The sequence below is a fragment of the Pseudomonas sp. B21-036 genome (assembly GCF_024748925.1).
GTDB classification, from domain to species: domain Bacteria; phylum Pseudomonadota; class Gammaproteobacteria; order Pseudomonadales; family Pseudomonadaceae; genus Aquipseudomonas; species Aquipseudomonas palmensis.
Map to the genome: position 1 here is coordinate 1,878,647 of NZ_CP087178.1, position 57,671 is coordinate 1,936,317.

A 57,671-nucleotide genomic window follows, 5' to 3' on the forward strand; every position below is an offset into this window, starting at 1 on the left:
CATCGTCGAGTACGTCGGCCGCATCGACCATCAGGTCAAGATTCGCGGTTTCCGCATCGAGCTGGGTGAGATCGAGGCACGTCTGGCGCAACAGGCCGCCGTGCGCGAAGCGCTGGTGCTGGCGGTGGACGGGCCGAGCGGCCAGCAGTTGGTGGGCTACGTCGTGCCGCAGGACGCCAATGCCGAGCACACCCAATTGCGTGATCAACTCAAGGCCGGGCTCAAGGCCGAACTACCGGACTACATGGTGCCCACGCACCTGCTGTTCCTGGAGCAATGGCCACTGACGGCCAACGGCAAGCTCGACCGCCGCGCCTTGCCGGCGCCGGATGCGAGCTTGCTGCAGGCCGAATACGTGGCGCCGCAGGGCGAACTTGAACAACAGATCGCCGCCCTCTGGCAACAGATGCTCGGCTGCGAGCGTATCGGCCGTACCGACGATTTCTTCGAGCTGGGCGGGCATTCGCTGCTGGCCACCCAGGTGATCTCGCGGGTGCGTCAGGTGCTGGGCTTCGACGTGGCCTTGCGCACGCTGTTCGAACACAGTCGCCTGGCGGATTTCGTCGCCACGCTGGATGCATTGAAGCGCATTGACGAGCCTGCGCTGGTTGCGGTCGAACGCGGCGTGCCGCTGCCGCTGTCCTACGCCCAGGAGCGCCAGTGGTTCCTCTGGCAGCTGGACCCGCAGAGCAGTGCCTATCACCTGCCGGCGGCCCTGCGCCTGCGCGGGCCGCTGGATGTGCCGGCGTTGCAGCGCAGCTTCGATGCGCTGGTTGCGCGGCATGAGCCGTTGCGCACCCGGTTCGTCCAGGTGGACGCCCATGTCAGGCAGGTCATAGACCCAGCGGCGCCGCTGCCTATCGACTTCGAGGTGCTGGCGCATGTGGCTGATCGCACGGCGCAGATCCAGGCTAGTGTCGCGGCTGAAAGCAGCCGCCTGTTTGCCCTGGACCAGGGGCCGCTGCTGCGGGTCAAGCTGCTGCGCCTGGCCGAGGACGACCATGTACTGGTGCTCACCCAGCACCATATCGTCTCGGACGGCTGGTCGATGCAGGTGATGATCGACGAACTGATCCGTCGCTACGGCGCTGGCATCAGCGCTCAGGAACTGGTGCTGCCGGAACTGCCGATCCAGTACGCCGATTTCGCCCAGTGGCAGCGTCAGTGGCTGGAGGCAGGCGAGCGCGAACGTCAGTTGCGCTACTGGCTGGAGCAACTGGGGGGCGAGCAGCCGACGCTGCAGTTGCCCACCGACCGTGCCCACCCCGCCCAGCGCAGTTTCCACGGCGCCAGGCGCGATGTGGCGTTGGACGCCGGTCTGACACGCGGGCTGCTGCAACTGGCCCGCGAGTGCGGGGTTACCCCGTTCATGCTGTTGCTGGCCTCGTTCCAGGCGCTGCTGCACCGCTATAGCGGCCAGGACGATATTCGTGTCGGAGTGCCGGTGGCCAACCGCAACCGCCTGGAAACCGAGGGCCTGATCGGATTCTTCGTCAACACCCTGGTACTCAAGGCTCAGGTGAGCGGGCGACAGGCGTTCACTGCGCTGCTGGAGCAGGTGCGCCAGGCCACCCTGCAGGCCCATGCGCACCAGGACCTGCCGTTCGAGCAATTGGTGGAGGCGCTGCAGCCGGGCCGCAACCTGGGGCGCAGCCCGTTGTTCCAGGTGCTGTTCAACTACCAGGCGCAAACCCGAAACGGGCAGGGGCTGCAGCCGTTGCCGCACCTGCAGGTGGAGGCGTTACAGTGGGATACCCATACCGCACAGTTCGACCTGTCGCTGGAGGTGTTCGAGCGTGAGGAGGGCATAGCGGCTTCGCTGACCTTTGCCACCGACGTGTTCGAGGCCCACACCATCGAACAGATGCTGGGGCACTGGCAGAACCTGCTGCGCGCCATCGTCGAGCGTCCGCAACAGCGCGTCGCTGAACTGCCGTTGCTCGATGCCCGCGAGCAACAGGCCAACCTCCAGCAATGGAACCCGGCGCCTGCGCAGTTCGCCAGCCAGCGCTGCCTCCATGAACTGATCGAAGCCCAGGCTGCGCGTGCGCCGGGCTCCATCGCGCTGACCCTGGGTGACACCCAGCTCAGCTACCGCGAACTCAACGAACGCGCCAACCAGATGGCCCATGCGTTGATTGCCCAGGGCATCGGGCCAGAGGTGCTGGTGGGCCTGGCCTGCGAGCGCAGCCTGGAGATGGTGGTCGGCCTGCTGGCGATCCTCAAGGCCGGCGGTGCGTATGTGCCACTGGACCCGGCGTACCCCGAGGACCGCCTGGCCTACATGATGGAAGACAGCGGCCTGAGCGTGGTGCTGGCCCAGTCGCACCTGGGTTTGCCAACGCCGGCCGGGGTGCGCACGTTGCTGCTGGACGATGACTTCACTGGTTATGCCGCCAGCAACCCAGGCCTGACGCTGGACCCGGCCAACCTGGCCTATGTGATCTATACCTCCGGCTCCACCGGCAAACCCAAGGGCGCGTTGCTCGCGCACCACAACGTGCTACGCCTGTTTGCCGCCACCGAACACTGGTTCGCCTTCGGGCCGAGTGACGTGTGGAGCCTGTTCCACTCCTATGCCTTCGACTTCTCGGTGTGGGAGATCTTTGGTGCGCTGCTGTATGGCGGCAGGCTGGTCATCGTGCCGCAGGCCACCAGCCGGGCACCGGAAGAGTTCTTCCAGTTGCTGTGCGAGCAGGGGGTCACCGTACTCAACCAGACGCCATCGGCGTTCAAACAGCTGATGCAGGTGGCCTGTGCTCCGGCGCAAGCCGAGATGAAGCCCGCCCTGCGCTACGTGGTATTCGGTGGCGAAGCTCTCGACGTGCACAGCCTGCGCCCTTGGTTCGAGCGCTTCGGCGATCAGCAGCCGCAACTGATCAACATGTACGGCATCACCGAGACCACGGTGCACGTCACTTACCGTCCGGTGTCGCTGGCCGATCTGGCCGGCGATGCGGCAAGCCCCATCGGCGAGCCGATCCCGGACCTGTCGTGGTACCTGCTCGATGCCGACCTGAACCCGGTGCCAAAAGGCGCCATCGGCGAGCTGTATGTGGGCCAGGCCGGTCTGGCGCGTGGTTATCTCAAGCGTGCCGATCTCACCGCCACACGTTTCGTGCCCGATCCGTTCTCGTCCCGCGGCGAGCGCCTGTACCGCACGGGCGACCTGGCGCGTTATCGCCAGGATGGCATCGTCGAATACGTCGGCCGCATCGACCATCAGGTCAAGATCCGCGGCTTCCGCATCGAACTGGGTGAGATCGAGGCACGTCTGGCGCAACAGGCTGCGGTGCGCGAAGCGCTGGTGCTGGCGGTGGATGGGCCGAGCGGCCAGCAGTTGGTGGGCTACGTCGTGCCGCAGGACGCCAGTGCCGAGCACACCCAATTGCGTGATCAACTCAAGGCCGGGCTCAAGGCCGAACTGCCGGACTACATGGTGCCCACGCACCTGCTGTTCCTGGAGCAATGGCCACTGACGGCCAACGGCAAGCTCGACCGCCGCGCCCTGCCGGCCCCGGATGCGAGCCTGTTGCAGCGTGAGTATCTGGCGCCGCAGACCGAGCTGCAGCAGCGCATCGCCGCCATCTGGCAGCAGGTGCTGGGCTGCGCGCAGGTCGGCCTGGCCGACAGCTTCTTCGAGCTCGGGGGGCACTCGCTGCTGGCCACCCAGGTGATCGTGCGCCTGCGCGAGCAGCTGGGACTGGAGGTACCGCTCAAGGACCTGTTCATTGCCGAGGATCTGCTGGCGTTCAGCGCCAGCGTGCAAGCCTTGCAGGTCGACACCCAGCCGGTGGAGGACGAATTGGCTAAATCTTTGGCTGCCCTCAAACGTTTATCAGCTGAAGAGCTCGAGAAGCTGATTTCATAACCAGGAGTAGTGGCGTGCAAGAATTGATCGGGGCGGTGGGCGAGCTGTCACCAAGGGAGCGCAAGGCCTTGGCGATAATGCTCAAACAGAAGGGCATCAACCTTTTTGGCATTGCCCCGGTATTCAAGCGAAAACCCGAAGAGCCGCTGTTGCTGTCGTACGCCCAGGAACGCCAGTGGTTCCTCTGGCAGCTGGACCCCGGTAGCGCGGCCTATCACCTGTCCAGCGCGCTGTCGCTGGACGGCGATCTGAACGTCGAGGCCCTGGAGCGCAGCTTTGCAGCGCTGCTGGAGCGTCATGAAGCGCTGCGCACCACCTTTGTCCAGCACGCCGAGCAGACCCTGCAGCAGATTGCCGAGCACGTGCCGTTCAGCCTTGGCCGGGCGACCCTGGCCAATGCCGACGCGGCGGCGATCAAGGCCTTCGTCGAGGCGCAGACGCGCAGCCTGTTCGACCTGCAGCAGGGCCCGCTGGTGCGTGCCACGCTGCTGCAGGTGAGTGCGACGCAGCATGTGCTGGTGATCGTGCAGCACCATATCGTTTCCGACGGCTGGTCGATGCAGATCATGGTCGACGAACTGATGCGCCTGTATGCCGCCCATAGCCAGGGCCGGACCCTGGAGCTGCCCGCCCTGAAGATCCAGTATGCCGACTACGCCCTGTGGCAGCGCCAATGGATGGAGGCCGGCGAACGTGACCGCCAACTGGCCTACTGGACCGCGCAACTGGGGGGGGAGCAGCCGGTGCTGGAGCTTCCCCTGGACCGCACCCGTCCGGCCGAGCAGAGCTTCAGGGGCGCGCAACTGGGTATCGAGTTGCCCGTCGAACTGGGTGCAGGGCTCAAGCGCCTGGCCCAGGCCGAGGGCGTGACCCTGTTCATGCTGCTGCTGGCTTCGTTCCAGACCCTGCTGCACCGCTACAGCGGCCAGCCCGACATTCGCGTGGGCGTGCCGGTGGCCAACCGCAACCGGGTCGAGACCGAAGGCCTGATCGGGTTCTTCGTCAATACGCAGATCCTCAAGGCGCAGTTCGATGCGCCCCTGACGTTTCGCGCGCTGTTGCAGCAGGTACGCCAGTGCGTGCTGGCTGCGCAGGACCACCAGGACCTGCCCTTCGAGCAACTGGTGGACGCGTTGCAGCCGCAGCGCAACCTGAGCCATAACGCGCTGTTCCAGGTGATGTACAACCACCAGGGCGAGGCCCAGGGCAACCCGGCGGCGCAACTGCCGGGCCTGACCCTGGCGCCGCTGCACTGGGACAACCCCACCGCGCAGTTCGACCTGACCCTCAACACCTACGACAACCCTGAAGGCCTGGCGGCAGCGCTGACCTACGCCACCGACCTGTTCGAGGCAAGCACCGCCGCGCGCATGGGCCGGCACTGGCTGAACCTGTTGCAGGCGATCCTCGCCAACCCGGCCGGGCGCATCGACGAGTTGCCCCTGCTGGGCCCGGCCGAGCAGCAGGCAACCCTGCGCCAGTGGAATGGCCAGCCCCGTGCGTTCCCGGTCACACAGTGCCTGCACCAGATGATCGAGGCCCAGGTCGAGCGGACGCCGCAGGCGATTGCGCTGTGCTGCGGCGAGGCCCGGCTCAGCTATGGCGAACTCAACGAGCGTGCCAACCGTCTGGCCCACCGCCTGATCGAACAGGGCGTGGGCGCCGATGTGCGGGTCGGCCTGGCGGTCGAGCGCAGCCTGGAGATGCTGGTGGGGCTGCTGGCCATCCTCAAGGCCGGCGGTGCCTATGTGCCGCTGGACCCGGCCTACCCGAGCGAGCGCCTGGCCTACATGATCGAGGACAGCGGCATCGGTCTGCTGCTGACCCAGCCATCGCTGCTGGCGCAGTTGCCGCTTGACGGCGGTGTGCAGTGCCTGTTGCTGAGCGACGATACAAGCGGCTACAGCCCGCACAATCCACAGGTGGTGCTGACCCCGGCCAACCTGGCCTACGTGATCTATACCTCGGGCTCCACCGGCAAGCCCAAGGGCACCTTGCTTGCCCATCACAACGTGCTGCGCCTGTTCGCCGCCACCGAGCACTGGTTCGCGTTCGGCCCGGACGATGTGTGGAGCCTGTTCCATTCCTACGCCTTCGACTTCTCGGTGTGGGAGATCTTCGGCGCGTTGCTGTATGGCGGGCGCCTGGTGGTGGTGCCACATGATGTCAGCCGCTCGCCGGAGGACTTTCATGCCTTGCTGCTCAAGGAGGGTGTCACGGTACTCAACCAGACCCCTTCGGCCTTCAGTCAGTTGATGCAGGTGGCCTGTGCGCCCGAGTACGCCGGCGCACGCAACGCCTTGCGCCACGTGGTGTTCGGTGGCGAGGCGCTGGAGGTGAAGAGCCTGCGCCCGTGGTTCGAGCGCTTCGGCGACCGGCAGCCGCAATTGACCAATATGTACGGCATCACCGAAACCACGGTACATGTGAGCTACCGTCCGCTGCGCCTGGCAGACCTGGCGGGGGAGGCCGGCAGCCCGATCGGCGAGGCGATCCCGGACCTGTCCTGGTACCTGCTCGACCGCGCGCTCAACCCGGTGGCCAGGGGCTGCATCGGTGAGTTGTACATCGGCCAGGCGGGTCTGGCGCGTGGTTACCTCAATCGCGGCGACCTGACGGCCACGCGCTTTGTCCCCGACCCGTTCGGCGCTGCGGGCGAGCGCCTGTATCGCACCGGCGACCTGGCCCGCTATCGCGCCGACGGGGTGATCGAGTACATCGGGCGCATCGACCATCAGGTCAAGATCCGTGGCTTCCGTATCGAGCTGGGCGAGATCGAGGCCAGGCTGCAGGCACTGTCGCAGGTGCGCCAGGCCGTGGTGCTGGCCCAGGCGGGGGCCAGTGGCGCGCAACTGGTCGGCTACGTGGTGCCGCGCACGCCGGGCATCGACCCGGGCGAACTGCGCGAGGCGCTGAAGGCGCAGCTGCGCGAGGACCTGCCCGAGCACATGGTGCCGGCGCACCTGCTGTTCCTCGAGCACTTGCCGTTGACCAGCAACGGCAAACTCGATCGCAAGGCCCTGCCGCAACCCGATGCCAGCTTGCTGCAGAGCGTCTACGTGGCCCCGCAGAGCGATCTGGAACAGCGCCTGGCGAGCATCTGGCAGGACGTGCTCAAGTTCGAGCAGGTAGGCCTGACCGATAACTTCTTCGAGCTTGGTGGGGATTCGATCATCTCGATCCAGGTGGTCAGCCGTGCACGTCAGGCGGGCATCCGTATCAGCCCCAAGGATCTGTTCCAGCACCAGACCGTGCAAAGCCTGGCCACGGTGGCGCAGGTCGGCACCGCCGGCACCGCGCCGGACCAGGTAGCACTGGTCGGCCCGACACCGCTGCTGCCGATGCAGCAGCTGTTCTTCGACAGTGTGCAGGTGCAGCGTCACCACTGGAACCAATCGGTGCTGCTCAAGCCGTCGCAGGCACTCGACGCGTCGCTGCTCGAGCGTGCCTTGCAGGCGGTGGTCGCGCATCACGATGCGCTGCGCCTGCGCTTCGAGCAGCGGGCCGACGGCTGGCACGCCCACGCCGTCGCCGAGCCGGGCACGGCGCTGCTGTGGCATCGCGAGGCGGCGTCGCTGCACGAGCTCGACAGTTTGGGCGAGGCCGCGCAGGCCAGCCTGGACCTGCAGCATGGCCCGCTGTTGCGCGGCCTGCTGGTCGACCTGGCGCAGGGCGAGCAGCGCCTGCTGCTGGTGATCCATCACCTGGCGGTGGACGGCGTATCGTGGCGCATCCTGTTCGAGGACCTGCAACAGGCCTACGCCGCCTTGCGTGACGGGCAGGCCGTGCAGCTGCCGCCCAGGACCACATCGATCAGACGCTGGGCGCAGTGGCTCCAGCAGCATGCGCGCAGTGAAGCGGTGCAGGCCCAGCTGGATTACTGGCAGCACCAGTTGCAGGGGGTGGCGCTGGCGTTACCGTGCGAGCACCCGCAAGGCGACCTGAGCACCCGCCAGGCTGCCAGTGTCAGTACGCGCCTGGACCTGGCGCAGACCCGTCAGTTGCTGCAGCAAGCGCCCGCCGCCTACCGCACCCAGGTCAACGACCTGCTGCTGACCGCGTTGGCCCGGGTGCTGACCCGCTGGACGCAGGCCCCGGCAGTGGCGCTGCAACTGGAAGGGCATGGCCGCGAGGAGCTGTTCGAGGACCAGGACCTGACCCGCACCGTGGGCTGGTTCACCAGCGTGTTCCCGCTCAAGCTGACCCCGGCCGCAGGCCTGGGTGACTCGATCAAGGCAATCAAGCAGCAGCTGCGCACCATCCCCGACAAGGGCATCGGCTTCGGCGCCCTGCGCTACCTGGGCGACGAGGCGACGCGCCGTGCGCTGGGCGAGCTGCCGACGCCGCGCATCACCTTCAACTACCTGGGCCAGTTCGATGCCAGCTTCGCCGACGCCACCGCGTTGTTCACGCCCTGCGGCGATGCGGCCGGCAACCCGCAAAGCGCCGAGGCGCCGCTGGACAACTGGCTGAGCATCAATGGCCAGGTCTACAAGGGCGAGCTGGAACTGAACTGGACCTTCAGCCGCGCCATGTTCGATACCGCCAGCGTGCAGCGCCTGGCCGATGCTTATGGCCACGAACTGGGCCTGCTGATCGCGCATTGCTGCAGCCCCGAGGCCGGTGGCGTGACGCCGTCGGACTTCCCGCTGGCGGGACTCGAGCAGGCCCAGCTGGATGCCTTGCCGATTGCCGCGCCTACCCTCAAGGACCTCTACCCGTTGTCGCCGATGCAGCAAGGCATGCTGTTCCACAGCCTGTACCAGCAGGACAGTGCCGACTACATCACGCAGATGAGCCTGGAGATCGACGGGCTCGACCCCGTGCGCTTTGCCCGCGCCTGGCAGGATGCGGTGGACGCGCACGACATCCTGCGTACCGCATTTCTCTGGCAGCCGCCGCTGCTGCAGCCGTTGCAGGCGGTGCTGCGCCAGGCCACGCTGAGTTTCGAGGTGCACGACTGGCGTGAGCGCGACGACCTGGCACAGGCGGTGGCCGCGCTGGCTGGCAACGAGCGTCGCCGCGGCTTCGAGCTGGGCCACGCGCCGCTGTTGCGCCTGCACCTGGTGCAGAGCGGGGCGCAGCGCTACCACTTGATCTATACCCACCACCACATCCTGATGGATGGCTGGAGCAATTCGCAGTTGCTGGGCGAGGTGCTGCAACGCTATTGCGGGCAGGCACCGCAGGTCGCCGTTGGCAACTACAGCGACTACATCGCCTGGTTGCAGCGTCAGGACCGTCAGCGCAGCGAAGCCTTCTGGGGCGAGCAGTTGCGCGACTTGCAGGAGCCGACACGCCTGGCCCGGGTATCGACGCCTGCCGGAGATGGCTATGCCAATCACTACCTGACCCTGCAGGCCGTCGACACCGGGCGCCTGCAACGCTTTGCCCGTGAACAGAAAGTCACCGTCAATACCCTGCTGCAGGCGGCCTGGCTGTTGCTGTTGCAACGCTATACCGGGCAAGCGTGCGTGGCCTTCGGCGCCACGGTGGCGGGGCGCCCGGCCGAGCTCAAGGGGGTCGAGCAGCATATCGGGCTGTTCATCAACACCTTGCCGGTGGTCGCCAGCCCGCGCCCGGAGCTGACGGTCGGCCAGTGGCTGCAGCAGGTCCAGGCACAGAACCTGAGCCTGCGCGAGCATGAGCACACACCGCTGTTCGAAGTGCAGCGCTGGGCCGGCAAGGGCGGTGAGGCGCTGTTCGACAATATCCTGGTGTTCGAGAACTACCCGGTGGCCGAGGTGCTGGAGCAGGCGGCGCCAGAGGGCCTGCGCTTCGGCGCGATGGAGCAGCACGAACAGACCAACTACCCGTTGACCCTGGCCGTGGGGCTTGGCGACGAACTGTCGTTGCACATGAGCTACGACCTGGCGCACTTCGCACCGGCCACGATCGAGCAGATCGCCGCGCAGCTGGGCCACCTGCTGCTGGCCATGCCCTCTGCGGCTGATCGGCCCCTGGGCACATTGGCGCTGATGGAGCAGGCCGAGCAGCGCGAGGTGCTGGCCGAATGGAACCCGGCGCCTGCGCAGTTCGCCAGCCAGCGCTGTCTCCATGAACTGATCGAAGCCCAGGCTGCGCGTGCGCCGGGCTCCATCGCGCTGACCCTGGGTGACGCCCAGCTCAGCTACCGCGAACTCAACGAGCGCGCCAACCAGATGGCCCATGCGTTGATTGCCCAGGGCATCGGGCCTGAGGTGCTGGTGGGCCTGGCCTGCGAGCGTAGCCTGGAGATGGTGGTCGGCCTGCTGGCGATCCTCAAGGCCGGCGGCGCCTATGTGCCACTGGACCCGGCGTACCCCGAGGACCGCCTGGCCTACATGATGGAAGACAGCGGCCTGAGCGTGGTGCTGGCCCAGTCGCATCTGGATTTGCCAACGCCGGCCGGGGTGCGCACGTTGCTGCTGGACGATGACTTCGGCGCCTTCGCCATGCACAACCCGGCACTCTCGCTGGACCCTGCCAACCTGGCCTACGTGATCTACACCTCCGGCTCCACTGGCAAGCCCAAGGGCGCGTTGCTCGCGCACCACAACGTACTGCGCCTGTTTGCCGCCACCGAACACTGGTTCAACTTCGGCCCCGACGATGTATGGAGCCTGTTCCACTCCTATGCCTTCGACTTCTCGGTGTGGGAGATCTTTGGCGCGCTGCTGTATGGCGGCAGGCTGGTCATCGTGCCGCAGGCCACCAGCCGGGCACCGGAAGAGTGCTTCCAGTTGCTGTGCGAGCAGGGGGTCACCGTGCTCAACCAGACGCCATCGGCGTTCAAACAGCTGATGCAGGTGGCCTGTGCCCCCGCCAATGCAGCAGCCAAACCCGCCCTGCGCTACGTGGTGTTCGGTGGTGAAGCTCTCGACGTGCACAGCCTGCGCCCTTGGTTCGAGCGCTTCGGCGATCAGCAGCCGCAACTGATCAACATGTACGGCATCACCGAGACCACGGTGCACGTCACTTACCGTCCAGTCAGCCTTGAAGACCTGGCCGGCGATGCGGCAAGCCCGATTGGCGAGCCGATCCCGGACCTGTCGTGGTACCTGCTCGATGCCGACCTGAACCCGGTGCCAAAAGGCGCCATCGGCGAGCTGTATGTGGGCCAGGCCGGCCTGGCGCGTGGTTATCTCAAGCGTGCCGATCTCACCACCACGCGCTTCGTGCCCGACCCGTTCTCGGCCCGCGGCGAGCGCCTGTACCGCACGGGCGACCTGGCGCGTTATCGCCAGGATGGCATCGTCGAGTACGTCGGCCGCATCGACCATCAGGTCAAGATCCGCGGCTTCCGCATCGAACTGGGTGAGATCGAGGCACGTCTGGCGCAACAGGCTGCGGTGCGCGAGGCGCTGGTGCTGGCGGTGGACGGGCCGAGCGGCCAGCAACTGGTGGGTTATGTACTGCCCCACGATAACGCCGCCGACCCCACGGCCCTGCGGGAAGAACTGAAAACCCGGCTCAAGGCCGAACTGCCGGACTACATGGTGCCCACGCACCTGCTGTTCCTGGAGCAATGGCCACTGACGGCCAACGGCAAGCTCGACCGCCGCGCCCTGCCGGCCCCGGATGCGAGCCTGTTGCAGGCCGAGTACGTGGCGCCGCAAGGTGATCTGGAGCAGAGGATTGCCCAGGTCTGGCAGCAGGTGCTGGAGCTGTCGCGGATTGGTCGCGACGACAACTTCTTCGAGCTGGGTGGCCACTCGTTGCTGGCTACCCAGGTGGTGGCGCGGCTGCGTCAGGTACTGAGTGTCGAGGTGGGTTTGCGTGACCTGTTCGGCACGCCGACCCTCGGTGCCTTCGCCGCCTTGCTGGCTCAGCGCGATGGCCGGTCGCGCGCGGCGCTGCCGAGCCTGCAGGCCTACGGCGAGCGCGCCACGGCGCCGCTGTCGCTGGCCCAGCGTCGGCTGTGGGTGGTCGAGCAGTTCGCCGCGCCCAGCGGCGCTTATGGCATGCCCCTGGCGCTGCGCCTGGAAGGCGAACTGTCGGTGCCGCTGCTCGAAGCCAGCCTGGCGCAGTTGATCAGGCGCCATGAAGTACTGCGTACCGCGTATGTGGCCGATGACGACGGTGATCCACTGGCAGTGGTCAGCACAGACGTGCCGCTGCCTCTGCCGCTGCTGGATCTGTCGATGCTGCCAGCAGGGGAGCAGAAGGCGAGGGTGGCCGAGGCGATCGAGCACAATGCCCGCCAGCCCATCAGCCTGGTGCAGGCACCGCTGTTGCGTGGCCAGGTGATACGCCTGGGTCAGGAGCGCCACGTGCTGCTGTTCTGCATGCACCACATCATCTCCGATGGCTGGTCGCTGGCGCTGCTGAGCAACGAAGTGGTCGAGGTCTACGCCCGCCTCAAGGCCGGGATCCAGACGCCGTTGCCGCCCTTGCCCTTGCAGTATTCCGATTATGCCCAGTGGCAGCAGGCCCTGGAGCAGGCGGGAGTGATGCGCGAACAGGCTGCCTTCTGGCAGCGCACCCTGGCCGGTCACGACGGGCTGCTGGTGTTGCCGGCCGACCACCCGCGCAAGCCCCAGGCCAGCCATGCCGGTCGCGACCTGCACTTCAGCCTGCCGGCGGCCCTGCACGAGCAGCTCAAGGGCCTGTCACGTACCGCCGGGGTCACCCTTTACAGCACCTTGCTGGCGGCATTCCAGGTGATGTTGCACCGGCTCAGTGGCAGCCACGACGTGCTGGTCGGGGCGGACGTGGCGGGGCGCTCGCAGCCTGAACTGGAAGGCCTGATCGGCTTTTTCATCAACGTGCTGCCGCTGCGTTCACGCTGGCAGGAGCAGCTGTCGGTGCGCGAGTACCTGGCCCAGGTCCAGGACACCGCACTGAGTGCGTTCGAACACCAGGAGTTGCCATTCGACCAGATCGTCGAGGCTGCCGCGACGCCTCGGCACAAGGGCGCCAACCCACTGGTGCAGGTGCTGTTCGTGATGAACAACCTGCCGGTGCGCCAGGCGGCGATGGACGCGGTGCGGGTCGAGGCACTGCCGATGGGCGGTGGCTACTCCAAGTTCGACATGGCCCTGTTCATCGACCAGGAGGCCGACCAGTTGCATGGCACCTGGCAGTACGCCAGCGACTTATTCCAACAAGAACGTATCGAGCTCTGCGTGAAAGGCTGGATGACCATTCTCGAACAGATGGTGCGTGATCCAGATAAACGTCTAGGGGAAATCAACATGCCTACCCATACCGCGGCCCCTGTGGCTGCGCCTGCAACACCCGCTGCACCGAGCAAGGCCGACAAACTGGGCAAGTTTCTGAAGAAGGCCCAGGGGCCGGCAGCGCGCCCTGCGGTAGCCGCCATGCGCGAGAGCCTGATGGTGCCGGGCCAGGCGTTCCCGCTGCTGTGGGAACCGACCGACCCGGGGCTGGACCTGATCCAGTGGATCGAGCACAACCGCCCACTGGTGGAGCACAAGCTTGCCCAGCATGCCGGCATCCTGTTCCGTGGTTTCGCCCTGCGCGATATCCACGCCTTCGAAGCCTTTGCCGAAGCGGTGCAGCCTGGCCTGTATGGCCAGTACGGTGACCTGCCGAAGAAGGAAGGCGGCAAGAACACCTACCGTTCGACGCCGTATCCGGAGAAGAAGATGATTCTTTTCCACAACGAAAGCGCGCATCAGGATCGCTGGCCGCGCAAGCAGCTGTTCTTCTGTGAGCAGCCTTCACCCGTGGGGGGCGCCACCCCGGTGGTGGACTGCCGTCTGATGTACCAGAAGCTGCCGACCGAGCTGCGTGAGCGCTTCGAGGGCAAGGGCCTGCTATACGTGCGCACCTTTGCCGACAAGCTCGATGTGTCGTGGCAGCACTTCTTCAAGACCGAGGTGCGTGCCGAGGTCGAGGCGCGCTGCAGTGCGGCGGGCATCCAGTGGACCTGGCTGGACAACGACGAACTGCAGATCCGCACGCCGTGCCCGGCGATCATCAGCCACCCGGTCACGGGCGAGAAGAGCTTCTTCAACCAGGTGCAGTTGCACCACATCTACTGCCTGGACCCGGATGTGCGCGAAGACCTGCTGGCACTGTTCGGCGAGCAGCGCATGCCCCGTCATGTTTACTACGGCGACGGTTCGCCGATCGAGGACGAGGTCATGCAGCAGATCGGCGACCTGTACGAGGAATGCGCGGTGCGTTTCGAGTGGCGCAAGGGTGATGTGATTCTGCTCGACAACATGCTTGCCGCCCATGCTCGCGACCCCTTCGAGGGGCCGCGCAAGATTGTCGTGGCGATGGGCGAGATGATCGAACGCAGTGCCCTGGAGGCGCTGCCTGACACACAACAGCGGACGATGGCAAAGGACGAGGCGGGCGCATGAGCACGGCACAGCTGGAAACACAGGACACAGGCCTGGCCCTGCTTCCCGAGCAGGAAACCTGGGTCGCGGCATTGAATGCCGGTGCACGGCGCGAGGCCATCGCGCATTGCCTGCGCGTCGATATCCACGGCGAGCCGGATGTGCCGCGCCTGCAGCAGGCACTGGACAGCCTGCTGGCGCGACACGCCGCCCTGGCCATGCGCCTGGGCAGCGTGGCCGGCTATCACGGCCAGCGCCAGTTCATGCCCGAGGCATCGGCGCAGGCGTTCGACCTGCAGGTGCAGCCGGATGTGGCGCCCGAGGCGTGGCTCGCCGAACCCTGGCCTGCGGCAGGCCCGTACGTGCAGGCCTTGCTGTCGCGTGTGACGCAGGGGCGGTGGGTGCTGGTGCTGGCGCTGGCCCGCTTTGTCGGTGATGCCGGCAGCCTCAAGGTAATGTTCGACGCGCTGGTACAGGCCTACCTGCACGCTGCTGCGGTCGACGACGAGGAACCGGGGCAATTTGCGCAATACCTGGAGTGGCGCAGCGAAGTGCTGTTCGACGAAGATGCCGACACCGCCAAGGCGTACTGGCAGGCGCACCTGCCGGCCAGCGAAGCGTGCGTTGCGCCCTGTTTGCCATACCGCCGTGCCACGGCCCAGCCCGCAGCCGCGCTCAAGCTTGAGGCTACGCTGGAGGCGCCGTTGCAGGCGCAGCTGGCTGGCCTGGCGCAACGCCTGGGGGTAACGCTGGACACCGTGCTGCAGGCAGCCTGGTGGACGCTGCTGGCACGCATCAGCGGGCGCCATCGGTTTGTCGGTGGCTGGCGCCACGACGGGCGCAAGGATTACGCGTTCTTCGAGAACAGCATCGGGGTGTTCGAGAAAACCCTGCCGCTGGTAGTGCATGTGGATCAGGAGCAACCCTTCGAAGCGTGGGTTACCGACCTGGCGGCGCAGCTCGAGCAGCATGCAACCTGGCAGGAATATGCCGCAGGCAACCTGCCGGTGGCGTATGAAAACCCGCTTTACGGCTTTGCCGCGCGCGCTGCCTTGCTGGAGCAGGTTGTCGGCACTGCGCAGTGGCAGGCGACCCGCCTGGCCGAAGCACAGCCCCGGTTCGAGTTGCTGCTGAGCGTCAGCGACACGGCCTTGCGTCTTGACGCCGAAGCGGGGCGCTACAGCCAGGTCGGTCTTGAAGTGCTGCTCGGACAGTACCAGGCGCTGCTGCACAGCATCGCCGCGCACAGTCGACAGGCCCTGGGCCGGCTCAACCTCTCGGGGGCTGCGGACAACGCCGCGCTGCTTGCCCTCAACCCCGCAGTGCGTGCGCTGGAAGACCGGGTGCTGTTACCCGAACGCATCGCCCAGTGGGCCGCCATCACCCCGGACGCTCCGGCGCTGGTCAGTGCCGGCGTGACCCTGAGCTACGCCGAACTTGAACAGCGCGTGGCACGCCTGGCGTTCGACCTGGTGACACTCGGCGTGGGCCAGGGTGGGCGGGTAGGGCTGGCCTTGCCACGTTCGACGCAATGGGTGGTGGCCATGCTGGCCTGTTGGCGGGTGGGCGCCGCGTACTTGCCGCTGGACCCGCAATGGCCGGTTGCACGGCAGTTGCAGATGCTGGAACAGGCACAGCCAGGCCTGGTGCTGACCGAGCAGGCGCATCTGGCCCAACTGGCCGGGCAGGGTATGGTCGTGCAGGACATCGCGCTGCTGGGCCACGTCGACGGCGATGTGGCCAGCCCTGCGCTCAGTGCGACCGATGTCGCCTATGTGCTGTTCACCTCCGGCTCCAGCGGCACGCCCAAAGGCGTGGTGGTGGAGCATCAGCAGTTGCTCAACTACGCCGCCGGGGTGTGCCAGCAACTGCAACTCGATGCATGCCGTCACTTCGCCCTGAGTTCCACGGTGGCTGCCGACCTTGGCAACACCGCGCTGCTGGGCGCGCTGTACCTGGGTGCAGCGCTGCATGTAGCCGACGACGACAGCATCCAGTCGCCCGAGGCGTTCGCGCATTTCATGCGTGAACAGGCCATCGACTGCCTGAAGATCGTGCCCTCGCACCTGGCCGCGTTGCTCGAAGCCCAGGCGCCGCACCTGCCGGCGACCCTGGTGCTGGGCGGTGAAGCGATCGGCGTCTCGCTGCTGCAGCGCATTGCCGAGATTCGTCCGGACTGTCGCGTGTTCAACCACTATGGGCCTACCGAAACCACCGTGGGTGTGTTGGTGCATCGGGTGACAGCGGCGGATATGGACGCAGGGAGTGTGCCCTTGACCGAGGTGCTGCCCAACAATCAGGTGCTGGTGCTGGATGAGCACCTTCAGGCGGTGGCCATTGGTGAACTGGGCGAGCTGTACATCGGTGGACGACAACTGGCGCGTGGCTACCTGAATGCGCCCGAGCAGACGGCACAGGTGTTCATCGAGCATCCGCTGCAGCCGGGTGAGCGGCTGTACCGCAGCGGCGACCTGGCACGCTACCGTCCCGAGGGCGGTGTACAGCTGTATGGCCGGCGCGACCAGCAGGTCAAGGTGCGAGGGTTTCGTATCGAACTGGCGGAAATCGAAGTGCAGCTGGCCAGCCTGGCGCAGGTCAGCGAGGCGGTTGCGGTGCTGGTCGACGCCGAGCCGGTGGCCTTCTTGGTGCTGCGTGAGGGCGCAGGTCAGGAGGCGGCTGCCGCAGTGACGGCGCAACTGGCCCTGAGGCTGCCGGCGCCGATGCTGCCACGCCATGTACAGGTGCTGGCGCAGATGCCGCGCCTGGCCAATGGCAAGGTCGATCGACAAACATTGCAGCAGCGTCCGTTGGCCACTGCCGAGGTGGCCTGTGTGGCGCCGCGCGATGCCGTCGAGGAACTGCTGGCCAGCCGCATGGCGCAACTGCTGGGGCTGGAGCGCCTGAGCGTGGAGCAGGACTTCTTCGCTGCCGGTGGGCACTCGTTGCTGGTGATCAAGCTGGTGGCGGGCATTCGCAAGTTGCTGCAGTGCGATGTGCACCCCGGCGTGGTGTTCGACAACCCCAGCGTGGCAGCGTTGGCGCAGGCGTTGCGCTCGCAGGAGGCCGCCCCCGGGCAACTGGAAAAACTGGCGGCGGCACGGTTACGTCTGGACAGCATGACCCCCGAGCAGCGTGCACAGTTGCTGGCCAAGGCGCAGAACGCCAGCGCCTGAGGCGCGTCCGTGTTGCCGGAGCCCATCGACGTCGATGGGCTCCGTTCGCTGTGACGTTTCAGCTGCCGTGCAAGACGGTGCGCTATCTTTTTTCAGTATGTCTGTACTGAAAATGTGAACGATTCCTAAATTTTTCATTTTTAATTCGTCTTCCATTGGGTTCCACGAAGAATCCGATGGAAGTCCGGCCTGCGTGCCCCTTAGGCATTGGCGCGGAAGTGGCAGCAAGGAATGCCCATTGACTGATCAGTGGCCCTGAAGAGGCGACGATCTTCCGACGAATGATATCTGGGGTGATCCAACACTATGAAGGTTGAGCAAAAAAGGCGTGCACCACGTGTGCTGAAAAATTCACTGGCCACCTGGCGTACTTCGGCTTCCATCATCGTGTTGGGGTTGGCACTGGGTGCCAGCGGCGGTGTGTATGCACAGAGTGTGGCGGTCAATATCCCCGCCCAATCGCTGGAGAAGGCCCTGATCGATCTGGGCAACCAGACCGGTTTGCAGATTCTCTACGGGCCTGACCTGGTCACTGGCAAGAAGGCCCCGGCCGTGGTGGGCACCATGGAGCCGCAGCAGGCGCTTGAGCAGCTGCTGCGCAATGCCGGGCTGAGGTATCGCATCGAAGACAACACGGTGTTGCTGACCAATGAAGCCGCTTCAAACTCTGCGCTGGAACTGGATACCACCACCATCCAGGGCCAGGGCATGGGGCAGATGACCGAGAATACCGGTTCCTATACGCCCAGCCTGACCAGTGTCGGCTCCAAGACCCCGACCAGCCTGCGCCAGACCCCGCAGTCGGTTTCGGTCATTACCCATCAGGTGATTCAGGACAAGGGCATGGTCGATCTGACCGATGCCATGAAGATTGCACCAGGCATTACCGTGCAGAATTCCACCGACCGGCTGTCGACCTACTTTTCTCGAGGTTTTGCCATCGAGAACATCCAGATCGATGGAGCGGCGCCCATGGCCCTGGGTACCACGGCAGGCAGCTTCTACTCGAACAAGAACTACAACCTGGTAGAGTTCGATCACGTCGAAGTCCTGCGTGGGGCCTCGGGTCTTTTCGGCGGCACTGGCGATCCGGGCGGCATCATCAACCTTGTGCGCAAGCGCCCATTGGACACCTATCAATTGAAGGTCGAGGCATCGGCCGGTTCCTGGGACAACTACCGTACGCAACTGGATGTCACCGGCCCTATGGCCTTCGACGGAAAACTGCGCGGACGATTGGTCACCGCCTACACGGACCGGCAGTATTTTCTCGACGAACGAAGCACCGAGCTGCCCACGATCTACGGTGTGCTCGAGGCCGACGTGCTGCCCGGCACTCGCCTGACCGTGGGCGGGCGTTACGAGCGTATTCATGAAAACGGTTCGGGAACCGGGCTTCCGCGTTTCAGCACCGGCGGTGATCTGGGCCTGCCACGCCATACCAACCTGAGCCAGAGCTGGGCTTATCAGGATGGCCGCTCGCAGGAACTGTTCGCCAAGATCGACCATGAATTGTCTGACCGCTGGAAAGTGAACCTGAGCTATACCCAGACGCAAGATGTGGGTATGAAAAAAGGCTCCTTTTCCGTGGGCGCGCTCAACCCGGTCACCGGGCTCGGCCCGATGTGGCTCGGTTCGAACTCTCGCTATCGGAGCGACCAGCAACTGTGGGACGTGAACGTTGCCGGAAAATTCGACCTGCTGGGCCGTGAGCATGAATTCCTCATGGGCGCCGACCATCAGCGCATCACCAGCCGCTGGCAGGGTACGCCACAATTGGCCGGTGCCTTTGGCGCCATCGATGTCTACGACCCGAAGTCGACCCCCTGGATCGAACCACCTATCCGCAAGGACTGGGTCAGCGACTATGACCCCAACTCGCAAGTGCAGTACGGGCTCTACTCCACGTTGCGGATGCACGTTGCCGATCCGCTGCACCTGATCGTCGGCGCCCGGGTGCAACGCTACAAGTTCGACCAGGTCTACCGCGAGTTCGATGGCAGCACCGGGGCGTGGTCAGTGGCCTCGGACGTGTCGGTCCGTGAACCGACGAAGGTCGTGCCCTATGGCGGTGTTGTGTATGACCTGAATGAGGAGTGGTCGGCATACGCCAGCTACTCGGAAATCTTCAAGCCGCAGCAAAGCAACCTTCAAGGACCGCTGCCGGGAAGCCCGGTCGAGGCCATGACCGGTGAAACCTATGAAACCGGTATCAAGGGCGAGTTGTTCGGCGGTGCGTTGAACACCTCGATCGCGCTGTACTACACCAAGCGCGAAAACCAGGCCGTCGAAGACCCTGCCTACCCGTTGACCTCGGTGCTGTTCGGAGGCAACTGCTGCTACCTGACCCAGGGCAAGGTGGTCAGCAAGGGCATCGACCTTGAGGTCAGTGGTGAGGTGTTGCCGGACTGGAGCGTCATTGCCGGCTATACCTACAACAACAACCGTAACCGCAAAAACGGTGATGTGTTCAGCGGGGTCACGCCCAAACACCTGTTCAAACTGTGGTCGACCTACCGTCTGCCGGGCGACTTCAATGACCTGAAGATAGGCGGTGGGGTCAATCTCCAGAGCGCGAACTATGTCAACGGTTCGGCATCGGTACTGGACCCTGCCACCGGCGCAGTGGTGGGCAACGAGCGCTACGAATACCGCCAGGCCGGCTATGCGGTGTGGAATGCCATGGCGGAGTACCGGCTTGATGATCACTGGTCGGTGCTTTACAACCTCAACAACGCGTTTGACAAGAAGTACTACTCCACTGTCGGCTCCTCGGCACTGGGCAACTGGTACGGCGATCCGCGCAATCACATGCTGACGTTGCGTGGTACGTTCTGGTAATCCGCACTCTTTTCGAAAAGCCCGTTCTGATGCGGGCTTTTTTGTGGGCGGTGGCGGCTTAAACGGAGGTCGTCCGCTTCCTGCATGACGCCAATGTTTTTTGATATTGCGAACGATTCTCAAAATTCGTACCCTAGCGCTCCCGCCACCTGTGCTCCTGCACATGGATCGCTCTGGAGTGTGCATTGGATAATCTGGATCGGTTGTTTCGCCTCTATCACCGCGAACTGCAGCAGATTGCCTACCGCCGCCTGGGCGATCGGGAAATGGCGGCAGACCTCACTCAGGACGCCTTCGTGCGTTACGTCGGCCTTGACCGTCAACAGCGCACGCATTCGATTGCCAATCCGCGCTTTTTCCTGATCCGCGTGCTGCGCAACCTGATCATCGACCTGGGGCGCAGCCGCACTCGGCGTGGGCCGGTCGGCTCGCTTGACGAGGTCGAGCATGAACTGCTCGATCCATGTCCGGGACCCGCCGCGCTGTTCGAGTTGCGCCAGCAACTGATGCTGTTGCAGCAGGCCCTGGACGAATTGCCCGTCAACTGCCGCCAGGCCCTGCTGCTCAATCGCCTCGAAGGGCTGGGCCATGCGGCCATCGCCGAGCGGCTCGGGGTCTCGGTGAGCATGGTCAGCAAGTACATCATGAGCGCCTTGCTGCACTGTGCTCGACGCCTCGAAATGATGGATGACTGAATGAGGCGCGAGAGCAGCGGTTTTTGTTCAGGCAAGGCATCCACAGTGCTGACCGAGCAGGCCTTGCAGTGGTTGGTCGACCTGCATTCGGGCGACGCCGAGGCGCCTGCCTGGGACGCCTACCTGCAGTGGTGCGAAACATCACCGCAACACCAGCATGCCGCCCACGCGGCGGAGCGCCTGTGGGAGCGGCTGGGCAGTGCATTGGAGCGGCCGCCTGCATCGTCGCGCAGGGTGCCGTTGTTGGGTTTGACAATAGCCTTGAGCCTTGCGGGGGGGCTCTACTGGCAGGCTCAAACCCAAGGTTGGGTAGCCGACCAGGTGACCGCTCTGGGCGAGCACCGCACGTTGAACCTGGCCGATGGCTCGCGCCTGGAGCTGGCGCCGCACACGCGTGTGGATATAGATCTGGAAGGCGATCGCCGGGTGTTGCGTTTGTACGCCGGGGAGCTCTTCGTGCAGGTCGCAGCCGATGCACAGCGTCCGTTCGAGGTACTGGCTGGCAACGGGCGCATGCGCGCGCTGGGTACCGGCTTCGATGTGCGACGCGAGGGCGAGCAGGTGCGGATGGTGGTGACCGAGCATTCGGTGCGGGTGACGCTCGAGGGGGATGCGCAGGCTGTTGACGTTGACGCCGGCCAGGCGGTGCAGTTCGGTCCGCACGGCCTGGAGGATGCGCAAGCGGTGGATATCGCATCGGCAACCGCGTGGCGTCGCGACCGCCTGGTGTTCAACCAGCAGCCGCTGGGTGAGGTGCTGGAGCAGATCGGCCACTACCACCGCGGCCTGATCTGGGTGCGCGACAACGACCTGCGCCGCTTGCCGGTCACCGGTGTCGTTGCAACCGATGACACTCACGCCCAGTTGCAATTGCTGCAGCGCACCTTGCCGCTACGCGTGCGGCAGTTCCCATGGTTGACCGTGATCGAGCGAGACGACGCACGGCAAAAGTAGGGCCTGCGCAGAAATAATTGATTGTTGCCACTGTCGGGTTTCAGAGGGCTGACGTCTTTCCTTTCGAGATTGATTTTTATTTCGCTGATTTCAGCAGGGGAGCGTTATGCCGTATCTGATCAGACAAACCGCCTTGAGCCTGGCGATCGTGACAGCGAGCTGCGTGGGTGTCAGCCTACCGGCCAGGGCGGTGGATCACCAACACGCCGTTGAGCAGGTCTTCGATGTTGCGCCAGGCCCGCTTGACCAGGCACTGACGCGGTTTGCCGATCAGGCGGGGTTGCGCCTGATGGTTGCCAGTGAAGTAGTGACCCGCCAGCATTCGCAAGGGCTGCACGGGCGTTACGCGGTACAGCAGGGGCTTGATCGATTGTTGTTGGGCAGTGGCTTGAGCGCCAGGCTCAGCGGCGATGTGATCCTGGTCGAAAGAACTCCTGCGCTGGGGGCGGCTCTGGAACTCGGTACCACCACCATCCAGGGCCAGGGCATGGGGCAGATGACCGAGAATACCGGTTCCTATACGCCCAGCCTGACCAGTGTCGGCTCCAAGACCCCGACCAGCCTGCGCCAGACACCGCAGTCGGTTTCGGTCATTACCCATCAGGTGATTCAGGACAAGGGCATGGTCGATTTGACCGATGCCATGAAGATGACGCCGGGTATCACTGTGCGCAACTCGAACGAGCGCATCAACGACTTCTACTCCCGCGGCTTTGCCATCGAGAACATCCAGATCGATGGTGCAGCCCCCATGGCGCTGGGCACTACAGCGGGCAGCTTCTATTCAAGCAAGGTCTACAACCTGGCCGAGTTCGATCACGTTGAAGTACTGCGTGGTGCTTCAGGCCTTTTTGGTGGTACGGGCGACCCCGGTGGCATCATCAACCTGGTGCGCAAGCGCCCATTGGACACCTATCAATTGAAGTTCGAGGCGTCTGCGGGTTCATGGGACAACTACCGTAGCCAGGTCGACATCACGGGGCCGATGGGCTTCGACGGCAAGCTGAGGGGGCGACTAGTAGCGGCCTATACCGACAGGCAGTACTTCATGGATGAGCGCAGTTCGCAGAGCCCTACGCTTTACGGCATCCTGGAGGCGGACGTGTTGCCCAGCACACGCCTGACCATCGGTGGACGTTCCGAGCGTATCAATGAGAACGGTGCCAGCGCCGGCCTGCCTCGCTACAGCGACGGCAAGGATCTTGGTTTGCCGCGCCATACCAACCTGAGCGAGAGCTGGGCGTTCCAGGACGGTCGGTCGGATGAGGTGTTTGCCAAGGTCGACCACGAGCTGTCGGATGACTGGAAGCTTAACGTCAGTTACACCCAGACTCAGGACTCCGGGTTGCAGAAGCGCGCGTTCAACGTGGGCAGTGTCAACCCGGTGACGGGCACCGGGGCAACGCGCTTCGGCAGTGTGGCGCGCTACCGCAGCGATCAGCAATTGGCGGACGTTAACCTGGCGGGTAAATTCAACCTGTTCGATCGCCAGCATGAGTTTTTGATGGGGGCAGATCATCAGCGAATCACCAGTCAATGGAGGGGCACCGGGCAACTGGCAGGCGCCTTCGAGCCAATCAACGTGTTCGATCCCGGTTCCACTCCGTGGCCAAACCCACCCACCACCAAGGATTGGCTGGCTGATTACAACCCCAATACCCAGATCCAGTACGGTCTCTACTCGACCCTGCGGCTGCAACTGGCCGAACCTCTGCACCTGATCGTTGGTGCTCGTGCGCAACGGTACAAGTTCTATCAGACGTATCAGGAAAGGGGCGTTGCACCGGCTTATCTTTCTACCCGAGAGCCCACCAAGGTGGTTCCATATGGTGGCGTGGTATATGACCTGAATGATGAGTGGTCGGCGTATGCCAGCTATTCGGAAATCTTCAAGCCACAGCAGAACAAACTTGAAGGCCCAACGCCTGCACCGGGTACCGAATCCAGCAATTCGATCGAACCCATGACCGGCAAGACCTACGAAACCGGTATCAAGGGGGAGCTGTGGGGCGGTGCCGTCAACACCTCCTTCGCTCTGTATTACACCAAGCGTGAGCACGAGGCTGTTCTGGACCCTGCTTATCCGGTAACGACCGTTCCGTTTGGTGGCAGCTGCTGTTATGTGACGCAGGGCGAAGTGGTCAGCAAGGGTGTGGACATGGAGGTCAGCGGTGAGCTGCTTCCCGACTGGAGCCTGATGGCGGGTTACACCTATAACCACAACCAGAATCGTAACGACGACACGGTGTTCAGCAGCCTGACCCCCAAACACCTGTTCAAGCTATGGTCCACATATCGTCTGCCAGGCGAATTCAATGACTTGAAAATCGGCGGCGGGGTGAACCTGCAGAGTGCCAACTATGTCAGTGGAACCGCAGCGGTGCTGGACAACACAGGTGCGGTCATTCGCAACGAAAGCTATGAATATCGCCAGGCAGGCTACGCCGTGTGGAACGCCATGGCCGAGTATCGTCTCGATGATCATTGGAGCCTCACCTACAACCTCAACAACGTGTTCGACAAGACCTATTATTCGACAGTAGGCTCTTCGGTTGCCGCCAACTGGTACGGTGAGCCGCGTAACCACATGCTGACGTTGCGGGGTACGTTCTGGTAATCGCCAACGCCACAAAAAAGCCCGCAACGCTGCGGGCTTTTTCATGGGCGCCACCTGCCTCGACTACAGCGAGGCCAACCAGCGGTCCACCGCCGTATAGATCGCCTCGACATCCGCCACAATCCCGCCCATGCGCAGAAAATCGTGGGTCAGCCCCTGTTGCACCTTCAACGTCACCGAAGTACCGCTGGCCTCCAGCAGGCGGGCGTACTCCAGCCCTTCGTCAAACAGCGGGTCGTATTCGGCCAGGCTCACATACGCCGGGGCCAGTTCGCCCAGCCCGCTGGCCAGCAACGGCGAGACGCGCCAGTCCAGGTGCTGCGCCGGGTCGGCACTGTAATGGTGGTAGAACCATTCCAGCGTGGCGGTCTCGAGCAGGTAGTCCTGGGCATAGCGGCGATGCGAGTCGCGCTGGCGCGAGGTATCGGTGACCGGATAGAACAGTAGCTGCGCCCTGGGCTTGAGCTGCAACGCCTGTGGCTGCTTGACCGCCGTGATCGCCAGCACGGTGGCCAGGGTGGCGCCGACGCTGTCGCCCGCGAGTGTCACCCGCTGGTTGTCCAGGTGCAGCGCCGTGGCCTGTTCAGCCAGCCAGTTGGCGGCATCCAGCGCATCATGCACGGCGGTCGGGAACGGGTATTGCGGGGCCAGCCGGTAAGCCGGCGCCAGCACCGCCTGGCGCCCGCTTGCTGCCAGGCGGCGGCAGATGGAGTCATGGGAGTCCAGGCTGCCGACCACATAACCGCCACCATGAAAGAACAGCAGCGTTGGCAGCAACGCCGTGTCGCTGGCATCGGCGCGGTAAAGACGCGCCGCGATGGACTGGCCGTCGCGGGTTGGAATGCTCAGGGTAGTGACGTTGATGGCGCCTGGCGGGCAGGGGTCGAGCACTTGCGAGGTGGTTTCGAACTGCGTGCGCGCCAGTGCCAGATCAAGTTCGTGCAGCGCGCTGCTCTTGCCACTCAGGCGGCCCATCTGGGCCAGTTCCAGGAAGCCTTCGAGGTCGGGATCCAGAGGCATGTAGAGGTTCCTTGCAAAGCTATCGGTAAGCGCCGCCCCGGCTGACGGGGCGGCGGTGGTATCAACAGGTGACGCTGTGGCTTTCCTGCAACTGCTCCAGCACGCGGCGCAGCAGCTCGGGATGCTTGAGCATGTCGTAATGGCCGGCGGCCACCGGTTCGTTGAGTTGCGCCTGCACCAGGCGCAGCTGGGTCTGGCCTGCGTCGGCCCTGGCCCACCAGCACTGCGCTGGCACCTGCGTTGCGGGGAGCCCCTCGATGGCCTCGGACAATGCCTTGAGTTTCATGGCTACACGGAAGGTATGGGCCAGTTCTTCAGCGCCGATGGAGGCGAACGCCGAGGCGCTGATGACCTGGGCCTGCACCTGGGCAATCGCCGTTTCGAGGTGGTTGGCAGGGCTGCTGGCGCGCACCTGCAACACCGGCAGCGCGTCACTTGGCACGCCCATGATGACACCCAGGAAGCTGCCAAGGTCTTCGCTCCAGTCCTCATCGGCTGCAGGCTGCGCAAGCGCAGATGACGGCAGAAAGCTGTCCACCAGGCCGAGGAAACCCACCCGCTGGCCCTGTTTCTCAAGCTCTTGCGCGACCAGCACCGCCAGGGTGCCGCCCAGTGACCAACCCAGCAGGTGGTAAGGACCGCTGGCCTGTTTCTGGCGGATGTACTGGGCATAGTCGATGGCCATGGCCTCGAGGGATTCATCTTCCCAGCTACGCTCCAGCAGCATTCGACATTGCAGGCCATACACGCTGCGCTGGCCTTCCAGGCGGCGAGCCAGCGGCTCGTAGTCGAATACCGTGCCGAAGCCTGCGTGCAGGCAGAACAGCGGCCGCGCCTGTTCGACCGGGCTGTTGAGCAACAGCAACGGGTCGAGGGAAGACACCTGGGCCTCGTAGCCCGACAGCTCGGCGATGGTCGGCTTGCCGATCAGGTCGCGCAGTTTCAGTTCGATGCCCAGCTCCGGCTGGCTACGTACCCTGGACAGCACCTTGAGCACACGCAGCGAGTCGCCCCCCAGTTCGAAGAAGTTGTCGGTAACGCCAACCTGTTCGACCTCCAGCACCTGTTGCCAGATGGCCGCCAAGCCCTGCTCCAGCGCATTGCGCGGGGCGATGAAGGCACGCGCCTTGAAGTCCGGGTCGGGCAGGGCCTTGCGGTCGAGCTTGCCGTTGGGGTTGAGCGGGAAGGCGGCCAGCGCGAGGATCTGCGCCGGTACCATGTAGTCGGGCAGCTCGACCTGCAGTGCACCGCGCAGGCGTTCGCCCAGGTCACCGGCGTCGTCCGCTACCACGTAGCCGATCAGTTGCTTGCCGGCGCCGGTTTCACGTGCAACCACCACCGCGTCGGACACCCCGGGTTGCTGGCGCAGGCGCGATTCGATTTCGCCCAGCTCAATGCGGAAACCGCGCACCTTGACCTGGTTGTCCAGTCGGCCGAGGTAGTCGAACACGCCGTCGGCGCGCTGGCGCACCAGGTCACCGGTGCGGTACAGGCGGCTGCCATCGCCCGCGAACGGGTCGGCAACGAAGCGTTCGGCGCTGAGCCCGGGACGCTGGTGATAGCCGCGCGCCACGCCTTCGCCACCGAGGTACAGCTCGCCGGCCACGCCGTCGGGCACCGGGTTGAGCTGGTCGTCGAGTACGTACAGGGTACGTCGACCCACGCGGGTGCCGATGGGCGCATACACCGCACCGCACTGCTGGCTGGCGTCGACTTTCCACAGCAACGGCGTGACCACGGTTTCGGTGGGGCCGTAGCCGTTGGTGAGATAGGCCGGCTTGAGTGCACGCTTGACCAGCTCGAAGTTGGCCTCGGCCACCGCGTCACCACCAAAGCAGTACACCCGCACCGCCGGTGGCGGCGCTTCGACGCTGGCGGCGTATTCGGCCAGTTGCTGCAGGTAGGCGGGCGGGAAGCAGGCGATATCGATGTTGTGCGCGTGCAGGGCCTGCCAGGTTTCCTCGGCAGTCCACAGGCGGTTGTCGCGCAGCACCAGCTGGCCGCCGCCGAGCAGGGTCGACTGCCAGCGTTCCTGGGCACCGTCGAAGGCGAACGACATGAACAGCAGCTCGCGGGTGCTGGCGTCCATCGCGTAGCGCTCGGCAATCGCCAGGCAGTGCATGCGGATCTGCCCGTGGCTGACGGCCACTCCTTTGGGCTTGCCGGTGGAGCCGGAGGTGTAGATCAGGTAGGCGAGGTTGTCCGCGTCGGCGCGAGGCGCCGGGCAACTGGCGGGGTAGGTGTCCAGGGCCAGATGGTCAAGTGTGATCAGGGTGCCGGCACCGGCATCGGCAAACCGGTGCTGGAGTGAGCGTTGCGTCAGCAGCACCGGCATGCGCGAGTCTTCGACGATCCACTTGACGCGCTCCTGCGGGTAGTCGATGTCGAGCGGAACGTAGGCTGCGCCGGTCTTCATCACGGCATAGAACGCCACGATCACGTCGACCGAACGCTCCAGGGCAATGCCGACGCACACTTCAGGGCCGATGCCCTGTGCGATCAGGTGGTGGGCCAGCCGGTTGGCGCGGGTTTCCAGTTCGCCGTAGCTCAACTGCACATCGGCGCAGGTGACCGCGATACGCTGCGGCTGCCGTTCGGCATGGCTGCGGATGCACTCGGCCAGCAGCGCCGGGTCGTGGCTCGGCGGCGCCAGTTGATTGTGTTGTGCAAGTGCCTGCTGTTCGTCGGCACTGAGCATCGACAGGCTGCCCAGGGTTGCTTGAGGGTTGTCGAGCAGGGCATCGAGCAAGGTTTCGAAGCTGGTGCGGATCTGCGCCGTGGCAGCCTCGGTGAAGCGGTTGCGCAGGTAGAGGAACTCGATCTTGAGGGTGCGGCCCAGGTTGATCGCCAGGTCCATGGCGAAGTTGGTGACGTCACGACTGTTCACCTCGCCAAAGCTCAACTGATTCTGCTCGGCTTCCTGCAGGCGGTCGTCCACCGGGTAGTTTTCGAACACGATGATGCTGTCGAACAGTGCCTGGCCGTTCTGCCCCGACCAGCGCTGCACGTCGGCCAGCGAGGCATGCTCCTGGTCACGAACCTCCAGGTTGTAGGTTTGCAGTGCTTGCAGCCACTGCGCCAGCGGCATGTGCGGCTGCGGGGTCTGAATGATCGGCAGGGTATTGATGAACAGCCCGAGCATTTCTTCGGCACCGGGCAGGCTGGCCGGGCGACCGGCCACGGTGGCGCCGAAGCACACGGTGGGCTGGCCGGTGTAGCGTTGCAACAGCAGCAGCCATACGGCCTGGATCAGTGTGTTGGGCGTGATACGCAGGCGCTGGGTCTGTTCGCGCAGGCGCTGGGTGCGTGCTTCGTCCCAGTGCAGGTACAGCGCTGCATGCCCTTGCAGGTCGCCGGCCGGACGCGGTGCAATGCTGCCGGCCAGCAGGGTCGGGCCTTCAAGGTCGTGCAGCTTGTGTTTCCAGAACTGCTCCAGGCTGGCCTGGGACTGATTCTGCAGCCATTGGATATGGTCGCGATATTGCCCGCGCTTTGCCGGTGGCGTGCGCCCGTGGTACAGCTCCAGCACTTCGCCGAGCAGGCGCGAGCTGGACCAGCCGTCCATCAGGATGTGGTGGCTGGTCCAGATCAGGTGGTGCTTGTGCTCGCCCAGGTCGATCAGCGTCAGGCGCGTCAACGGCGCCTGCAGCAGATCGAAGCCTTCGGCGCAGTCCGCTTCAAGGATACGTTGCAGGGCCTTTTCATCGAACGTCGTGGCTTGCCTGGCCAGGCGACGCACCGGCAGGGTGGCTTGCTTGTACACCACTTGCAGCGGCTCATTCAGCTCGTTGGCCGACCAGAACCCGGTGCGCAGGATTTCATGGCGGGCAATCGCGGTGTTCCAGGCCGCGATGAACCGTTCGGGGTCCAACCCGATAACCGGTACGCTCATCTGGTTGATGTAGAGGCTGGCCTCGTTGGACTCCAGCGTGTGAAACAGCATGCCTTGCTGCATGGGCGAGAGCGGGTAGAGGTCCTGCACGTCGCTGCACGGTACTGGCAAACGGTCCAGTTGCGGCTGGCCAAGACGCGCCAGCGCGAAGTCCGATGGCGTCAGCCCCCTGTGCTGCGGGTCGCGACAATGCGCAATGACAGCGGCCAGTTCCAGGCAGAAGGCATCGGCCAGTTGCTGAACCGTCGCCTCCTCGAACATTTCGCTGCTGAAGCTCCAGTTCATGCTCAGCTCGCCGCCATACACCTGGCCGTTGAGCGACAGCCAGTTGCCCAGCGTTGCGTGGGTACTCTGGTTGGCGCCGGTGCTTTCAGCGGCCGGTGCGAACAGCGCGCCCTCATTGCTGTCGAAGCTGGCGTCGAACTGGCCCAGGTAGTTGAAGGTGATGCGTGGGACGGGCAGTTCGCCCAGGGCCTGACGCGCGCTCCCATCGCCAAGAAAGCGCAGTGCGCCGTAGCCGATGCCCTTGTTGGGAATGGCGCGCAGCTGTTCCTTGATTGCCTTGATCGACTCGCCCATACCGCTGGCGGGGGTGAGCTTGACCGGGAACACGCTGGTGAACCAACCCACGGTACGGGTCAGGTCGATCGTGTCGAACAGGTCTTCGCGGCCATGGCCTTCCAGCTCGATCAGGCTGGTTGGCGAGCCGCTCCAACGGCCGATCACGCGTGCCAGTGCGGTCAGCAACAAATCGTTGATCTGTGTGCGATAGGCCGCCGGTGCCTCCTGCAGCAGTTGGCGGGTGAGCTGCGTGTCGAGGCGGCTTTGCACGCTGCGTGCGTGGCGGTTCAGCAAGCTGCCGTGTGGGCGCTCGCAGGGCAGTGTGGTGGGTACATCCTGCAGTTGCGCCTGCCAGTACTGCAGTTCCTTTTGCAGGGCCTCGCTGTGTGCATAGCCTTGCAACTGCTCGGCCCAGGCCTTGACCGAGCTGGTTTTGCCCGGCAGTTTCGTCGGCTGGTTTACCAGCCGTTGCTGGTAGGCCAGTTGCAGGTCTTCGAAGAGGATGCGCCACGACACGCCATCCACCGCCAGGTGGTGAATGACCAACAGCAGGCGCTGCTGGCCATCGGGTAGGGTCGCCAGCAGGGCGCGCAGCAGCGGGCCTTGCTGGATGTTCAGGCTGGCCTGGGCGCGATTGGCCCATTCGTTGAGCGCAGGTTCGTCAGCGACCTCGGCCTGCCACAGCAATTTGCAGGTCGGGTCCACTGGCAGGTAGCGAGCCCCTGGATGTTCGCCGTCGAGGGAGAACACCAGGCGCAAGGCATCGTGGTGTTCCAGCAGCGCGTGCAAGGCATGGTCCAGTACGGCTGCATCCAGCGGCCTGGATGGTTCGAGCATCACCGATTGATTGAAGTGATGCGGTTCGGGGGTATCGCTGAGCAAGAACAGTTGCTGGATCGGCAGCAGGGGCGTGGTGCCGAGCACGGGGCCCTGATCGATCTGCTGCGTGGTGTCGGCGACCTGCGCGACACTGGCCAGGCTCTTGATGGTCTGGTGCTGGAACAGGTCTTTGGCGCTGAAGCGGATCCCGCTCTGGCGGGCACGGCTGACCACCTGGATCGAGATGATCGAGTCGCCACCGAGCTCGAAGAAGTTGTCGTCCAGACCAATGCGCGGCAGCTTGAGCACGTCTTGCCACAAGGTGGCGATGCGTTTTTCCATTTCGGTCTGCGGTGCCACGTATTCACGCTGCAGCAAGCTCGCATCCGGCGCCGGCAAGGCGCGGCGATCAAGCTTGCCGTTGGCCGTCAGTGGCCATTGCTCCAGGAACAGCAGGTGCGTGGGCACCATGTAGTCCGGTAGTTCGGCCTTGAGCCCGGCCTTGAGTTGATCACGCAATTGGGTGTGCTCGGCATTGGCGTCCTGCGGCACGACGTAGCCCACCAACTGCTGGCCGCTCGGCCCGTCCACCGCCAGCACCAGCGCTTCGCGCACGGCGGCCTGTTGCGCCAGACGTGCCTCGATCTCACCCAGCTCGATGCGGAAACCGCGAATCTTGACCTGATGGTCGATGCGGCCGACGTACTCGACGATGCCATCCTGGCGATAACGCGCCAGGTCGCCCGTGCGGTACAGGCGCTCGCCGCGGGCCGAGAACGGATCGGGCACGAAACGTGTGGCGGTGAGATCGGCACGCTTGAGATAACCACGCGCCAGGCCGGCCTGGCCCACATAAAGCTCGCCGATGGCGCCTTTGGGCACCGGGTTCAGGTCGGCATCGAGCAGGTACCACGACAGGTCCGGGATCGGCTCGCCGATGGGGCTTGCCGCATCACCGGCCAGATCGGCCAGCGACACAGGACGGTAAGTGACGTGCACCGTGGTCTCGGTGATGCCGTACATGTTGATCAGTTGCGGCTGCTGATCGCCAAAGCGCTCGAACCAAGGGCGCAGGCTGTGCACGTCGAGAGCTTCGCCACCGAACACCACGTAGCGCAGGGCGGGCTTCATCTCGGCTTGCGCCGGCGCACAGGCCACCTGCATCAGCTGTTTGAACGCCGATGGCGTCTGGTTGAGCACGGTGACCCCCTGCTCGCACAGCAACTGGAAGAACTCTTCCGGCGCCCGGCTGGTGGCCTGCGGCACGATGACCAGCCTGCCGCCATACAGCAGCGCACCAAAGATCTCCCACACCGAGAAGTCGAAGGCATAGGAGTGGAACAGGCTCCACACGTCACTCGGCCCGAAGGCGAACCAGTGTTCGGTGGCGGCAAACAGGCGTAGCACGTTGTGGTGCGCGAGCAACGCGCCCTTGGGCTTGCCGGTGGAGCCGGAGGTGTAGATCACGTAGGCCAGGTTGGCAGGGTCAAGCGTCAGGCCTGGGTTGCTGGCGGCATAACCAGTGAAGTCATCGTCCAGCAGCAACGTGCGCACCCCGGCCGGCGTTGGCAAACCCAGGTGCGACTGGGCCAGCACCACACTCAGCCCGCTGTCCTCCATCATGTAGGCCAGGCGGTCCTCGGGGTACGCCGGGTCCAGTGGCACATAGGCGCCGCCAGCCTTGAGGATCGCCAGCAGGCCGACCACCATCTCCAGGCTGCGCTCGCAGGCCAGGCCCACCAGCACCTCTGGCCCGATGCCCTGGGCAATCAACGCATGGGCCATCTGGTTGGCGCGTTCGTTGAGTTCGCGGTAGCTGAGCTGGGCGTCACCCAGGGTCAGCGCGATGGAGCCCGGCGCACGCGCAGCCTGGGCTTCGATCAGTTCATGGAGGCAGCGCTGGCTGGCGAACTGCGCAGGCGCCGGGTTCCATTGCTGGAGATTGGCCTGTTGCTCGCGGGCATCGAGCAACGGCAGTTCAGCGACGCGCTGTTGCGGGTCAGCGACAATCGCCTGCAGCAGGTTCTGCCAGTGCCGGGCCAGACGCTCGATGGTGGCCGCCTCGAACAGATCGGTGGCATAGGTGAATACCGCTGAGAAGCCTTCGGCGCTTTCAGTTGTATGCAGCATCAGATCGAATTGCGATGTCTGCTTGTCCCAGGCGAGGAACTCTACGTCCAAATTTGGCAGCGCGTTTTGCCTTTGTACGCCACGTGTCTCGCCCTGGTGGCTGAACATGACTTGAAACAACGGATTGTGACTCAGGCTTCGTTCAGGCTGCAGCGCTTCAACCAGCTGTTCGAACGGAAGGTCCTGATGAGCTTGGGCCTGCAAAGTAATGTTTCTAACCTGATCAAGCAGGGTGGCGACGGTGTGCTGACTTTCTATCTCGGTTTTGAGCACCAAGGTATTGACGAAGAAGCCGATCAAGCGCTCGGTTTCCATACGATTTCTGTTGGCAACGGGCACGCCTACACGAATGTCGCGTTGGCCGTTGTATCGATGCAGCAGCATTTGGAACGAGGCCATCAACAGCATGAAGGGCGTGATGCCGCGCTGTTGTGCAAGTTTTTTGAGGCTCAGCGCTAGTGGTTGATCGAGCGTAAGCGCGAGATGGTCCCCACGGAAACTCTGCTCTGGCGGTCTGGCATGGTCTGTCGGCAACGTTATGACGGAATGCTCGCCGCTCAACTGCTTGAGCCAGTAGTGCAGTTGCCGATCCCGCTCTCCGGCCTCCATCCACTCGCGTTGCCACAGCGCATAGTCTGCATACTGAATGGGCAGTACGGGTAGCACAACATCCTGGCCTGCGCTGTATGCGCTGTACAGGCTGATCAGTTCGTCGACCATCACCTGCATCGACCACGCATCGGAAACGATATGATGCTGGGTCATGATCAACACATGGTCATCGGCTGCCAATTGCAGCAGCTTCACCCGTAACAATGGCCCCTGATCCAATGCAAACAGACGGTTGATTTCGACTTCGACAAAGGTGTCTATCTGGTCTTTCTGATTGGTCAGGTCTTCCTGTTCGATCAGTATGGCTGGTTGATGGGTGACTATCTGGTGCAGTTGGTCATCTTTTTGAGTGAAGTGCGTTCGCAGACTTTCATGACGCGCTAGCAACGTGTCGAAGCTACGTTGCAGTGCCTTCAGGTCCAGATGGCCGCGCAGGCGCAGGGCCGCCGGCAGGTGATAGGCACTGCTCTGCGGGTCCAGCTGCCAGAGGAACCACTGGCGCTCCTGGGCGTAGGACAGCGGCAGCGGCACGCCGCGTTCGACCGCGACCAGCGCAGGCTCGTCAATGCGCTTCAATGCATCCAGCGTGGCGACGAAATCCGCCAGGCGACTGTGTTCGAACAGCGTGCGCAAGGCCACGTCGAAGCCCAGCACCTGACGCACCCGCGAGATCACCTGGGTGGCCAGCAGCGAATGCCCGCCCAGCTCGAAGAAATCGTCGGTACGGCCGATACGCTCGCAGCCGAGCATCTGTTGCCAGAGGGCGGCGATCTGTTGTTCAAGTTCGCCCTGCGGCGCCACGTACTCGGCCTGCAGCAGGCTCGCATCCGGCGCCGGCAAGGCGCGGCGGTCGAGCTTGCCGTTGGCCGTCAGTGGCCATTGCTCCAGGAACAGCAGGTGCGTGGGCACCATGTAGTCCGGCAGTTCGGCCTTGAGCCGGGTTTTCAGGTCTTCCCGCAGGGCCGTGGGGTCGGCGGCGTTATCGTGGGGCAGTACATAACCCACCAGTTGCTGGCCGCTCGGCCCGTCCACCGCCAGCACCAGCGCCTCGCGCACCGCAGCCTGTTGCGCCAGACGTGCCTCGATCTCACCCAGTTCGATGCGGAAGCCGCGGATCTTGACCTGATGGTCGATGCGGCCGACGTATTCGACGATGCCATCCTGGCGATAACGCGCCAGGTCGCCCGTGCGGTACAGGCGCTCGCCGCGGGCCGAGAACGGATCGGGCACGAAACGTGTGGCGGTGAGATCGGCACGCTTGAGATAACCACGCGCCAGACCGGCCTGGCCCACATACAGCTCGCCGATGGCGCCTTTGGGCACCGGGTTCAGGTCGGCATCGAGCAGGTACCACGACAGGTCCGGGATCGGCTCGCCAATCGGGCTTGCCGCATCGCCGGCCAGATCGGCCAGCGACACAGGACGGTAAGTGACGTGCACCGTGGTCTCGGTGATGCCGTACATGTTGATCAGTTGCGGCTGCTGATCGCCAAAGCGCTCGAACCAAGGGCGCAGGCTGTGCACGTCGAGAGCTTCGCCACCGAACACCACGTAGCGCAGGGCGGGCTTCATCTCGGCTTGCGCCGGCGCACAGGCCACCTGCATCAGCTGTTTGAACGCCGATGGCGTCTGGTTGAGCACGGTGACCCCCTGCTCGCACAGCAACTGGAAGAACTCTTCCGGCGCCCGGCTGGTGGCCTGCGGCACGATGACCAGCCTGCCGCCATACAGCAGCGCACCAAAGATCTCCCACACCGAGAAGTCGAAGGCATAGGAGTGGAACAGGCTCCACACGTCACTCGGCCCGAAGGCGAACCAGTGTTCGGTGGCGGCAAACAGGCGTAGCACGTTGTGGTGCGCGAGCAACGCGCCCTTGGGCTTGCCGGTGGAGCCGGAGGTGTAGATCACGTAGGCCAGGTTGGCAGGGTCAAGCGTCAGCCCTGGGTTGCTGGCGGCATAACCAGTGAAGTCATCGTCCAGCAGCAACGTGCGCACCCCGGCCGGCGTTGGCAAACCCAGGTGCGACTGGGCCAGCACCACACTCAGCCCGCTGTCCTCCATCATGTAGGCCAGGCGGTCCTCGGGGTACGCCGGGTCCAGTGGCACATAGGCGCCGCCGGCCTTGAGGATCGCCAGCAGGCCGACCACCATCTCCAGGCTGCGCTCGCAGGCCAGGCCCACCAGCACCTCTGGCCCGATGCCCTGGGCAATCAACGCATGGGCCATCTGGTTGGCGCGTTCGTTGAGTTCGCGGTAGCTGAGCTGGGCGTCACCCAGGGTCAGCGCGATGGAGCCCGGCGCACGCGCAGCCTGGGCTTCGATCAGTTCATGGAGGCAGCGCTGGCTGGCGAACTGCGCAGGCGCCGGGTTCCATTGCTGGAGGTTGGCCTGTTGCTCGCTGGCGTCGAGCAACGGCAGTTCGCCGACGCGCTGTTGCGGGTCAGCGACAATCGCCTGCAGCAGGTTCTGCCAGTGCCGGGCCAGACGCTCGATGGTCGCGGCGTCGAACAGATCGGTGGCATACGTGAAGCTTGCCGAGAAGCCAGTCGGCGATTCGGCGGTGTTGAGCGTCAGGTCGAACTGCGCGCTGTGGGTGTCCCACTGCAGGTTTTCGACCTGCAGCGCATCCGAGTGGTCTGATGCCTGCCGCGTTTCATTGACCAGCCCGCGATGGTTGTACATGGCCTGGAACAGCGGTGTGACGCTCATGCTGCGGGTGGGTTGCAGCGCTTCGACCAGGTAGCCGAAAGGCAACTCCTGATACTGCTGTGCTTCGAGCGACGTCTGCTTCACCTGCTGCAACAGTGCCTCAAAGCTCGATGCGGTGCTGAAGTCGGCCTTGTAGACCTGGGTGTTGACGAAGAAGCCGATCAGACCCTCGGTCTCGACCCGGTTGCGGTTGGCCACTGGCACGCCGACGCGGATGTCCGCCTGACGACTGTAGCGGTGCAGAAGGGTCTGGAATGAGGCCAGCAACAGCATGAAAGGGGTCACGTTGTGCGATTGGGCCAGGTGTTTGAGACGCTGGGCGACGGTGTGATCGAGGTCGACATCCAGGCGCGCTCCGCGGTGGCTTTGCTCGGAGGGGCGCGGGCGGTCCAGTGGCAACTCCAGCACCGACTGCTCGCCACCGAGCTTTTCAGTCCAGTACTGCAACTGCCGCTCACGTTCGCCGGCTTCCATCCAGCGTCGCTGCCAGATGGCGTAGTCGGCGTACTGGATCGGCAGCTCGGGCAACGTCACCTCGCGCCCCTGGCTGTAGCCGGCATACAACTGCACCAGGTCGCTGACCATGATCTCCAGCGAGGCGGCGTCCGACACGATGTGGTGCTGAACCAGCACCAGCACATGCTCGTCCGGCGCCGAGGATGCTAACGCGATGCGCAACAGAGGGCCGTGCTCCAGGTCGAACGGGGCCTGTGTCTGCGCCTGGACAAAGGCCAGAACCGCCGCCTCTGTCTGGGTGTCCAGCACATGACGCGCAATTTCCAGCGTCAAGTGCGGGGCAATGCGCTGCACCGGGCCGTCGTGGGTCTGGGTGAAGGTGGTGCGCAGGGCCTGGTGGCGTGCGACCAGGGCGTTGAAACTGCGCTCCAGCGCGTTCGCGTTCAACGGGCCCTTCATGCGCAGCGCAATGCAGATGTGGTAGGCCGCACTCTGCGGCTCCAGCTGCCAGAGGAACCACTGACGCTCCTGTGCGAAGGACAGCGGAACCGTCTCGACCTCCGACTGCACCTGCGGGATCGGCAGGTTGGCCGGCGACACGCCTTCGCCGAGCATTTTTTCGAGAAACACTTTGCGCTTGTCCAGCGGGAGGGTGATGAATCGCTTGGCGATCCGTGCAGCCATGTCCTTGTCCATCACACTTCCTCCAATTCGTCGAACAGTGCTTCGAGTTTGCTGAGTTTCGTGGTGTCGACCTGTGCACCGAGTTGCGCCACCTGTGCAGTGAAATCACCCAGAACAGGGAATTGGAACAGCTCGTGCGGGCTCACCTGTATCCCCACATCCAGTTGCATGCGTGACATCACGCGAATCACCATCAAGGAATGTCCACCCAGTTCGAAGAAGTTGTCGTGCAGGCCGATGCGCTCGCAGCCGAGCACGTGCTGCCAGATGGCAGCAATGCGCTGCTCCAGCTCGCTTTGCGGGGCCACATATTCACGTTGCAGCTGGCTGGCATCGGGCTTGGGCAGCGCCTTGCGCTCCAGCTTGCCGTTCGGGCTCAGCGGCATCTGCTTCAGCCATACCCATTGCGCCGGGATCATGTAGTCCGGCAGATGTGCATTCAGTGCGTGCCTGAGGTGCTCGCGCAGGTCGTCCTGCCCGGTACCAGCGCTTGGCACCACATACCCCACCAGTTGCTGGCCGGTGGCACCCTCGATCGCCAGTACCACCGCTTCGCGCACGGCGTCGAGTGCCATCAGGCGTGCCTCGATTTCACCCAGCTCGATGCGCAGGCCGCGGATCTTCACCTGATGATCAATACGCCCGCGGTATTCGATCACGCCGTCGGTGCGGTAGCAGGCAAGGTCGCCGGTGCGGTACAGGCGCTTGCCTTCGCCGAACGGGCTGGTGACAAAGCGCTCGGCAGTCAGTGCGGCGCGGCGGTGGTAACCCCGCGCCAGGCCTTCGCCGGCCAGGTAGAGCTCACCGGTGACGCCCGCCGGCAACAGCCCCAGGTCGTCGCCGAGGATGTAGGTCTGCAGGTTGGCAATCGGCTGGCCGATCGGTACGCCATCCTTGCCTTCCTCGCGGCAGGTCCAGTGAGTCACGTCGATGGCGGCTTCGGTAGGGCCATACAGGTTGTACAGGCCGGCGTTCGGCAACTTGGCGAACACCTGCTGCTGCGCGTCCACCGGCAGGGCCTCGCCGCTGCAGACGATGCGGGTGAGGCTGGTGCAGCGCGGCACACCGGCATCCAGCAGGAAGGCCTGCAGCATCGACGGTACGAAGTGCAGGGTGCTGACCTGGTGCTGGTTGATCAGCGCTACCAGCCTGGCCGGGTCGCGATGGTCGCCAGGAGCAGCGACCACAAGGCGCGCACCGGTCATCAGCGGCCAGAAGAACTCCCACACCGACACGTCGAAGCTGAACGGGGTCTTCTGCAGTACCGTGTCGCTGGCGTCCAGGGCGTAGGCCTGCTGCATCCAGCACAGGCGGTTGGTGAGTGCGCTGTGGCGGTTGCCGGCGCCCTTGGGATTGCCGGTGGAGCCGGAGGTGTAGATGACGTAGGCCAGGTTCTCCGGGTGCAGGGCAATGTCCGGGTTGCTCTGGGCGTGCTCGCTCAGGTCCAGTGTGTCCAGGGCCAGCAGCGGTAGGCCTTCGGGCACCGGCAGCTGTGCCAGCAGGTGCTGCTGGGTCAGCAGCAGGGCGATGCCGCTGTCGTCGAACAGGTAGCCCAGGCGCTCGCGCGGGTATTCCGGGTCCAGCGGCACGTAGGCGCCACCGGCCTTGAGGGTCGCCAGCAGGGCGACGACCATCTCGATGCTGCGTTCCATGGCGATGCCAACCAGCACGTCGGGGCCGACACCGCGTGCAATCAGCGCATGGGCGAGCTGGTTGGCACGGCTGTTGAGTTCGGCATAGCTCAGGTGCTGCCCGCCGAACACCAGGGCCGGCGCGTTCGGTGTCTGTTGGACCTGCGCCTCGATCAATTGATGAACCGGTTGCTCGAGTGGGTAGTGGGTCGATGTCAGGTTCCAGTCGAGCAGTACGGTGTGCTGTTCCTGCGGTGCAAGCATCACCAAGTCGCCGATGGCCTGGTCTGGCGAGTCGAGCATCGCCCTCAGCAGCCTGAGCAGCGAGTGAGCGAGCTTCTCGACCGTGGCGGTATCGAAATGCGCCTGGTCGTAACTTGCCTGCAAGGTCAGCATCGCGCCGAAGCCGACCATCAAGGTCAAGGGATAGTTGGTCTGCTCATGGGTACGGATGCTGCCAAAGTGCAGTGTTGTGCTTGGCGTCTGTTCCAGGGCTTGCGAAATCGGATAGTTCTCGAACACCAGAAGGGTGTCGAACAGGCTTTCGGCGTTCTTGCCGGCCAAGCGTTGAATCTCGAACAACGGGGTGTGTTCATGTTCTCGCAAGCCCAGGTTCTGCGCCTGCACCTGCTGCAGCCATTGGCCGACGCTGAGCTCGGGCAGCGGCGTGGCGACCACTGGCAAGGTGTTGATGAACAGCCCCAGCTGCTGTTCCACCCCGCTGAGCTCCGCCGGGCGACCGGAGACGGTGGCACCGAAGCAGACCGTCGCCTGCGCGCAGTAACGCTGCAGCACGATCAGCCAGGCTGCCTGAACCAGTGTGTTGGGGGTCACCTTCTGCTGGCGGGCAAAGGTCTCGAGCCGGGCAGTGTCGGCCTGTTCGAGCGCGGCTTCGAGGTGTGCGTGGCCGGACCCCGGTGAGCGTTGCGCAGTGATGGCCGCTGCAAGCCGAGTGGGCGCATCGAGGGTCTGTACCTGGGCTTTCCAGAACGTCTCGCTCAGTGCCGGGTCCTGCTGTTGCAGCCAGGCGATGTAATCGCTGTAGCGACCGCTGGACTGGGGCACGCGCTGGCCATGGTAGCGCTGCATCACCTCACCCATCATCTGCGAGTTGCTCCAGCCATCCATCAGGATGTGATGGTGGGTGTAGATGAGGTGATGGCTGTCCTCGCCGGTGCGGACCATGAACAGGCGCAGCAATGGCGGTTGCTGCAAGTCGAACGGCTGCATCAGCTCTTCGCCAGCCAGGGTGTCCAGCGCTGCGCTGCAACCCTGGCGCTCGCGCCAGTCCAGTACGCTGAACGGCAGTTCGACTCGCTTGTGCACCACTTGCAGCGGCTCGTCGAGCTGGCCCTGCCAGAGGAAACCGCTGCGCAGGATGTCATGGGCATCCAGGGTGGCCTGCCAGGCGGCCCGGAAGCGTTCTGCATCCAGGCCGCGTACGTCCAGGCGCATCTGATTGATGTAGTCGCCTGCTTGTTGCTGGTAAAGGGTGTGAAACAGCATGCCCTGTTGCATCGGGGCCAGCGGGTACAGCGTTTCAACCTGCTGGGCCGAAAGGGGCAGTGCATCGAGCTGCGCCTGGCTCAAACGGGCCAGAGGCACGTCCGACGGCGTCAGGCCGTGGTGGTCGGCCTGCAGGCAGTGCTCGATCAGGCGGCTCAGCGAATGCAGGTAATCTTCGGCCAGCCCTTCAATGGTCGATGCATCGTACATTGCGCTGTTGTAGCCCCAGGTCAGGCTCAGTTCACCGGCAAACACCTGGCAGTTGAGGGTCAGCCAGTTGCTCTGCGGGGCGTCCAGGCTCTGCCCGATACCTGCGCTTTCTGCAGCGGGGGCAAACAGCGCACCCTCGTCACTGTCGAAGGTGCCATCGAGCTGGCCCAGGTAATTGAACGTCAGGCGTGGCACAGGCAGCTGCTGCATGGTCTGTTGCGTCTGTGCATCGCCCAGGTAGCGCAAGGCGCCGAAGCCGATGCCCTTGTTGGGGATGGCGCGCAGTTGCTCCTTGATCTGCTTGATCGTGCCACCCAGCGTACTGGCCGGGGTCAGGCGTACCGGGAACAGGCTGGTGAACCAGCCGACGGTACGGGTCAGGTCCATGTCTTCGAACAGCTCTTCGCGGCCATGCCCTTCGAGTTGCAGCAGCAGGTCGTCGTGACCGCTCCAGCGCGTGATGACCTGCGCCAGCGCGCTGAGCAGCAGGTCGTTGACCTGGGTGCGATACGCCGCCGGTGCCTGTTGCAGCAACTGGCGGGTGCGTTGCTTGTCCAGCACGACCTGCACACTGTTGCTGTTGCGGTTGATCAGGCGATCGGCTGCACGGTCGCAGGGCAGGTCATTGCTCGCTCCGTGCAACTGCTGCCAGTAGGCGAGTTCCTGGTTCTGCCCGGTGTGCCTGGCGAACGCCTGCAACTGTTCGGCCCAGGCACGCAGCGAGCGGGTCCTGGCGGGCAGTTCGACAGCGTGCCCGGCCACTGCACGGCGGTATGCTGCCTGCAGGTCTTCGAAGAGAATGCGCCACGACACGCCATCGACCGCCAGGTGGTGAATCACCAGCAACAGGCGCTGGCTGCCATCGGCGAGCTCGGCAAGCAGCGCACGGACCAGGCCGCCTTCCAGGTCCAGGCTACGCTGCGCCGATTCGGCCAGTGCTTGTAGCGCATGCGCATCACTGACTGTGTGTTGCCACAGCAGCGGTGTGTGTGCCCAGGCTTCGCGCTGGGCCGCTTGCGAACGGTACTCGCCGGTCCAGCCGCGGGCGGTTTCGGTGAACTGCAGGCGCAAGGCGTCGTGGTGCAGCACCAGGCTTTGCAGGGCCTGCTCCAGCGCCGCCGCATCAAGCCTGGCGTTGGCCTTGAGCAGTACGGCCTGATTCCAGTGATGCCGCTCGGGCATCGGCAGTTCGAAGAACATCTGCTGGATCGGCAGCAATGCCGTTTCGCCCTGCAAGGGCGATTGGTCGACAACCGAGCGTGCATCGCTGGTCTGGGCAACCGTGGCCAGGCGCTGGATGGTCTGGTGTTCGAACAGCGCCTTGGGAGTGAAGCGGATACCGGCCTGACGGGCGCGACTGACGACCTGGATCGAGATGATCGAGTCGCCGCCCAGTTCGAAGAAGTTGTCGGTAACGCCCACGCGATCAAGCTTGAGTACCGCCTGCCAGATAGCGGCCAGTTGCTGTTCCAGTGGGTTGGAGGCAGCGACATGCTCGCTGCGCGTGGCTGCGTCGCCGATGCCGGGCAGAGCCTTGCGATCGAGCTTGCCGTTCGGGCTCAGCGGCAGTTGTTCCAGCAGTATCAGGTGGGTTGGCACCATGTAGTCGGGCAGACCGGTCAGCAACTGCTGGCGAACAGCATCGCGCCATTGCGCCTGCTGCGCACTGCTGGCCGACGCCAGGGTGGCGTCACTGGCCACCAGGTAGGCGGCCAGTTGCAGGCCGCTGCCTGCTTCAACGGCCAGTACGCTGGCCTCGCGAACGCAATTCAGTTCGAGCAGGTACGCTTCGATTTCACCGAGTTCGATACGCAGGCCGCGGATCTTCACCTGGTGGTCGACTCGCCCCATGTAGTCGATCACGCCGTCGGCGCGTTGGCGTGCCAGGTCACCGGTACGGTACAGGCGCTGGCCGGCGCCGAACGGGCTGGCGACGAAGCGCTCGGCGGTCAGCGCGGCACGGCGGTGGTAACCGCGCGCCAGGCCTGCACCGGTCAGGTACAACTCGCCGGTGGCACCCGCCGGCAACGGCAGCAGGTCGGCACTGAGCACGTACGCGCCCAGGTTGGCGATCGGCTGGCCGATCGGCACGCTGTTGCGACCTTCGTCGCGACAGGTCCAGTGGGTCACGTCGATGGCGGCTTCGGTAGGGCCATACAGGTTGTACAGGTCGGCGTTCGGCAACTTGGCGAACACCTGCTGCTGCGCGTCCACCGGCAGGGCCTCACCGCTGCAGACGATGCGGGTGAGGCTGGTGCAGCTCGGCACACCGGCATCCAGCAGGAAGGCCTGCAGCATCGACGGTACGAAGTGCAGGGTGCTGACCTGGTGCTGGTTGATCAGCGCTACCAGCCTGGCCGGGTCGCGGTGGTCGCCAGGAGCAGCGACCACAAGGCGCGCACCGGTCATCAGCGGCCAGAAGAACTCCCACACCGACACGTCGAAGCTGAACGGGGTCTTCTGCAGTACCGTGTCGCTGGCGTCCAGGGCGTAGGCCTGCTGCATCCAGCACAGGCGGTTGGTGAGTGCGCTGTGGCGGTTGCCGGCGCCCTTGGGATTGCCGGTGGAGCCGGAGGTGTAGATGACGTAGGCCAGGTTCTCCGGGTGCAGGGCAATGTCCGGGTTGCTCTGGGCGTGCTCGCTCAGGTCCAGTGTGTCCAGGGCCAGCAGCGGTAGGCCTTCGGGCACCGGCAGCTGTGCCAGCAGGTGCTGCTGGGTCAGCAGCAGGGCGATGCCGCTGTCGTCGAACAGGTAACCCAGGCGCTCGCGCGGGTATTCCGGGTCCAGCGGCACGTAGGCGCCACCGGCCTTGAGGGTCGCCAGCAGGGCGACGACCATCTCGATGCTGCGTTCCATGGCGATGCCGACCAGCACGTCGGGGCCGACACCGCGTGCAATCAGCGCATGGGCGAGCTGGTTGGCACGGCTGTTGAGTTCGGCATAGCTCAGGTGCTGCCCGCCGAACACCAGGGCCGGGGAGCCGGGGGTCCGCTCGACCTGGTCTTCGATCAGCTGGTGCACGCAGCGTTCGAGCGGGTATTCGGTGCTGGTGGCGTTCCACGCCTGGACGACCTGATGGCGTTCGGTCGGCGCGAGCATCTCCAGCTCGCCCAGGTGCTGGCGGGGGTTGTCGCGCATGCGTTCGAGCAGGTTGAGCAGGTGCTCGCCGATGGCCTGCACGCCCGCGTCGCTGAAATGCTGTCGCGAATAGCTGGCATGCAGCAGCAGCGAGTCGCCAGCACTGATGGCCAGGGTCAGCGGGTAGTTGGTCTGTTCGTGATAGTCGACTGCACCGAATGTCAGCCCGGCGGGCGCCTCCTGTTCCAGGGCTTCGGCCACCGGGTAGTTCTCGAACACCAGGATGTTGTCGAACAGTGCCTCGCCCTGTTGACCGGACCAGCGCTGGATATCGCTCAGCGCGGTGTGTTCGTGCTCACGCAGGCCAAGGTTGATTTCCTGCACCTGCTGCAGCCAGCTGGCCACGCTGACGTCGGGGCGCGGGCTGGCGATGACCGGCAGGGTATTGATGAACAGGCCGATCTGCTGTTCCACGCCCGCGATATCAGCCGGGCGCCCGGCCACGGTGGCCCCGAAACATACGCAGCGCTGGCCGCTGTACTGTTGCAGCACTACCAGCCAAGCGGCTTGCACGAGGGTGTTGAGGGTGACTTTCTGCTGGCGTGCGAAGTCGTTGAGGCGTTGAGTGCGTGGCGCATCCAGGTTCAGGTAGCAGGCGCCATGGCCCTGCGCCGGCGTGCTGTTGACGACCGAATGCGCGAGCCGGGTGGGCTCCTCCAGGTCGGCCAGTTGAGTGTGCCAGTAGGCCTGGTCAAGTACGGCGTCCTGACGGCCGAGCCAGTCGATGTAGTCGCGGTAGCGGCCTGGCGGGGTAGCGAGGGCCTGGCCGCTATAGCGTTGCAACACTTCGCCGAGCAACTGCGAGGTGCTCCAGCCATCCATCAGGATGTGGTGGCTGGTATGGATCAGGTGATAGTGCCCAGGTGCGGTGCACACCAGCACAAGCCTGAACAGCGCAGCCTTGTCCAGCGCCAGGTCCTGTTGCAGCTGCTCGGCGGCCAGTGCGTCGAGCGCGCCCGGCAGGTCAGCGCGTTGCTGCCAGTCGAGCAGGCTGAACGGCACGCGCATCTGCCTGTACACCGCCTGCAGTGGCTGCGCCATTTCGCCTTGCCAGAGGAACACCGTGCGCAGGCTGTCGTGTCGGTCGACGGCGGCCTGCCAGGCTTCGGCGAATGCCTGGGGGTCCAGGCCGCTGATGTCCAGGCGCATCTGGTTGATGTAGCTGCGACCGTCCAGGTCGTGGGCTTCCTGCTCGTAGAGGGTATGGAACAGCATGCCTTGCTGCAGCGGCGACAGCGGATAGAGGTCGTCAATCAATGCCAGGTCGATCGGCAGGGCATCCAGTTGCGCCTGGTCGAGCCCGGCCAGCGGGAAGTCCGACGGGGTAGCGCCCTGATTCAGGCTGTCACAGCAGTGGTCGATCAGTGCACCGAGCTCTGCGACATAGTCCTCTGCCAGACGCTCTATCACCTGCGGGGCGAAGCGGTTCTGGTCATAGGTCCAGCTCAGGCTCAACTCGCCGGCGTACACCTGGCCATTGATGCTCAGCCAGTTGCTCAGCGGGGCATCGGCGTGTTTCTCGGCACCGGCCGCTTCGCTGGCCGGTATCAGCAGCGGTTGCTGGGTGTCATCGAAGCTGGTGTCGAACTGGCCGAGGTAGTTGAAGGTGATACGTGCATCTGGCAGCGCCTGCAACACCTCGCGCACGGCTTGCTCGCCCAGGTAGCGCAGGGCACCGAAACCGATGCCTTTGTCGGGTATGCCACGCAGTTGCTCCTTGACCTGCTTGATGGTGGCCTGCAGGTCATGTCCCGCCGACAGCCGGAGCGGGAAGGCACTGGTGAACCACCCCACGGTACGGGTGAGGTCCAGCCCTTCACTCAGCTCTTCGCGGCCATGCCCTTCGAGCTGGATGAGGTTGTCGGCCTGTCCGGTCCAGCGTGCGAGTACTCGGGCCAGCGCGCTGAGCAGCAGGTCGTTGACCTGGGTGCGGTAGGCCGCAGGAGCCTGTTGCAGCAGGCGACGCGTGCGTTCGCTGTCCAGGTGCGAATCGAGCAGCGCGACCTGTGCCGGTGCGCCCATGGCGCTCCGGGCATCGGGCAGGTCGGCTGCGATGGCCTGGTGCTGGTCCAGCCAGTAGTCCAGCTCGCCGATGGCCTGGCCCCTGGCATGCTCGCGCAGCGCCTGGGCGAAGGCCTGCAGCGAACTGGTACGGGCCGGCAATTGGGGGGGCTGGCCAGCCAGGCACTGCTGGTAGGCGCTTTGCAGGTCATCAAACAGGATGCGCCAGGAAACCCCGTCGATCACCAGGTGGTGGGCTACCAGTAACAGGCGTTGACGCCCATCGGCCAGGCTCACCAGCAGCGCGCGCAGCAACGGGCCGTGTTCGAGGTCCAGGCTGCGCTGGGCGCGTTCGCACAACTGCTCCAGTTCGCGATCATCGCACGCCACCGCTTGCAGCAGGGCGTTGTGGGCGTCGGCAGGCGCGCGGTAGACGCTGTTCCAGCCCTGTGCCTGCTGGGTGAAACTCAGGCGCAATGCGTCGTGGTGGTTGATCAGGGTGTTCACTGCCTGTTCCAGCACAGCGGCATCGAGTGGCTGCCCGGCCGGCTTGAGCAGGACCGACTGGTTCCAGTGATGACGTGATGGCACCGGCGTATCGAAGAATGCCTGCTGAATCGGCAGCAGCGCGACCGTGCCGCTGGCCGGCCCCTGGTCGATGTGTGCAACCGGGTCGTCGAACTGTGCGACCTGGGCCAGCCCCTGCACGGTCTGGTGCTGGAACAGCTGTTTGGGAGTAAAGCGAATGCCAGCCTGACGGGCGCGGCTGACCACCTGAATGGAGACGATCGAGTCGCCACCCAGTTCGAAGAAGTTGTCGTTCAAGCCGATGTTCGGCTGCTTGAGCACTTCCTGCCAGAGCATCGCGATCTGGCGTTCCATGGCGCTTTGCGGGGCCGCGTACCGGTAGCCGGTGGGCGCGGTGTCGGGCATAGGCAAGGCCTTGCGGTCGAGCTTGCCGTTGCGTGTCAGGGGCAGGCCGTCGAGCAGCAGCAAGTGGGCCGGTACCATGTAGGCCGGCAGTTGCTGTTTGAGCCCGGCGATCAGGGCCTGGCGCAACTGGTCCTGCGCCTGAGCATCGGGCAAAGGCCGGGTGGCCACCACATAGGCCACCAGGCGCTGGCTGCCCAGGTAGTCCGGGGCCAGTACCACGGCTTCGGCCACCTGGGGCTGTTGCAGCAGGCGTGCCTCGATCTCGCCCAGTTCGATGCGCAGGCCGTGCAGCTTGATCTGGTGGTCGATGCGGCCGACATAGTCGATCACGCCGTCGTCGCGATAGCGGGTCAGGTCGCCACTGCGGTACAGGCGCTCGCCGTGTCCGGCGAAGGGGTCTGGCACGAAGCGTTCGGCGGTCAGCCCGGGCCGGGCGTGGTAGCCGCGGGCCAGGGCCACGCCACCGATCAGCAGCTCGCCACTGACGCCGATGGCGCAGGGGTTCAGCTCGTGGTCGAGCACGTGGGTGCGCAGGTTGCTGATTGGCTGGCCGATGGGCACGATGGCGCCGTCGGGCGTGGCCGGCACGCTGTAGCAGCACGTGTCGATGGTGGCTTCGCTGGGCCCGTAGAGGTTGTAGATACGGGCGTCGCTGACGCTGCGCAGTTGCTGCACCAACGCCGGGCTCAGCGCTTCGCCGCCCAGCAGGATTGCCCGCAGGCTGGCCAGTGATGTGCGCTCGGCCTGGCCCATCAGGGCTTGCAGCAGCGAAGGCGCGGCTTGCAGCACGGTGATGCGCTGGGCCTGCACTTCGGGCCACAGCAGCGACATGTCGTCGTTCAGTTCAGGGCCAGCCAGCACCAGTTGCGCGCCGTTGAGCAACGGCAGCCAGAACTCCCAGACCGAGGCATCGAAGCTGAACGCGGTTTTTTGCAGCACCCGGTCCTGGGCCTGCAATTGCAGGGTCTGCTGCATCCACAGCATGTGGTTGGTGAGTGCGCCATGACGAACCTGCACGCCCTTGGGGCGACCGGTGGAGCCGGAGGTGTAGATGATGTAGGCCAGGTTGTCCGCGTCGACCACTGGCGTCGGGTTGCTGTCGGCATACCCCTGCAGTTCGTTGTCGGCCTGCTCCAGCAGCATGACCGGCAGGGCCTCGGGCAGCAGCAGGCCAGGGTGCACCGATGCCTGGGTCAACAGCAGTGCAATGTCGCTGTGCTCGATCATGTAGGCCAGGCGATCCTGCGGGTAGCCGGTGTCCAGCGGCACATAGGCGCCCCCGGCCTTGAGCACGCCCAGCAGCCCGATCACCATCTCCAGGCTGCGCTCGCACGCAATGCCCACGCCGACCTCTGCACCTACGCCCAGCTCCAGGAGCTTGTGCGCCAGGCGGTTGGCGCGCTGGTTGAGTTGACGATAGGTGAGAGCGGCACTGCCCAGGCGTACGGCGACGGCATCCGGGGTGGCGTGCGCCTGACGTTCGAACAGGGTCTGCAGGTTGGCATGCGCGCCGAAGTCCGTGGCTGTGGCGTTCCAGGTGTGGAGGGCCATCTGCTGTTCGGCACGCTCGAGCATTGGCAGCTCGCCCAGGCGCAGTTGAGGCGTTTCGACAAGCCCCTGAAGCAGGTGCTGCCAGTGGCCGGCCAGACGCTCGATGGTCTGTGGCAGGAACAGTGCGGTGCTGTAGCTGAACGTGGCGTTGATCTGCTGCTGGCTGTAGTCGATCTCCAGCGACAGGTCGAACTTGGCCTGCTGCTGCTCGACACCGAGAAATTCCACCTCCAGGCCATCCAGGCGCAGTTGTGCTGCGTCCTGGTTGGCCACGCGCCAGTTGAACAGCGTCTGGAACAGCGGGTTGGCCTGGGTGCTGCGTTGCAGTTGCAGGTCTTCCAGAATCAGCTCGATGGGGTAGTCGGCGTGCTCCAGTGCGGCCAACGACTGTTCGCGCAGGCGTTGAAGAAATTCGGCGACGGGTTGCGCGCCGTCGAGTCGGGCACGGTACACCTGGCTGCTGACGAAGAAGCCGACCAGCGCCTGTGTCTGGCCCTGGCTGCGGGTTGCATTGGGCACGCCGACGGTGAAGTCGTGCTGGCCGGTATAGCGACCCAGCAGCAGTTGCCAGGCACCCAGCAGCACGATGAAGGGGGTCAGCCCCTGTTGCTGGCAGAACCGCTGCAGGGCGCTGCCCAACGAGGCCGGCAGGGTTAGGCAATGGTTGCCGACGAGGTGTAGCTGGTCTGGTGCATGCGGCCTGTCGAAGGGCAGGTCCAGGCTCGGCAGCTCGCCGTCGAGCACTTGCTTCCAATGGGCGGTCGCGCGTTCGTGGGCGGCGCTGAGCGGGTACTGCTGGCGCTGCCAGTGCGCGTAGTCGGCGTATTGGATCGACGGCCGCTGCAGGCCAGCGGGCAGGCCTGCCTGCGCTTGCGCAAAGGCTTGGGCCAGGTCCTGCAGCAGGATCGCATTGGACCAGGCATCGGACACGATGTGGTGCATGTTCAGCAGCAGCACGTGCTCGCTGGCACCGGTACGCAACAGCGTGCCGCGAATCAGAGGTGCCTGGCTCAGGTCGAACGGTTGGGCCAGGTCGGCGTCATGGTGCCGGCGTATAGCTGCGTCGCGCCCGGTGGCGGGCAGTTCGCCCAGGTTGTGCCGTGCAAGTATCAGTCGCGCCTGGCGGTCGACCTGCTGCTGCGCCAGGTTGTCGATTTCGACGAAGCGGGTGCGCAGGATATCGTGCTTGTCGATCACTGCATTCAACGCCTGCTCCAGCGCGTCGGCGTTCAGCGGACCGTTCAGGCGCAGTGCGCGAGGCAGGTTGTAGGCACAGCTCTGCGGGTCGAACTGCTGCAGGAACCAGAGGCGCTGCTGAGCGAAGGACAAGGCGCCATGCGTGGGTGCGCAACCGGCCTTGATCACGTGTTCGGAGCCGGCTTCGTCGGCCAGCAGCAGGGCCAGCAGGTCGTCGTCGGAGGGGTGATTCATCTGATTCATGTCGATCTCGTCGCCGTCGGCAGAAATTGAGCGTTGTCAGGAAGACGAAGGGCGACGAATGCGATTTAGTTGCAAAGGCGGGCAGCGGCGAGCGGCGGTGCGCTCGCCGGTTCAAGGCATTCAGGCGAAGACTTTTTCGCTGACCACACGACCGCCGTGCATGCGCACCAGTTGGTCGGCCACGTCGAAATAGCGGTCGTCGTGGGAGATCACGATGATGGTCTTGCCCAGGCGTTTGAGATCGGGCAGCAGCTCGGTGTAGAAGATCCGGCGGAAGGTCGGATCCTGGTCGGCGGCCCACTCGTCGAACACCAGCACCGGGCGCCCGTCGAGCCATGCATTGACCAGGGCCAGGCGCTTGCGCTGGCCGGTGGACAGGTCGGTGGTGGTGAAGGCGCCGTCGCGCACGCTGACCTTGTGCGCGATCTCCAGGCGTTCCAGGTACTGCGCGGCATCGTCGGGCAAGGCGCCTTCGCGCTGCACCAGTTCGTCGAACAGGAAGTAGTCGGCAAAGATGGTGGTGAACAGCTGGCGGTAATCGTCCAGGCCAGGCGCATCAACAGCCTTGCCGTTGAGCAGCACCATGCCCTGTTGCGGCGTGTACAGGCCCAGCAGCAGCTTGATCAGGGTGGTCTTGCCGCAGCCGTTCTCGCCGACGATGAACAGAATCTCGCCGGGCTCGATGTTCAGGTTGACCGGCCCCAGGCGGAAGGGCGCGGCGCCGGGTGCCGCCGGGAAGCTGTATTGAACGTCGCGCATTTCCAGGCCCTCGAAGGCGCCTGCGGGCTTTTCTGCAGCGCTGAGCAGCAGGTGTGGCTCGGGCGAGGAGAAGCGCTCGGCCAGGTCGGCGATGCGGCGGAAGGCGATTTGCGCCCGGCTGATGATCGGGATGTTGCCGATCAGGTTCTCCAGTGGGCCTTTCATGTACAGCAGTACCAGCACGAAGCCGCTCAGCGCGGTGGGGTTGCTGGCCGGCCAGAACGCCTGCAGGGCCAGGGCCAGGCCGATGACCACGAAGAACAGCATCGAACCCAGGCTCTTGGCGATCACGAAGATGTTGATGGCGCGTACATGGGTATCGCAGATGAAGTCGGCGGTGCCCTGGATGTTGCGGGTGAACATGGCGTGGCGGCGTGGGCGGTGGATGCGCAGTTCCTTGGCGCCCTCGGCGATTGCCTGGTAGTGCTTCTGCAGGTTGTCCTCGGCGTCGCGCGCGGCATGGAAACCCTTGACGCCGCGGCGCTGGGCAAAGAACTGCACCGCCGAACCGATGCCGATGGCGATCAGGGTCATCAGGCAGATCGGCCAGGACAGCATCGCCAGGTAGCCCAGGCAGCCGATCACCACGGTCAGCGAGATGGCCAGTGGCGCGAACGAAAAGGCGAAATCGCTGATGGTGTCGACGTCGTGGGTCAGCACCGGGATCAGGCGGTGGGTACGGTAGCGCTCGATCTGCTCGATCGGTGCGGCGAGCACCTTGGCGCCCAGGTCCTTGCGCAGCTTGGCGATGATTTTCTGGCCGACGTAGTTGCTGCCGATATCGGCCACGATGGTGCTGAGCAGGGCCAGAACGCATAGCCCGGTAAACGCCAGGACCACGCCCTTGCCCATGCCGCCGGCATCGTGCAGGCCCTGGTTGACGGTGGCCAGCAGGGCGGTGACGCTCAGGCCTCCGACGATACCCAGCGCGATCGAGGCGATCACGATGGCGCGGTAAGGCCTGAGCAGGCTGAAGAGTTCGCGAATGGCGCTACGCGGTGCTGCGGTCATGAAACTACCTCGGTCGCGACGTGGCTACGTGCTAAGGGCGAGTGGACCCGCGCACGGCGGGCTGTCTGAAACTGGACGAGTGGATGCGCGGGGGATTTAGTGAGGGCGCCGGCGCGGCACCGGCGCCCTGGCCGGTCGGCTACAGGTCGCGCATCACACGAAAGCCCAGCCAGTCGCCGGCGTTGTCCGAACAGCGGTCGTTGCGGTTGCCTGAGCGCGAGAAGATCGGCGCTTCGGTCCAGTCGTTGCCGCGGATGTGCCGGTAGTCGCAGGTGGGGTCGCTCGGCTTGGAGTCAATCCAGGCGCTGCCATCGGTGGGTGCGCCGACGTAATCGTCATGCACGCTGTCGGCGACCCATTCGTAGACGTTGCCGTGCATGTCGTACATGCCGAAGGCGTTGGGGGGGAAGCTGCCCACCGGGGCGGTGAAGCTGAAGCCGTCTTCAGGCCCGTAGGTGTTGGCATGCCTGGCGATGCTGTATTCCTTGCCTTCGTCGAAGGGGAACGGGAAGGGGCCGGTGCTGCCGGCACGTGCGGCGTACTCGCGTACCGACTCGCTGAGCATGCGGTAGGGCTTGCCGGTCTTGTTCGACAGCCAGTCGATGTAGCGCTGCGCTTCGTGCCAGGTCATGCAGACGGCGGGGTGACGCGCGGTGGTCGGGTAGCTGGGGTTGCCGGCGCTGCATTTGCGGCCGGGGCGGTCATCGGCGTCGGGCATCTTGTAGCCGGTGTCGCGCAGAAATGCCTGCCACTGGCCGATGGTCACGGTGAAGCGGCTGACGGCAAATGGCTTGCTGAAGGTCACCTGGTGCAGCGGGCCTTCGTCGGGCTGGCGGCCGACTTCGTCATCAGGGGTGCCCATGGTAAAGCTGCCGCTGGGCAGCACGACCATTTCAGGGCAGTCCTTGCAGTCCTGGAACACCTCGCCCGGGGGCGGTACGGCGGCGTGTGCGGCGGGCATCAGGCAGGCGAGCAGGGCACCAAGGGCCAGTGCGTTGCGCCAGGGGGTCGGGATCATCTGGGGTCTCCATGAGGGGCGGATCGCTGCACGCAGGCAGGGACGGTACGCGGTGTGCTCCCCAGGAAGAACGAGCGCAGGGCCGATTAATTTATCCGGCACCGGGTGTGGCGCCGACACTAAATTTAACCTTCAAGCCTACGTCCTAGCTTGGATAAAGCCTGCTTCCAGGCTGATACAGGTAGGGCAATGACGATATCTCGACGAGGATTTGTCGCAGGCCTGGCACTGACCGGTGCTGCGGTGCCTGCTGCGTTGTACGTGCACAAGGAACTGACGCGACCCGAGCATCCGGTTACCCCGGGGGAAGCCAGGGTCGAGCTGCCGGATACGGCAGGACGCCAGTTGGCCGATCAGTTGCGCGGGGTGTGGAGCCTGCGCCTGGAAGGGCGCGATGCGGGACTGGACGGCCTGGCCACGCATGACCTGGAGGTGTTCATCGACATTGCACCGCGCGGGCGCGCGGTTCGCGGTTTCATCGACACCGCGCAGGCCCTGCGTGCCCCCGCGGCCCCGCGCTACAGCCTGCTGGGCGACCTGGCCACGCCGGGAGCGGGGGAGCTGACGTGGCGTCTTTTCGATCGGGAGCAGGGGCTGCAGCAACCGGTCTACGAATTGAGCATGGTGCTGGATGAGGTGTGGGGTGAGTTTGCCAATGCCGGCAGCGGCACGCTTACCGGGCGCATTGCGCGCCTGGACCGCAGCCTTGCCCTGGTACAGCAGGACAACCGTTTTGTCGCCACCCGCAAGCTGTTCCCGGAAGCACGCGAGCGCATCGGCTTGCAGCCGGCCCTGCTGAACTGGCTGATTTCCGACGAGCACAGGTTGTTTCACCAACTCTGGCACGCTTCGCGTGACCAGTGGCACTCGTTGCCCGAAGACAAGCGCAATGCCTTGCGCGGGCTTGGCTGGCAGCCGGGAACGCGCGAGCGCGAGCGCGATGCGCGGGGGCCGACCAAGGACCGCAATGGCTCCGGGGTGGATTTTCTGTTCATGCATCGACATATGCTGCAGACCGCGCGGGGGTTGCAGGACCTGCCTTCCTGGCCGCGCTTTCCGGCGCCACAGCCGGAGCTTGAACGCGACCGCCTGGGCTTTGCGCGCTACTTCGACAACCATGATGGCTGTGCGGTGCCGCCAACCTGGCTGGCGCCGGGGGATGCCGAGTACACCCAGTGGGTCAGTGACATCAAGAGTGCCGAGACCTACCACAGCAATTTCGAGGTATGGGAGTCGCAGTACCGCGACCCGCGCTACCTGTCGCGCCTGACGCTGGGACAGCTGGGCTCGGAGATGGAGCTGGGCCTGCATGACTGGCTGCACATGCGCTGGGCGTCGGTGCCGCGTGACCCGTCCAACGGTGCGCCAGTACCCATGGCGCGTGACCTGGACGACTTCTCGGCGCGTTGGTACGGGCCCGAAAACGACTTTCTCGGCGATCCGTTTTCCTCCCATGTGAACCCTGTGTTCTGGCTGTTCCATGGCTGGATCGATGACCGTATCGAAGACTGGTTCCGCGCCCACGAACGCTTCCACCCCGGCCAGGTGACGCGCAACCGGGTCAATGGCGTGCCGTGGTTCGCCAAGGGGCGCTGGGTCGATATCAGGCAGCCCTGGCTGGGCCCTGTGACCCATGGTTGCAGCACCACGCCAGGCCTGCAGCCGGGCAAGAGCGTGGAGATGGACCCGGAGACCATGAAGCTGGCGCTGCGGGTGATCGTCGCCAATACCAAGGACAAGCAGCGTTTCAAGGGGTTGCTGCGCCGGGTGCCGCAACGGCCCTGGTACGCGCGTCACCTGGTGGTCACGCGTCGCACCTGAGGGCAGGTGCAGTCATTGCACCTGCCACCCCCCTCCCACAGCCTTGTACAGGGCGATGCTGGCCTGCAGTCGCTGCAGATGCAGCAGCACGGCCTCGTCCTGGCTTTCGTACAGGCTGCGTTGCGCGTCCAGTACATTGAGCAGCAATTCGGCGCCTGCCTCGTAGCGTGTGCGTGCAATGTCGAAGGCCTGCTGGGCCTGGTTCAGCTCGACGCGCTGCCATTGGCGCTGGCGATCGAGGCCGTCGATGCTGTTGAGGGCCTTTTCGACATCGGCAAATGCGTTGATCAGTTCGCCGCGGTATTTTTCCAGCAGTTCCTGCTGCACGGCGGTGGCCTTGTCGCGTTCGGCACCGAGCCGCCCATTGTTGAAGATTGGCGCACTGAGGCCGGCCGCCAGGCTGTAGAACGGGTTGCGCAGCACGTCGGCGGCGACGTTGGCGCCGGAGCCCAGGCCGGCAGTCAGGGTCAACTTGGGCAGCATCGCGGCGCGCGCCACCTGCACGTCGGCCTTGGCCGCTGCCAGGCGAGCCTCGGCCGCGGCGATGTCTGGCCGGCGGCTGAGCAGGTCGCTGGGCAACCCGGCATCGATGCCAGGGGCGGCGATGCGGTTGAAATCGCTGGCGTGCAGGGTGAGGGCCTGCACCGGCTTGCCCAGCAACGCGGCCAGGGTGATGCGGGCCTCGGTGGCCTGCTGGCGCAGCAACGGCAGCCGTCGCTGTTGCGCAGCGACCAGTACTTGCTGCTGGGCCAGCTCCAGTGCAGTTGCCGAGCCCGCGTTGTACTTGGCGCGTACCACCTCCAGTACCTGCTGGGCGTTGGCCAGGTTGAGGCTGGCGATACGCTGCTGTTCGTCCAGGGCCAGGGCCTGCAGGTAGAAGCTGGCCACGTTGCTGAACAGGGTCAGGGTGACGGTAGCCTGGTCGAACTCGCTGGCCTTGAGGGCCTGCTCGGCACTGTCGCGTGCCGCCGCATTGCCGCCCCAGAAGTCGACCTCGTAGCTGGCGTTGAAGCTGGCGCTGTAGCTGACCGATTCTCGGTCGTTGGTGCTGCTGGAGGTGCCGTAGCCGTTGTGGTGCATCTGTTTTTCGCGATTGCCGGCCAGGGCTGCGCCAACTTCGGGCAGCAGCGTGCCGCCAGCGATGGTGCGCGCCGCACGGGCCTGGCGCACGCGGGCGATGGCAGCGGCAATGTCGTAGCTGCCGCTGTCGGCCTGTGCGATCAGTTGGTCGAGTTCGGGACTGGCAAAGCTGCGCCACCAGGCGCGGTTGCTGTCGCGCACCGCCTGGGTGTTGGCTGACTGCCACTGTTGTGGCGGGGCAAACCCGATGTCAGGCGGGGTGGGTGGAGTGCTGCAGGCACTGAGCAGCAGGGCCAGGCTCAATGCGCTCAAGAGCGGTTTCATCGGAGGTTCATTCACTGGTGAGGGCCTTGACCGGATCGAGACGGGCGGCTTTGCGTGCGGGCATGAAACCGAATACCACGCCGGTGATGACCGCGCAGGTGAATGCGCCAAGCATGGCGCCCAGGGTAAAGGCCACGGCAATGTCGGCCAGCAGCAGGCCGCCGCCGATCAACAGCGCCAGGGCAATGCCGGTGATGCCACCGACCATCGACAGCAGCACCGCCTCGCTGAGGAACTGGCGCAGGATGTCGCGCTGGCGGGCGCCGGTGGCCATGCGGATGCCGATTTCGCGAGTGCGTTCGCGCACGGTCATCAGCATGATGTTCATCACCCCGATGCCGCCCACCAGCAGCGAAATGGCTGCGATTGCGCCCAGCATCAGCGACAGGGTGTTCTGGGTGCGGGCCTCGGCCTGGATCAGCGCCGCATCGTTGGTCAGCTCGAAATCATGCTTGCCGTTGTGCAGGCGGCGCATCAGGTGATCGATGGCCTGCTCGGTTTCCTTGACCCGGCCCGAGTCGACTGCGCCGATGGTGACGTACTCCGGATCGCGGCTGCCGAACAGGCGCACGGCAGCGGCGGAGTAGGGCACCACGATGCGGCCATCGCTGTCCTGGTTGCCGGAGCTGGAACCTTTTTCGGCAAGTATGCCGATGACCTGGAAGGGCACGTTGCCGATCAGGATGTACTGGCCAATAGGGTCGCCGGCATCCTTGAGGAGTTTTTCCTTGACCTTGTGACCGATTACCGCGACGGCTGCGGCAGCATGTTCGTCAGCGTCGGTGAAAAAGCTGCCTTCGACCACCGGCCAGTTGAAGATCTCGGGGAAGTGGGTGTTGTTGCCGCCGACGTAGAAGCGCTGGTTGCTGTTGCCGTAACGCACCGTCAGTTCGCTGCCGATGACCGGCATGATCATCTTCACCTGTGGTAACTGCGCCACTGCTGCCACATCGTCGAGGGTCACCACCCCGGCGGGGGCGTTGTGCGTCGGCTCGCTGCCGCTGAGGTAAAGGATGTTGGAGCCGAAGGCGGCCATCTGCGCCATGACCTGGCGCTTGCTGCCTTCGCCGACGGCCAGCATCACCACCACCGAGGCCACGCCGATGACGATGCCGAGCAGGGTCAGGGCGGTGCGGAAGCGGTTGATCCACATCAGGCGCCAGGCGGCCTGCAGGGCTTCGATGAGCTCGCCTTTCCAGGCCCCGCTCTGGGTGGCGCCGCGGTCCAGGCGCTGGCGCAGGTCGTCTGCATTCAGGCTGGCCACCGCTGCGCGCGCTGGCGCCGCCGCGTTGGCCGAGTCGCTTAGGATCAGGCCGTCGCGGATCTCGATGATGCGCTTGGCGCGCGCGGCGACTTCGCGGTCATGGGTGATCAGGATCACGACGTGGCCCTGGCCTGCCAGTTCGTCGAGCAGGCTCATCACTTCGGCGCCGCTCTGGCTGTCGAGGGCGCCGGTGGGTTCGTCGGCCAGGATGATGTGGCCGCCGTTCATCAGCGCGCGGGCAATCGAGACACGTTGCTGCTGACCGCCGGACAGCTGGTGCGGACGGTTGCCCGTGCGGGTGGCCAGGCCCAGTCGGGCCAGCAGCCCGGCCGCGCGGGCATGGCGCTCGGCGGCAGGGGTACCGGCGTAGATTGCCGGCATCTCGACGTTTTCCTGGGCCGACCCGGAGGCGATCAGGTGGTAGCCCTGGAACACGAAGCCGAAGGCTTCGCGACGGATCCAGGCCAGTTCGTCGCTGTCCAGTTCGGCGACATCCTTGCCGGCGAAGTAGTACTGGCCGCTGGTGGGGCGGTCGAGGCAGCCCAGGATGTTCATCAGGGTCGACTTGCCCGAGCCCGAAGCCCCGACGATGGCAACGAACTCACCGGGCTGGATGGCCAGGCTGATACCGCGTACCACCTCGACCTTGGGCGTG

The 57,671-nt window shown here is 64.9% G+C and carries 15 protein-coding genes (2 of these 15 running past the window's edge); 8 read left to right on the plus strand and 7 right to left on the minus strand.

Annotated features, from left to right (window positions below):
• From LOY33_RS08470 to LOY33_RS08505, 7 genes are all read left to right on the plus strand, one after another.
• Window positions 1-3,871, plus strand: partial view of a non-ribosomal peptide synthetase gene (locus LOY33_RS08470; RefSeq protein WP_309475762.1) — the 3' portion only. 5,936 nt of this gene lie to the left of the window's left edge; only the last 3,871 of its 9,807 coding nucleotides appear in the window; its start codon lies off the left edge, out of view; it ends in the stop codon at window positions 3,869-3,871.
• A 14-nt stretch (window positions 3,872-3,885) separates the two neighbouring features.
• A complete protein-coding gene (locus LOY33_RS08480) occupies window positions 3,886-14,187 on the plus strand; it encodes a non-ribosomal peptide synthetase (protein ID WP_258662440.1) in 10,302 nt (3,433 codons plus the stop codon).
• Complete coding sequence (locus LOY33_RS08485) at window positions 14,184-17,339, plus strand: non-ribosomal peptide synthetase (protein ID WP_213607244.1); 3,156 nt, start codon at window positions 14,184-14,186, stop codon at window positions 17,337-17,339. Before LOY33_RS08480 ends, LOY33_RS08485 begins: the two co-directional genes overlap by 4 nt.
• Before the next feature lie 306 nt (window positions 17,340-17,645).
• On the plus strand, window positions 17,646-20,180 hold the full coding sequence (locus tag LOY33_RS08490) for a TonB-dependent siderophore receptor (protein WP_408980688.1): 2,535 nt from the start codon (window positions 17,646-17,648) through the stop codon (window positions 20,178-20,180).
• Window positions 20,181-20,365: 185 nt separating this feature from the next.
• Window positions 20,366-20,875: an RNA polymerase sigma factor gene (locus LOY33_RS08495; RefSeq protein WP_213607246.1), complete on the plus strand. Its 510-nt coding sequence runs from the start codon at window positions 20,366-20,368 to the stop codon at window positions 20,873-20,875.
• Window positions 20,876-21,829: a FecR family protein gene (locus tag LOY33_RS08500; RefSeq protein WP_213607247.1), complete on the plus strand. Its 954-nt coding sequence runs from the start codon at window positions 20,876-20,878 to the stop codon at window positions 21,827-21,829.
• A 106-nt stretch (window positions 21,830-21,935) separates the two neighbouring features.
• Window positions 21,936-24,446 (plus strand): TonB-dependent siderophore receptor, encoded by a 2,511-nt coding sequence (locus LOY33_RS08505; protein ID WP_116053330.1) that lies wholly within the window; start codon window positions 21,936-21,938, stop codon window positions 24,444-24,446.
• 63 nt (window positions 24,447-24,509) lie between these two features.
• On the opposite strand, the gene LOY33_RS08510 is transcribed toward LOY33_RS08505, so the two are convergent.
• The 5 genes from LOY33_RS08510 to LOY33_RS08535 form a co-directional block, all read right to left on the minus strand.
• Window positions 24,510-25,466: an alpha/beta hydrolase gene (locus tag LOY33_RS08510; protein ID WP_104572900.1), complete on the minus strand. Its 957-nt coding sequence runs from the start codon at window positions 25,464-25,466 to the stop codon at window positions 24,510-24,512.
• Between the two features lie 61 nt (window positions 25,467-25,527).
• A complete protein-coding gene (locus LOY33_RS25915; RefSeq protein WP_309475763.1) occupies window positions 25,528-37,341 on the minus strand; it encodes a non-ribosomal peptide synthetase in 11,814 nt (3,937 codons plus the stop codon).
• Window positions 37,341-49,739, minus strand: coding sequence for a non-ribosomal peptide synthase/polyketide synthase (locus tag LOY33_RS08525; protein ID WP_258662445.1), 12,399 nt, complete (start codon window positions 49,737-49,739; stop codon window positions 37,341-37,343). The genes LOY33_RS25915 and LOY33_RS08525 overlap by 1 nt, the downstream gene beginning before the upstream one ends.
• 120 nt (window positions 49,740-49,859) lie before the next feature.
• Window positions 49,860-51,509 (minus strand): cyclic peptide export ABC transporter, encoded by a 1,650-nt coding sequence (locus LOY33_RS08530; protein ID WP_104572892.1) that lies wholly within the window; start codon window positions 51,507-51,509, stop codon window positions 49,860-49,862.
• Between the two features lie 139 nt (window positions 51,510-51,648).
• The gene (locus LOY33_RS08535; protein ID WP_258662447.1) at window positions 51,649-52,527 is read right to left on the minus strand and encodes a formylglycine-generating enzyme family protein; all 879 of its coding nucleotides are present in this window, start codon (window positions 52,525-52,527) and stop codon (window positions 51,649-51,651) included.
• Between the two features lie 189 nt (window positions 52,528-52,716).
• On the opposite strand from LOY33_RS08535, the gene LOY33_RS08540 reads away from it, so the two are divergent.
• On the plus strand, window positions 52,717-54,348 hold the full coding sequence (locus LOY33_RS08540; RefSeq protein ID WP_258662449.1) for a twin-arginine translocation signal domain-containing protein: 1,632 nt from the start codon (window positions 52,717-52,719) through the stop codon (window positions 54,346-54,348).
• Window positions 54,349-54,360: 12 nt separating this feature from the next.
• Here the strand turns inward: LOY33_RS08540 and LOY33_RS08545 are convergent, their stop codons facing one another.
• Both LOY33_RS08545 and LOY33_RS08550 read right to left on the minus strand, forming a co-directional pair.
• Window positions 54,361-55,752 carry an efflux transporter outer membrane subunit gene (locus LOY33_RS08545; protein ID WP_116053344.1) on the minus strand — a complete coding sequence of 464 codons (1,392 nt, stop codon included), beginning with the start codon at window positions 55,750-55,752 and terminating at the stop codon, window positions 54,361-54,363.
• 7 nt (window positions 55,753-55,759) lie between these two features.
• A protein-coding gene (locus LOY33_RS08550) for a MacB family efflux pump subunit (protein WP_258662450.1) crosses the window boundary here: on the minus strand, window positions 55,760-57,671 show its 3' portion. The gene runs 56 nt beyond the window's last position; the window shows 1,912 of its 1,968 coding nt (coding positions 57-1,968); the start codon falls outside the window, past its right edge — the gene reads right to left on this strand; the stop codon is at window positions 55,760-55,762.

Excerpts from the sequence above, each read along its gene's own strand:
- LOY33_RS08485 (WP_213607244.1), top strand. The coding sequence starts at position 14,184 with ATGAGCACGGCACAGCTGGAAACACAGGACACAGGCCTGGCCCTGCTT.
- LOY33_RS08490 (WP_408980688.1), top strand. The coding sequence starts at position 17,646 with ATGAAGGTTGAGCAAAAAAGGCGTGCACCACGTGTGCTGAAAAATTCA.
- LOY33_RS08500 (WP_213607247.1), top strand. The coding sequence starts at position 20,876 with ATGAGGCGCGAGAGCAGCGGTTTTTGTTCAGGCAAGGCATCCACAGTG.
- LOY33_RS08505 (WP_116053330.1), top strand. The coding sequence starts at position 21,936 with ATGCCGTATCTGATCAGACAAACCGCCTTGAGCCTGGCGATCGTGACA.
- LOY33_RS08510 (WP_104572900.1), bottom strand. The coding sequence starts at position 25,466 with ATGCCTCTGGATCCCGACCTCGAAGGCTTCCTGGAACTGGCCCAGATG.
- LOY33_RS25915 (WP_309475763.1), bottom strand. The coding sequence starts at position 37,341 with ATGGACAAGGACATGGCTGCACGGATCGCCAAGCGATTCATCACCCTC.
- LOY33_RS08525 (WP_258662445.1), bottom strand. The coding sequence starts at position 49,739 with ATGAATCAGATGAATCACCCCTCCGACGACGACCTGCTGGCCCTGCTG.
- LOY33_RS08530 (WP_104572892.1), bottom strand. The coding sequence starts at position 51,509 with ATGACCGCAGCACCGCGTAGCGCCATTCGCGAACTCTTCAGCCTGCTC.
- LOY33_RS08535 (WP_258662447.1), bottom strand. The coding sequence starts at position 52,527 with ATGATCCCGACCCCCTGGCGCAACGCACTGGCCCTTGGTGCCCTGCTC.
- LOY33_RS08540 (WP_258662449.1), top strand. The coding sequence starts at position 52,717 with ATGACGATATCTCGACGAGGATTTGTCGCAGGCCTGGCACTGACCGGT.
- LOY33_RS08545 (WP_116053344.1), bottom strand. The coding sequence starts at position 55,752 with ATGAAACCGCTCTTGAGCGCATTGAGCCTGGCCCTGCTGCTCAGTGCC.